Origin of the sequence: Eubacterium sp. AF34-35BH (assembly GCF_003477765.1) — a bacterium.
Taxonomy (GTDB): Bacteria; Bacillota; Clostridia; order Lachnospirales; family Lachnospiraceae; genus Eubacterium_G.
Genome location: NZ_QUDZ01000001.1, coordinates 288,356 through 346,026 on the forward strand (window position 1 = coordinate 288,356; position 57,671 = coordinate 346,026).

61 protein-coding genes and 3 tRNA genes (2 of these 64 running past the window's edge) are annotated in these 57,671 nt (G+C 35.2%); 56 read left to right on the forward strand and 8 right to left on the reverse strand.

Annotation, left to right across the window (positions count from 1 at the left end):
* The 4 genes from DWZ69_RS01295 to DWZ69_RS01310 all read left to right on the forward strand — a co-directional run.
* On the forward strand, positions 1–2,295 hold the 3' portion of the coding sequence (locus tag DWZ69_RS01295; RefSeq protein ID WP_158573337.1) for a YfhO family protein. The gene continues 396 nt to the left of window position 1, outside the view; the window shows 2,295 of its 2,691 coding nt (coding positions 397–2,691); the start codon falls outside the window, past its left edge; the stop codon is at positions 2,293–2,295.
* A gap of 145 nt (positions 2,296–2,440) precedes the next feature.
* Positions 2,441–3,484 carry a spermidine/putrescine ABC transporter ATP-binding protein gene (potA, locus tag DWZ69_RS01300; RefSeq protein ID WP_022166302.1) on the forward strand — a complete coding sequence of 348 codons (1,044 nt, stop codon included), beginning with the start codon at positions 2,441–2,443 and terminating at the stop codon, positions 3,482–3,484.
* Between the two features lie 10 nt (positions 3,485–3,494).
* Complete coding sequence (locus DWZ69_RS01305; protein ID WP_117999390.1) at positions 3,495–4,322, forward strand: ABC transporter permease; 828 nt, start codon at positions 3,495–3,497, stop codon at positions 4,320–4,322.
* Positions 4,322–6,199, forward strand: a complete 1,878-nt coding sequence (locus DWZ69_RS01310) for an extracellular solute-binding protein (protein ID WP_118435746.1) — start codon at positions 4,322–4,324, stop codon at positions 6,197–6,199. The genes DWZ69_RS01305 and DWZ69_RS01310 overlap by 1 nt, the downstream gene beginning before the upstream one ends.
* A gap of 129 nt (positions 6,200–6,328) precedes the next feature.
* Here the strand turns inward: DWZ69_RS01310 and DWZ69_RS01315 are convergent, their stop codons facing one another.
* Complete coding sequence (locus DWZ69_RS01315; RefSeq protein WP_117999392.1) at positions 6,329–6,748, reverse strand: XRE family transcriptional regulator; 420 nt, start codon at positions 6,746–6,748, stop codon at positions 6,329–6,331.
* A gap of 410 nt (positions 6,749–7,158) precedes the next feature.
* Between DWZ69_RS01315 and DWZ69_RS01320 the strand changes: the two genes are divergently transcribed.
* The 15 genes from DWZ69_RS01320 (at position 7,159) to DWZ69_RS01390 (ending at position 20,599) form a co-directional block, all read left to right on the forward strand.
* Complete coding sequence (locus DWZ69_RS01320; RefSeq protein WP_118435748.1) at positions 7,159–8,277, forward strand: serine/threonine-protein kinase; 1,119 nt, start codon at positions 7,159–7,161, stop codon at positions 8,275–8,277.
* 112 nt (positions 8,278–8,389) lie between these two features.
* Positions 8,390–9,034 (forward strand): Ltp family lipoprotein, encoded by a 645-nt coding sequence (locus tag DWZ69_RS01325; RefSeq protein WP_118435750.1) that lies wholly within the window; start codon positions 8,390–8,392, stop codon positions 9,032–9,034.
* 44 nt (positions 9,035–9,078) lie between these two features.
* Positions 9,079–9,435, forward strand: coding sequence for a hypothetical protein (locus DWZ69_RS01330; RefSeq protein WP_118435752.1), 357 nt, complete (start codon positions 9,079–9,081; stop codon positions 9,433–9,435).
* A gap of 228 nt (positions 9,436–9,663) precedes the next feature.
* Positions 9,664–10,224 carry a CDP-alcohol phosphatidyltransferase family protein gene (locus DWZ69_RS01335; protein ID WP_118435753.1) on the forward strand — a complete coding sequence of 187 codons (561 nt, stop codon included), beginning with the start codon at positions 9,664–9,666 and terminating at the stop codon, positions 10,222–10,224.
* A 160-nt stretch (positions 10,225–10,384) separates the two neighbouring features.
* Positions 10,385–10,711, forward strand: coding sequence for a DUF6054 family protein (locus tag DWZ69_RS01340; protein ID WP_118435755.1), 327 nt, complete (start codon positions 10,385–10,387; stop codon positions 10,709–10,711).
* A 239-nt stretch (positions 10,712–10,950) separates the two neighbouring features.
* Positions 10,951–11,023 (forward strand) — tRNA-Phe (locus tag DWZ69_RS01345).
* Positions 11,024–11,029: 6 nt separating this feature from the next.
* A tRNA-Gly gene (locus tag DWZ69_RS01350) sits at positions 11,030–11,100 on the forward strand.
* A 305-nt stretch (positions 11,101–11,405) separates the two neighbouring features.
* Positions 11,406–13,127 (forward strand): B12-binding domain-containing radical SAM protein, encoded by a 1,722-nt coding sequence (locus DWZ69_RS01355; RefSeq protein WP_118435757.1) that lies wholly within the window; start codon positions 11,406–11,408, stop codon positions 13,125–13,127.
* A 15-nt stretch (positions 13,128–13,142) separates the two neighbouring features.
* Positions 13,143–13,862 carry a 3'-5' exonuclease gene (locus DWZ69_RS01360; RefSeq protein ID WP_022166292.1) on the forward strand — a complete coding sequence of 240 codons (720 nt, stop codon included), beginning with the start codon at positions 13,143–13,145 and terminating at the stop codon, positions 13,860–13,862.
* Positions 13,863–14,170: 308 nt separating this feature from the next.
* Positions 14,171–15,574, forward strand: coding sequence for a VanW family protein (locus tag DWZ69_RS01365; protein ID WP_117999400.1), 1,404 nt, complete (start codon positions 14,171–14,173; stop codon positions 15,572–15,574).
* A gap of 12 nt (positions 15,575–15,586) precedes the next feature.
* Positions 15,587–16,648 (forward strand): AIR synthase-related protein, encoded by a 1,062-nt coding sequence (locus DWZ69_RS01370; protein WP_117999401.1) that lies wholly within the window; start codon positions 15,587–15,589, stop codon positions 16,646–16,648.
* 132 nt (positions 16,649–16,780) lie between these two features.
* Positions 16,781–17,272 carry an Lrp/AsnC family transcriptional regulator gene (locus DWZ69_RS01375; RefSeq protein ID WP_022166288.1) on the forward strand — a complete coding sequence of 164 codons (492 nt, stop codon included), beginning with the start codon at positions 16,781–16,783 and terminating at the stop codon, positions 17,270–17,272.
* Positions 17,272–18,450 (forward strand): aminotransferase class I/II-fold pyridoxal phosphate-dependent enzyme, encoded by a 1,179-nt coding sequence (locus DWZ69_RS01380; protein ID WP_022166287.1) that lies wholly within the window; start codon positions 17,272–17,274, stop codon positions 18,448–18,450. The genes DWZ69_RS01375 and DWZ69_RS01380 overlap by 1 nt, the downstream gene beginning before the upstream one ends.
* A gap of 85 nt (positions 18,451–18,535) precedes the next feature.
* A complete protein-coding gene (locus DWZ69_RS01385) occupies positions 18,536–19,027 on the forward strand; it encodes a tRNA (cytidine(34)-2'-O)-methyltransferase (protein WP_117999402.1) in 492 nt (163 codons plus the stop codon).
* Between the two features lie 213 nt (positions 19,028–19,240).
* Complete coding sequence (locus DWZ69_RS01390; protein ID WP_117999403.1) at positions 19,241–20,599, forward strand: uracil-xanthine permease family protein; 1,359 nt, start codon at positions 19,241–19,243, stop codon at positions 20,597–20,599.
* A 326-nt stretch (positions 20,600–20,925) separates the two neighbouring features.
* Here the strand turns inward: DWZ69_RS01390 and DWZ69_RS01395 are convergent, their stop codons facing one another.
* Positions 20,926–21,561: a Crp/Fnr family transcriptional regulator gene (locus DWZ69_RS01395; RefSeq protein ID WP_118435758.1), complete on the reverse strand. Its 636-nt coding sequence runs from the start codon at positions 21,559–21,561 to the stop codon at positions 20,926–20,928.
* Between the two features lie 393 nt (positions 21,562–21,954).
* Here DWZ69_RS01395 and DWZ69_RS01400 point away from each other — a divergent pair, with 393 nt between their 5' ends.
* The 6 genes from DWZ69_RS01400 to DWZ69_RS01425 all read left to right on the forward strand — a co-directional run bounded on the left by DWZ69_RS01400 (position 21,955) and on the right by DWZ69_RS01425 (position 27,315).
* The gene (locus DWZ69_RS01400) at positions 21,955–22,497 is read left to right on the forward strand and encodes a nitroreductase family protein (protein ID WP_117999405.1); all 543 of its coding nucleotides are present in this window, start codon (positions 21,955–21,957) and stop codon (positions 22,495–22,497) included.
* Between the two features lie 56 nt (positions 22,498–22,553).
* Positions 22,554–24,626, forward strand: coding sequence for a formate C-acetyltransferase (gene pflB, locus DWZ69_RS01405; RefSeq protein WP_117999406.1), 2,073 nt, complete (start codon positions 22,554–22,556; stop codon positions 24,624–24,626).
* Positions 24,627–24,651: 25 nt separating this feature from the next.
* Complete coding sequence (pflA, locus tag DWZ69_RS01410) at positions 24,652–25,419, forward strand: pyruvate formate-lyase-activating protein (RefSeq protein WP_117999407.1); 768 nt, start codon at positions 24,652–24,654, stop codon at positions 25,417–25,419.
* 12 nt (positions 25,420–25,431) lie between these two features.
* Positions 25,432–25,674, forward strand: a complete 243-nt coding sequence (grcA3, locus tag DWZ69_RS01415; RefSeq protein WP_117999408.1) for an autonomous glycyl radical cofactor GrcA3 — start codon at positions 25,432–25,434, stop codon at positions 25,672–25,674.
* A gap of 206 nt (positions 25,675–25,880) precedes the next feature.
* Positions 25,881–27,185 carry an ATP-binding protein gene (locus DWZ69_RS01420; RefSeq protein ID WP_118435760.1) on the forward strand — a complete coding sequence of 435 codons (1,305 nt, stop codon included), beginning with the start codon at positions 25,881–25,883 and terminating at the stop codon, positions 27,183–27,185.
* Between the two features lie 57 nt (positions 27,186–27,242).
* Positions 27,243–27,315: transfer RNA gene (locus DWZ69_RS01425), tRNA-Gln, on the forward strand.
* 212 nt (positions 27,316–27,527) lie between these two features.
* On the opposite strand, the gene DWZ69_RS01430 is transcribed toward DWZ69_RS01425, so the two are convergent.
* From DWZ69_RS01430 to DWZ69_RS01440, 3 genes are all read right to left on the reverse strand, one after another.
* Positions 27,528–28,049 (reverse strand): manganese catalase family protein, encoded by a 522-nt coding sequence (locus tag DWZ69_RS01430; protein ID WP_118435761.1) that lies wholly within the window; start codon positions 28,047–28,049, stop codon positions 27,528–27,530.
* A 62-nt stretch (positions 28,050–28,111) separates the two neighbouring features.
* Positions 28,112–29,563 carry a recombinase family protein gene (locus DWZ69_RS01435; RefSeq protein WP_118435763.1) on the reverse strand — a complete coding sequence of 484 codons (1,452 nt, stop codon included), beginning with the start codon at positions 29,561–29,563 and terminating at the stop codon, positions 28,112–28,114.
* 193 nt (positions 29,564–29,756) lie between these two features.
* A complete protein-coding gene (locus DWZ69_RS01440; RefSeq protein WP_118435765.1) occupies positions 29,757–29,999 on the reverse strand; it encodes a hypothetical protein in 243 nt (80 codons plus the stop codon).
* Between the two features lie 126 nt (positions 30,000–30,125).
* Here DWZ69_RS01440 and DWZ69_RS01445 point away from each other — a divergent pair, with 126 nt between their 5' ends.
* The gene (locus tag DWZ69_RS01445) at positions 30,126–30,314 is read left to right on the forward strand and encodes a helix-turn-helix transcriptional regulator (protein WP_118435767.1); all 189 of its coding nucleotides are present in this window, start codon (positions 30,126–30,128) and stop codon (positions 30,312–30,314) included.
* Between the two features lie 240 nt (positions 30,315–30,554).
* Here DWZ69_RS01445 and DWZ69_RS01450 read toward each other — a convergent pair whose 3' ends face one another.
* Positions 30,555–30,917, reverse strand: coding sequence for a helix-turn-helix transcriptional regulator (locus tag DWZ69_RS01450; protein WP_118435769.1), 363 nt, complete (start codon positions 30,915–30,917; stop codon positions 30,555–30,557).
* Between the two features lie 578 nt (positions 30,918–31,495).
* Here DWZ69_RS01450 and DWZ69_RS11985 point away from each other — a divergent pair.
* Positions 31,496–31,660, forward strand: coding sequence for a hypothetical protein (locus DWZ69_RS11985; protein ID WP_158573338.1), 165 nt, complete (start codon positions 31,496–31,498; stop codon positions 31,658–31,660).
* Here DWZ69_RS11985 and DWZ69_RS11990 read toward each other — a convergent pair.
* The gene (locus DWZ69_RS11990; protein ID WP_158573339.1) at positions 31,657–31,815 is read right to left on the reverse strand and encodes a hypothetical protein; all 159 of its coding nucleotides are present in this window, start codon (positions 31,813–31,815) and stop codon (positions 31,657–31,659) included. The two genes, DWZ69_RS11985 and DWZ69_RS11990, sit on opposite strands and share 4 nt — an antisense overlap.
* Positions 31,816–31,925: 110 nt before the next feature.
* Between DWZ69_RS11990 and DWZ69_RS01455 the strand changes: the two genes are divergently transcribed.
* Positions 31,926–32,279 carry a hypothetical protein gene (locus DWZ69_RS01455; RefSeq protein ID WP_118435771.1) on the forward strand — a complete coding sequence of 118 codons (354 nt, stop codon included), beginning with the start codon at positions 31,926–31,928 and terminating at the stop codon, positions 32,277–32,279.
* Positions 32,280–32,571: 292 nt separating this feature from the next.
* Positions 32,572–32,748 (forward strand): helix-turn-helix transcriptional regulator, encoded by a 177-nt coding sequence (locus DWZ69_RS01460; RefSeq protein ID WP_158573340.1) that lies wholly within the window; start codon positions 32,572–32,574, stop codon positions 32,746–32,748.
* A 37-nt stretch (positions 32,749–32,785) separates the two neighbouring features.
* On the opposite strand, the gene DWZ69_RS01465 is transcribed toward DWZ69_RS01460, so the two are convergent.
* Positions 32,786–32,983 carry a hypothetical protein gene (locus DWZ69_RS01465; RefSeq protein ID WP_118435775.1) on the reverse strand — a complete coding sequence of 66 codons (198 nt, stop codon included), beginning with the start codon at positions 32,981–32,983 and terminating at the stop codon, positions 32,786–32,788.
* Positions 32,984–33,077: 94 nt separating this feature from the next.
* Here DWZ69_RS01465 and DWZ69_RS11995 point away from each other — a divergent pair, with 94 nt between their 5' ends.
* The 27 genes from DWZ69_RS11995 to DWZ69_RS01590 form a co-directional block, all read left to right on the forward strand.
* Positions 33,078–33,227 (forward strand): hypothetical protein, encoded by a 150-nt coding sequence (locus DWZ69_RS11995; protein WP_158573341.1) that lies wholly within the window; start codon positions 33,078–33,080, stop codon positions 33,225–33,227.
* A 58-nt stretch (positions 33,228–33,285) separates the two neighbouring features.
* Entirely contained in the window at positions 33,286–33,423 is a 138-nt protein-coding gene (locus DWZ69_RS12000) for a hypothetical protein (RefSeq protein ID WP_158573342.1), read from the forward strand.
* Positions 33,424–33,643: 220 nt separating this feature from the next.
* Positions 33,644–33,946, forward strand: coding sequence for a hypothetical protein (locus DWZ69_RS01470; protein WP_118435777.1), 303 nt, complete (start codon positions 33,644–33,646; stop codon positions 33,944–33,946).
* Positions 33,943–34,230, forward strand: coding sequence for a hypothetical protein (locus tag DWZ69_RS01475; protein WP_118435779.1), 288 nt, complete (start codon positions 33,943–33,945; stop codon positions 34,228–34,230). Before DWZ69_RS01470 ends, DWZ69_RS01475 begins: the two co-directional genes overlap by 4 nt.
* Complete coding sequence (locus DWZ69_RS01480) at positions 34,205–34,519, forward strand: hypothetical protein (protein WP_118435781.1); 315 nt, start codon at positions 34,205–34,207, stop codon at positions 34,517–34,519. Before DWZ69_RS01475 ends, DWZ69_RS01480 begins: the two co-directional genes overlap by 26 nt.
* A 16-nt stretch (positions 34,520–34,535) precedes the next feature.
* Positions 34,536–34,793: a hypothetical protein gene (locus DWZ69_RS01485; protein WP_118435783.1), complete on the forward strand. Its 258-nt coding sequence runs from the start codon at positions 34,536–34,538 to the stop codon at positions 34,791–34,793.
* Between the two features lies 1 nt (position 34,794).
* On the forward strand, positions 34,795–35,286 hold the full coding sequence (locus tag DWZ69_RS01490; protein ID WP_118435784.1) for a hypothetical protein: 492 nt from the start codon (positions 34,795–34,797) through the stop codon (positions 35,284–35,286).
* Positions 35,287–35,297: 11 nt separating this feature from the next.
* Positions 35,298–36,701 (forward strand): ParB/RepB/Spo0J family partition protein, encoded by a 1,404-nt coding sequence (locus tag DWZ69_RS01495; protein ID WP_118435786.1) that lies wholly within the window; start codon positions 35,298–35,300, stop codon positions 36,699–36,701.
* Positions 36,694–36,894 (forward strand): hypothetical protein, encoded by a 201-nt coding sequence (locus DWZ69_RS01500; protein WP_118435788.1) that lies wholly within the window; start codon positions 36,694–36,696, stop codon positions 36,892–36,894. Before DWZ69_RS01495 ends, DWZ69_RS01500 begins: the two co-directional genes overlap by 8 nt.
* 62 nt (positions 36,895–36,956) lie before the next feature.
* Positions 36,957–39,467 carry a DNA methyltransferase gene (locus DWZ69_RS01505; RefSeq protein WP_118435790.1) on the forward strand — a complete coding sequence of 837 codons (2,511 nt, stop codon included), beginning with the start codon at positions 36,957–36,959 and terminating at the stop codon, positions 39,465–39,467.
* Between the two features lie 18 nt (positions 39,468–39,485).
* Positions 39,486–39,881, forward strand: coding sequence for a hypothetical protein (locus tag DWZ69_RS01510; protein ID WP_118435792.1), 396 nt, complete (start codon positions 39,486–39,488; stop codon positions 39,879–39,881).
* Entirely contained in the window at positions 39,882–40,211 is a 330-nt protein-coding gene (locus DWZ69_RS01515; RefSeq protein ID WP_118435794.1) for a hypothetical protein, read from the forward strand.
* A 66-nt stretch (positions 40,212–40,277) separates the two neighbouring features.
* A complete protein-coding gene (locus DWZ69_RS01520) occupies positions 40,278–40,679 on the forward strand; it encodes a hypothetical protein (RefSeq protein WP_147364240.1) in 402 nt (133 codons plus the stop codon).
* Positions 40,680–40,895: 216 nt separating this feature from the next.
* Positions 40,896–41,627 (forward strand): hypothetical protein, encoded by a 732-nt coding sequence (locus tag DWZ69_RS01525; protein ID WP_118435798.1) that lies wholly within the window; start codon positions 40,896–40,898, stop codon positions 41,625–41,627.
* A gap of 9 nt (positions 41,628–41,636) precedes the next feature.
* Entirely contained in the window at positions 41,637–41,852 is a 216-nt protein-coding gene (locus DWZ69_RS01530; protein WP_118435800.1) for a hypothetical protein, read from the forward strand.
* 177 nt (positions 41,853–42,029) lie between these two features.
* Positions 42,030–42,542 (forward strand): hypothetical protein, encoded by a 513-nt coding sequence (locus tag DWZ69_RS01535; protein ID WP_118435802.1) that lies wholly within the window; start codon positions 42,030–42,032, stop codon positions 42,540–42,542.
* Complete coding sequence (locus DWZ69_RS01540) at positions 42,535–43,917, forward strand: phage terminase large subunit (RefSeq protein WP_118435804.1); 1,383 nt, start codon at positions 42,535–42,537, stop codon at positions 43,915–43,917. The genes DWZ69_RS01535 and DWZ69_RS01540 overlap by 8 nt, the downstream gene beginning before the upstream one ends.
* Positions 43,918–43,920: 3 nt before the next feature.
* Positions 43,921–46,008 carry a hypothetical protein gene (locus DWZ69_RS01545; protein WP_118435805.1) on the forward strand — a complete coding sequence of 696 codons (2,088 nt, stop codon included), beginning with the start codon at positions 43,921–43,923 and terminating at the stop codon, positions 46,006–46,008.
* Positions 46,009–46,016: 8 nt separating this feature from the next.
* The gene (locus tag DWZ69_RS01550; RefSeq protein ID WP_118435807.1) at positions 46,017–46,289 is read left to right on the forward strand and encodes a ribosomal-processing cysteine protease Prp; all 273 of its coding nucleotides are present in this window, start codon (positions 46,017–46,019) and stop codon (positions 46,287–46,289) included.
* 100 nt (positions 46,290–46,389) lie between these two features.
* Entirely contained in the window at positions 46,390–47,280 is an 891-nt protein-coding gene (locus DWZ69_RS01555) for a hypothetical protein (RefSeq protein ID WP_118435809.1), read from the forward strand.
* A 19-nt stretch (positions 47,281–47,299) separates the two neighbouring features.
* Entirely contained in the window at positions 47,300–48,334 is a 1,035-nt protein-coding gene (locus DWZ69_RS01560) for a N4-gp56 family major capsid protein (RefSeq protein ID WP_158573343.1), read from the forward strand.
* A gap of 11 nt (positions 48,335–48,345) precedes the next feature.
* On the forward strand, positions 48,346–48,795 hold the full coding sequence (locus DWZ69_RS01565; protein ID WP_118435813.1) for a hypothetical protein: 450 nt from the start codon (positions 48,346–48,348) through the stop codon (positions 48,793–48,795).
* 76 nt (positions 48,796–48,871) lie between these two features.
* Positions 48,872–49,222 (forward strand): hypothetical protein, encoded by a 351-nt coding sequence (locus tag DWZ69_RS01570; protein ID WP_118435815.1) that lies wholly within the window; start codon positions 48,872–48,874, stop codon positions 49,220–49,222.
* A gap of 9 nt (positions 49,223–49,231) precedes the next feature.
* A complete protein-coding gene (locus DWZ69_RS01575) occupies positions 49,232–51,424 on the forward strand; it encodes a hypothetical protein (RefSeq protein WP_118435817.1) in 2,193 nt (730 codons plus the stop codon).
* Positions 51,411–51,593: a hypothetical protein gene (locus DWZ69_RS01580; RefSeq protein ID WP_118435819.1), complete on the forward strand. Its 183-nt coding sequence runs from the start codon at positions 51,411–51,413 to the stop codon at positions 51,591–51,593. Before DWZ69_RS01575 ends, DWZ69_RS01580 begins: the two co-directional genes overlap by 14 nt.
* Positions 51,594–52,622 (forward strand): hypothetical protein, encoded by a 1,029-nt coding sequence (locus DWZ69_RS01585; RefSeq protein WP_118435821.1) that lies wholly within the window; start codon positions 51,594–51,596, stop codon positions 52,620–52,622.
* 9 nt (positions 52,623–52,631) lie between these two features.
* Positions 52,632–57,671, forward strand: partial view of a hypothetical protein gene (locus tag DWZ69_RS01590; protein ID WP_118435823.1) — the 5' portion only. Its footprint extends 4,647 nt past the window's final position; the window shows 5,040 of its 9,687 coding nt (coding positions 1–5,040); its start codon is at positions 52,632–52,634; the stop codon falls past the right edge of the window.

The window sequence follows — 57,671 nt, forward strand, 5'->3', positions numbered from 1 at the left end:
ATAGGTAGAACAAATATTTATTCTGTTTTGCCGGCATCACTTTTGTATGCGTTTTCAGGTTTCGCACTAATAGGCGGAATCAGACATCCAATGTTTTTCTGCGGCTTAATGTATTTGCCACTTTTAATTGCAGGTGTGGAAAAAATAATAAAAAACAAAAAGATAGGTACACTTGCAATGGTAGTTGCTTTTGCATTTGCAAGCAATTATTATTTTATGTACATGAGTACAATAATGGCGGCAATTTATTTCTTCGTTAGACAAATTGGAATGTACAAGTCAGAAGGAATAAAGAAGTTTTTTGTAAAAATCGGCAAAATAATTTTGGCTTACATCTGGGGAATTGCAATGGCAGCAGTTATATTATTTCCATCAGTTTATGCATTCCTTAACAATCAGAGAAACAGTGCAAAATTAGTAACACCACCATTAATCGGCAGTAGCAAATATTTTAAGATAATGTTTAAAAGTATGTTTGTGTCATCAAGTGCTTTAAATGACTGGTGTTTACCGGGCATTGGTATACTTGGTATTTTGGGGATTATCATTATAATTGCCAATTGGAAAAAATCAGACAGAAAAATTATATTAGGTTTTTTAATAATACTACTAATGCTATGCTCGCCATACGTTGGAAAAGTAATGAATGGCTTCTCATATCCAACAATGAGATTTAGTTATGGTATGGCACTTGTTTTGTCAATAATGCTTGCCATATCAATTGACAGACTAAAAGAAATAAAGAAAATACCGGCTATAGTTTCAAGCATTTTAATGCTGGTAGCAGGTGTGATTGCTTTTCTAATTGGAAAAACACAAAGAAAGCCTTTTGTGTGCTATGAAGCAGCAATACTGGCAATCATTGCGACAATTATCTTAGTGGTTTATTTCTTAATAAGAAATAAGAAATATTCATATATACTTTTATATGGAATAACTTTGGTAGCAGCTATAAACATAGCATGCAACAGTTACGGTCTATTTAGTTCAAAGGAATTATTTACCTGTGCAACTTATGTGGACCGCGGCAATCTTGATAATTATATGGGAATTAATGGGGCAAAAGTAGCATCTGAAATAAAGGATGATTCATTTTACCGAATCGAGAGAGATATTGATATGAAAAACAGCTCCACATATTTTGGTTTTAACCAGCCGGGATTTTATTGGAGTGTTATACCTAGTGGTATGTCAGATTTGTATGTATCAACAGGTATTTCCAACTATTACAAGACCTATGTAATGAAGGGGCTTGAAACACGTTCAGGTTTGATGGCTTTAGCAGGAATTAAATATTATGTAACATACGGCTTTTTAAAGCCTTATGGTTTTGAAAAAATAGATACAAAAGTTTCAGACGGCGTTACCTACAATATTTATGAAAATAAATATGCCCTCTCTCTTGGAGTAACATATTCCAATTATATGACCAGAGAGCAGTACGATAAGCTTTCATTAGTTGAGAAAGAATATGCATTACTTGGAAGTGCAGTTGTAGATAATAAAGTAGATGGAATTGAAAATAAATCAAAGTCAGTTACAGTGAAGAAACTACCTTTGAAAGTTGAGAAAATTGACAAGGTTAAAATTAAAAAGAAAAAGAAGATTAACCAATTCAAAATGAAAGCACACAAAGGTGGCATTTACAAATGCTCATTTGATGGCGAAAAGAACAGCCAAAGTTATATAGTTTTTGACAATGTTTATGCTAAAGATACAAGTGTAGACAGACATGCTGCAAAATTTAACAGCCGACATGGATATGGTAGATTACGTGTTATTGGAACAAAGACTGATAACTATTTTGTAAAAAGAGGAAACGTACTTAATTTAGGTTACTCCAAAGAAGAGCAGAATCAGTTTAGATTGAAGTTTTATAAAAAGAGAAAATACTACTTCAAGGATGCCTATGCAGTTACAATACCTATTTCGGAGTATGCAAACCGAATTAACAAGCTAAAAGAAAATACTCTTGAAAATGTTAAGATGGACACAAATCTTATTACAGGAACAATTAAGGCTGACAAGGATGAAATTCTACAGCTGTCGGTTCCTTACAGTAAAGGCTACACAGTATACGTTGACGGAAAGAAAACAGATACTTTCAGTTCAAGTATAGCGTATCTTGGTGTTAAACTTTCAAAAGGAAACCATAACATACGTGTGGAATACATGGCACCGTTCTTCATACTGGGATTAATTGTTACAATTTTAAGTGTCTTGATTTTCTTGGGATATCTGTTACAGGATATAGCAAAGAAAAGAAGCTTAAAGTTAGATAAAAAAGAAGTTTAATATTAAATATAGAAAGTGATTAGAAAGAACAATGTTTTTAAATTATAAAGCATTGTTCTTTTTATTTCTTCTTTTCAGAAATATATTGACTTTAATACAAATGTTTTATATAGTAGCGTTGATTATTTTTGGAGCGTGTGTGTAAATGGGAAAAAAGATTATAGAATTAAAGAATTTATCAAAGAATTTTGGCGATAATCAGGTGTTAAAAGGAATCGACTTAAATATTTATGAAAATGAATTTTTAACACTGTTAGGACCAAGTGGTTGTGGAAAAACAACAATACTTAGAATCATTGCAGGATTCGAAGAACCAAGTCATGGTCAGGTAATGTTTAACGGTGAGGATATTGCAAAAGTTCCCGCCTACAAACGTGAGGTAAATACAGTTTTTCAGAAGTATGCATTATTTCCGTTTTTGAATGTTCATGATAATGTTGCTTTTGGTCTTAATTTAAAGAAAAAAGATAAGAAGGAAATTGATGAGAAGGTAACAAAAATGCTTGCGTTAGTTGGTCTTGCCGGCTTTGGAAACAGAGATATTACAAGTCTGTCAGGTGGTCAGCAGCAGCGAGTTGCCATAGCAAGGGCTTTGGTAAATGAACCAAAAGTTCTTCTTTTGGATGAACCACTAGCGGCATTGGATGCAAAACTTAGAAAAGGCATGCAGGCGGAGCTTAAGAAGATTCAAAAGGAAGTAGGAATTACATTTATCTTTGTAACTCATGACCAGGAAGAGGCTTTGTCAATGTCAGATACAATTGTTGTAATGAATGACGGAATCATACAGCAGATTGGTACACCAATGGATATTTACAACGAACCACAAAACAGATTTGTGGCAAATTTCATTGGGGAGTCAAATATAATTGAAGGTGTAATGCCAAAAGACTGCCTTGTAGTTTTTGACGATGTACAGTGGGAGTGCGTGGACAAGGGCTTTAAAGAAAACGAAAATATTGAAGTTGTGCTTAGACCTGAAGACATGCAGGTGGTAGAACCACAGGACGGAAAAGTTTCAGGCAAAATTGTGTCAAAAATATTTATGGGTGTTCACTATGAATATCTTGTGGAGACAAATATCAGAAAATATAAAGTGCATACAACAAAAAATATCGAAATGGGTAGTGTTATCGGACTTACAATTGATCCATTTGATATACAGGTAATGCACAAGATGGATAACTAAGGAGGCGCATATGAGTCATTACAAAGGAATGGTAAAGCCATATATTATATGGTCGTTTTTGCTTATTGCACTACCCTTAGTTTTAATAGTGCTTTATTCCATTACATCAGGAGACAATTCATTACTTACAATTCATTTGACATTAGATAATTTTAGAAAAATCTTAGATCCTGTGTATGTAAGTGTATTTGTAAAATCCCTTGAAATGGGTGTAATAACAACAGTAATATGTCTTGCATTGGCATACCCAATGGCATATTTTATTGCAAAATTTGATGAAAATTCACAGAGTATTTTGATTTTGCTGGTTACAATTCCAATGTGGATTAACACACTTTTAAGAACTTATGCATGGATTAGTCTGTTGTCAGATAACGGAATTGTAAATTCATTTTTGAAAATGATAGGACTTAATCCTGTTAATATGATGTACACAAACTTTTCAGTAGTTATGGGACTTGTGTGTGATTTGGTGCCGTTTATGGTAATACCAATTCACACATCCCTTGCAAAAATGGACTATTCATTAATTGAGGCAGCCAGCGATTTAGGCGCCAGCAGATTTAAAGTATTTACAAAAGTAACTTTGAAACTGTCGTTGCCGGGTGTAATTAATGGTGTAACAATGGTATTCTTATTATCAATATCAGCCTTCGTTATTCCTGTTTTACTTGGTGGACATCAGTTTGTACTTATTGGTAATTTAATTGAAAATCAGTTTATTTCAGTGGGAGATTGGAATTTCGGAAGTGCAATTTCAGTAATTTTGGCAATAGTCATTTTATTTATGATGCGCATAATGAACAAGATTGATCCTGATAACAAGGGAGGCATGTAATGAAGAAAAAACTTTCCATAGGACCAAAACTTTATATAGCGCTAATGTTCCTGTTTTTCTATTTACCGATTTTGGTGACAATGATATTTTCATTTAATTCATCAAAGTCCTTAACTAAATTTACGGGATTTTCTTTAAAATGGTATGAGAAATTAGTAACTGACAGCAACATTATTTCGGCAGTTTATGTTTCTATCAGTATTGCAATAATTGCAACTTTGGTGTCGACAGTTCTTGGAACAATTACGGCAATCGGTCTGTCAAGAAGCAGAAAAGTTGTAAAAGAATGGCTTTTAAATGTAAACAATATGCCGATTATGAATCCTGATATTGTAACGGCAATCGGATTAATGATTTTGTTCACATCTGCAAGAATGGAGAGAGGCTATGTGACAATGCTTTTGGCACATATAGCTTTTTGTACACCTTATGTAATTATAAGTGTGTATCCGAAAGTAAAAACAATGGACCACAATCTTGCAAACGCGGCAATGGATTTAGGTGCAACACCTTTTCAGGCGTTAACAAAAGTAATTCTTCCAATGATTAAGCCGGGGATATTTGCCGGTATGCTTTTAGCTTTTACAATGTCAATTGACGATTTCGTTGTTTCCTATTTTGTAACAGGAAATGGCGTTTCTAATATATCAATTGTAGTTTACAACATGACAAAACGAACTAACCCAACAATTAATGCACTTTCAACACTGCTTATTCTTGTGGTTGTAATCATTCTTGTTTTGGTTGAGTTTGTGCCTAAGATTGTAAAAAGAAAACGAGCAGAAAAAGTCACAATGGAAAATGCATCTTCAGGTGTGTTTAAGAAAGTTGCAATTACAGGTGGTGTGGTTGTAGCATGTCTGGTGACAGTTTTATGTATTACAAAATTTTATCATATTAACAACCGACCTGTTCTTAGGGTTTTTAACAGTGGTGAATACGTTGATACTAAGTTAATTGATAACTTTGAGGAGAAGTATGACTGCAAGGTAGTTTATGAAACTTATGATTCTAATGAATCACTTTATACTAAACTTCAAAGTGGTTCAGAATACGATATTGTGGTTCCTTCAGATTACATGATTGAACGTTTAATCAAAGAAGGTGAACTGCAAAAAATCCACTGGAGCAAAATAACAAATAAGAAAAATATTGTACCGGCTCTTTTAAACAGAGAGTTTGACAAAAAGCAGGAATATTCAGTCCCTTATTACTGGGGAACAGTAGGTATTGTTTATGACAAAACAAAAGTGGATAAAAAAGACTTAGAGGCAGGTTGGGATATTCTCAAAAACGAAAAGTACAGCGGTCAGATTTATATGTATGATTCAGAGAGAGATTCTTTCATGGTTGCCTTAAAGAGTTTAGGATATTCAATGAACACTACAAACAAAGAGCAGTTGCAAAAGGCTTATAGTTGGCTGGAAAAACAGAGAGACACAATGAAACCTGTTTATGTAGGTGATGACGTTATTGATAACATGATTTCCGGTAACAAGGCGATGGCAGTTGTTTATTCAGGAGATGGGGCTTATATAATTTCCGAAAATGAAAATATGAGCTTTTTTGTACCAAAACAGGGTAGCAATGTGTGGACAGATGCCATGGTTATGACGAAAAGTTGCAAAAACACAGACTTAGCATACAAGTTTATGAATTATTTTCTAGAGAAAGATGTGGCAAAGCAGAATACTGCATATATTGGATATGATAGTGCAGTGCAATCTGTATACGAGTATTATCGGGACGAGGAGTACGCTGGAAATCCCGGCTGTGCACCGGATACATCTAATCCAAAGAATGAAGAATTCAGATATCAGAAACGGGATATAAAGGAATATTGTGCAAGTCTTTGGACAAAGATAAAATCCAAATAAATAACATTAAAAAAACAAAAACCTTAAAGATTAGTTTAGGTTAATCTTTAAGGTTTTACTTTTTATATTTAGCTTTTTAAAATATCTTATAGAAATATAGTTATATTATTTCTATATTCTAGTATTCAGTTATTCAAGAATTGCTTCATCCATTTCGTGAAGTGTAATATTAATGTCTATTAAAGATGCTTTCTTTTCTAACCCAAAGCTGATTATACTATCACGTTTAATTCTAGGATAAAGAATACTGTGTCCGGCCAGAGTTAAAAGTGTATTAGCTTCTTTCATATGTAAACCAATAGCAAAACAAAGGCACAAAACTTTATCTCTTGAAGGTTTTTTAGAACCATCAAATATCTGATAAGCATAATTCTTCTGAATATTTGAGTTGTTAATTATCTGAGATTTTGAAAGATTATATTTTTTCATTAAAGCATTCAAATATTCTGTAAAAGAAATGTTAGAAAAGTTATCTTTATTATTTTCTAAATATGTCTCAAGATTATCACTGTTTTCTAAGACTTTAATTAATTCATCAGTAGTCTTCATATGTATATTCAACGTCCTTTAATATTATTTTGATACTCAATTAAAATTATACATTTTGTGACAAATATTTTGTTATGCTGACAGCATAATTTCTACCAAATTAGCAGAAATAAATATATATTCAAAGGCTTGAAATGGGCTTTGCCACCAAAGTGTAGTAAGCAGTTTGTCACCATAATATTATACAATATAAACGGAAAGGTAAGCAAACACTAAAGTAGAAAAATAAAATAGTAAAATAGGATAATTAAAATTCCTGATTGAAAATTGTCATGTGACAAAGTAATGGAAAAAGTAATAGTAAAAAAGTAATGAATGAGTAATAGATAAGATATGCTATAATTAAATGTAGTTTAATTATAAATTTAAGAAGAACAAAAGAAACTTCAGGATATAGATAGGAAAAAATTATGAATTTTACAATGGAGTATTATCTTTTAAAATACGAAGAGTTATCGGTATTATCGGATACAAAAAAATGCAGAACATCTTTAATGAGAAACAAAGACACCGGAGAAATTGTGGTAAAAAAGGAAATGGGAAAGGAAAGCTTTTCTGTTTACAGTCTCTTAAAAAGTATAAAAAATAAAAATCTTATAAAAGTGCTAGAGTGCTTTCGGGATGAGGATAAAACCATAGAGATTGAAGAGTATGTAAATGGAAAAAGACTGGATGATTATTTTCGGGAAAAAAAGGCAACTTTAGAACAGGTTGTTGATGTAGGGATAGCTTTATGTGAAGGCTTAGCACCTATGCATAAATTAAACCTTGTACACAGAGATATTCAACCTAAAAACATAATAATTACAAACGAAGGTAGCTTGAAAATTATTGATTTTGATATTTCAAGAAAAGAAAATGAAAACGCAACCCACGACACAACTTTGCTAGGCACTGTGGGATATGCTGCACCGGAACAGTACGGGTTCGCCCAAACAACTAATCGAAGTGACATATATTCCATTGGTGGGGTTCTAAAAGAGTTATCTTCTTTTAGTGAATTGGATAAAATAATTGCCAAATGTATGAAAATGGATCCTGCAAACCGTTATGAAAATGTCGAACAGCTAAAGAATGAATTAGAAAAAATAAAAGATAATGGTTTCGGAAGCGGTAGCTATAATGATATGGAGTTTGGCACTGAGAATAACAATGGTGAAAGTGATGAATTACCGAAAATTACACTAAAATATTTCATAAAAACAATTCCTGGATTTAGAAGAGGTAATTTTATTTTTATGATAATTGCAATTATGATGTATGGAATGATTTTGTATGCACCATATTCAGTATTCATTGAATATAAATACAATACACAGTTACAAAGAGTCATAGGCGGGATTTTTTATATGCTTGGTTGCATAATACCATATATGTACTTTGCAAATATAGGAGATATTGCAAGACGATTGCCGCCTAGACAGTTTAATTCAAGACTATCACGAATACTGTATCAAATAGGTGTGGGGCTTCTTATAATGATTGTTTTTTGGGGGATTGCAACCACAGTTCTCCCGCCTACAAATTAATACAACAATTATGCTATTAGCATAACAAAACTCATGGCACAAAATGTAGAATTATATTGATACAAATATAATTGTGACGTGAGTTTTTTACATTGTTTTAGGAGGTAATTTTATGGGAAAAGAAAATGTAGAAGTAACAAAGAAACCAATCTATAAAAAATGGTGGTTTTGGGTAATTGTTGTTGTAATAGTTGCTGCAGTGGGATCAGGTTCTGCAGGTAGTTCAGGGGACAAAAATGAAGAAACTCAGAAAACTGAAAGTCAGGAAAAAAGCAACGATAAGAAAAGTACAAATAAAGAAGAAAAAAAGGAAACAAAATCATCTGCCAGCGTAGGAGAAATAAATGCGTTAGGAAGCGCTGAAAGTTATTTAAGCGTTACAGCTTTTTCGAAGAGTGGTTTAGAGAAACAGTTAAAATACGAGAAGTATAGTAAAAAAGAAATTAAGTATGCTGTTGAAAATTGTGGAGCGGATTGGAAGAAGCAGGCATTAAAGAAGGCAAAAGAATATTTAGATACAATGTCATTTTCTAAAAAAGGATTATCAGGTCAGTTAAAGGCAGAAGGTTTCACAAAAGAAGAACGTGAGTATGGTGTTGAAAATTGTGGAGCAGATTGGAAAGAACAGGCTGTTAAACATGCTGAACAATACATGGAGACAATGTCATTTTCTAAAGACAGCTTAATAGAACAGTTAAAATTTGATGGCTTCACAAAGGAAGAAGCAGAATACGGTGCTGAAAAAGGCTATAAATAGGCTGCAAATATAAAAATAAATTAATTTAAAGGAGAAAAGAAATTATGAAAACATGGAAATTAGTATCAGGAATTTTATCAATTATTTTATTTGTTGTTGTTACATTTCAGTCATGTGCAGCAGGAATAAGTAATACTTTACAGGAAAATGGTGAGGTAGGCGGAAGTGCCGGAGTTCTTGTAGCCATTATGTTGCTTGCAGGTGGAATAGTATCAATCGCAACAAGAAACAAAGAAAGCAAAGGCGCAAACATTGCAATTATTGTTTTATTTGGAATTGGTGCTGCAGCAGGATTCTCTATGGCGGGTAGCTATAAAGATTTAATTATCTGGGCTGTATGGTGTTTAATCAATGCAGTATTAGCTTTAGTTGAAATTATTAAGTCAAAGAAAAGTGAATAATAAAAATTCATATAAATAAACGAAAGATAAGTTATTATTAGCCAAAATGGTTGAGTAAGAAACTACGAATATGACACATGTCTTAAAAGCTCTTGGAGGAAAACTTCAAGGGCTTTTCTGTTTTAAAAATATAAATTTTGGAGTATACTAATGGCAGTGAAAATAGGAGCAGGAATGCTTTATGAAATTTTAAAGATGGAAACAATAATTAAATGGAGTTGATTAGCTATGAAAAATGAATTTGTAAAAGAATATTTTTCAATCCCAAACATAATGGGGTATTTTAGAATAATTCTAGTTTTTGTATACATGAGTTTTTTCTATAATTCATTGCAAGGGGGTCCGTATTGGCCCGTAATTGCAACAATTATCGTCTCAGGCTTGACAGATTTTTTTGACGGAAAAGTTGCACGAAAATTCAACATGGTTACTGATTTTGGAAAAATGCTAGATCCAATAGCCGACAAAATTACAATAGGAGCCATTATTTTAACGATGGCATTTAAGTATAAAATGATTATTTATATGGTAGCATTATATATTTTAAAAGAAGGCTATATGGCAATAATGGGAGCCATCCTAATTGGAAAAGGACACAAAATCGAAGGAGCAAAGTGGTATGGAAAGGTATGTACATTTGTTACATATGTAATATTAATTGTACTTTTGTTATTCCCGGCCATGAACACAAAAGTGGTTTGGGTATTAACTACTGTAGATATGGTTTTAATGATTTTTACCTGGATAAATTATATTGTTTATCATAAAAAAATACTGGAAAACATATAAAAGCTACAAAAAACAGAAGGTCTTTTATATTGTAGGAAAAAATAGAATATAGTATATTGATTATGAGAGCGCTAAGTACGGAAATGTATGTGTAGTCATGATTTGAGCGTAGGAGGTAAAATCATATATTATAAAAGAGACAGAAGAAAAGGGGAGAAAAATGGCAAAATTAGAAAAAGTAGTACATGGAAATTTTGATACAATATTAAAAAAGATTGAAAGAGGAATAATGGGAGGCAGTGTTTCAGCATCCTTGGAAGATTCCAGCAATATTAGAGTAGGAGATACACGTTGCAGTGTTCGAGTATTTGAACGCTACAGCTACACAGGCGGAAACAGAGTTAGTTTGAATGTGACATTGCTTACAACAGGTGACGATAAGGTCTATGTTTCAGCAATTTCTGCTGGAGGAAGCAAAGGTGTATTCCTTAAAATAAATACTTTTGGTGAAGAGGCGTTTTTAAGTAAACTAAGTGAGTTACTGTAAATAGGTGTTTCTAGACAAACTAAGAGAGTTACTGTAAATAGGTGGTTTTAATGAAAGCAGAATAAGTAATAGAAGAAGTGGTGAAGCTTTGCAAAAAGTTTGGTGCAAAAGAAATTATTTTATACGGTTCCAGAGCAAAAGGCACAGCAAGGGGACGGAAAATTTTATAGAAGATTTGCTTGACTTTTAGAATGAAGTAGTGTAGAATCGTACGTGCGTCAAGATATGAGGTATCGCAAGCCTGGTTAGCTCAGTTGGTAGAGCAGAGGACTGAAAATCCTCGTGTCTCTGGTTCGATTCCGGAACCAGGCAGTATTCGCGGGTGTAGTTCAGTGGTAGAACACCAGCCTTCCAAGCTGGATATGTGGGTTCGATTCCCATCACCCGCTTTTTTGATGCAATGAAATCGATCATGGTAATTGTAAGAAACAATTATTGTGGTCGATTTTTTGTATAATAAGGATTTATGAAGTGATTTCTTATTATACAAAAACGTTCCACTAGGGAGGCATCTTCGTGAAAGAAGAAAATAGCTGCAAATGGGAACGCATTCGGTGTGTAGAATGTGACAAGCAACATTCTTGGGCTGGCTTTACTTTTTATGGAAATATTTTTCTTATAAAAAGTTCATGGAAATTTTGACAATTATTTCATATTAAACTATTGTTGTATTAGCAAAAACAAGGAGCGTAAAATGAAAGTTTTATTAGTAGCAATAAATGCAAAATATATACATTCTAATTTGGCTGTGTACAGTCTAAAAGCTTATGCCGAAAAATACGGTCTAAACAAGCACCAAATTAAAATAAAAGAATACACAATAAATCAATATCCGGAGGAAATATTGTCTGACATATATTCGGAGAAGGCAGATGTGGTGGGCTTTTCCTGTTATATATGGAACATTGCACTTACCAAGGAAGTTATTAATGACTTGAAAGTGGTAGCTCCCAAAACCATTGTAATAGTGGGCGGACCGGAGGTTTCTTATAATCCAAGAAATGTGCTTATGGAAAATCCGGCAATAGATTACGTTATGTGTCAGGAAGGGGAGGAGCCTTTTAAGGAATTTTTGGATAACTACGATGACGAGTTGACGGACAAAAATATAAAAGGGTTGGTTTATCGTCAGGGCAACGAAATTATTGAAATTCCAAATACATGCCCTATGGATTTGTCGAAGGTTCCTTTTGTGTACAAGGACATGAAGGATTTTGAAAATAAAATAATCTATTATGAAACAAGTAGAGGTTGCCCTTTTTCATGCAGTTATTGTCTTTCATCCATAGATAAAAGAATTCGCTTCAGGGATATAGATATAGTCAAAAAAGAGTTGCAGTTTTTCCTTGATAACAACACTGCACAGGTAAAATTTGTGGATAGAACTTTTAACTGTAACAAAAATCACGCCATGGAAATCTGGCAGTATATAAAAGACCACGACAATGGAATTACCAATTTCCATTTTGAAATAGCGGCTGATTTAACGACAAAAGAAGAACTTGAATTAATGAAAACAATGAGACCAGGGTTGATTCAGTTAGAAATAGGCGTTCAGTCGACTAATGAAAAAACACTTGAAACCATTAACAGAAAAACGGATATTAAGGAAATTGAAGAAATAACGTCTGTTATAAAAAAAGGAAAAAATATACATCAGCATTTAGATTTGATTGTTGGACTTCCTTATGAAGATTACCAATCTTTTGGAAAATCTTTTAATGATGTTTACAGAATGAAACCGGACCAGCTACAGTTAGGATTTTTGAAGGTTTTGCATGGCTCAATGATGGAAGTTGAAGCAACAAAATATGAAATAGAATATAGTAAGAGACCACCTTATGAGGTACTTAAAACTAAGTGGGTATCTTTTGATGACGTACTGAAATTAAAAGAAGTTGAGGCTGTAGTAGAAATTTATTACAACAGTTTGCAGTTTGTAAATACAATGGAGGCATTAGACAAGTATTTTGAGACGCCCTTTGAAATGTTTGAAAAGCTGGGAGAGTTTTATAAGCAAAACAGTGAGAATGGCGTGAAACATTCAAGAGTAAATAGATACAATTTGCTTCTTGAATTTATCGAGAAAACATTGAATTTGCAAAATGAAGAGTTAGAGAGGTTCAGGGAACTTCTCACATTTGATTTCTATTTAAGAGAAAATGCAAAATCAAGACCGACCTTTGCCAAAAATCAGGAACAGTATAAGAAGCAAATTAGAAGTATTTACAGAAATGAAGCATTGCTTGAAAAGATGGATTTCTATAAAGAATTCAATTCAAAGCAGTTTGAGCACATGACACACATTGAGGTGATTGACGGTAAGTATTTATTGTTTGATTACAAAAACAGAGATCCGTTATCAAAGGCAGCAAATATTATAAATGTAACAAAGTATGTTGATGGGAATGAATAGAGAGAAGGAGTATTAATGGATTTAATAAAAGATTACGTTTGTGTTGATATAGAAACAACAGGCGTAAGACCAAAGTGGGACAGAATTATAGAAATTGGAGCCGTAAAAGTAAGAGACGGCAGGAAAGTTGAAACTTTTTCTAAACTTATATATCCAGGAATACCAATTCCTGAACGAATTACAGATTTAACTGGTATTACAAACGAAATGATTAAGGGACAGGATAAGATCCAGCAGGTTCTACCTGAGTTTATTGAATTTGCAGGAGATGACTTACTTTTAGGACATAATATAAGATTCGACTATAGCTTCCTTAAACAAAATGCCATAAACGAAAAACTGACTTTTGAAAAATCAGGTATGGATACCCTAAAAATTGCAAGAAAACTTCTACCTGATTTAGAAAGCAGGGCATTGGATTTCTTGTGTGAGCATTATGGAATAAAAGATGAAAATCATCATAGAGCGTTTAATGATGCAAGTGTTACGTCACAATTATATTTGATTTTGTTAGAGCAGTTTGGAGAAACTAATCCGGAAGTTTTTAAGCCTTACGAGTTTTCTTACAAGGTTAAGAAAATGCAGTCAATTACGGATAAACAGAAAAAATATTTACGTGATTTAATGAATTATCACCAAATAAAAATGGATTTTGACATTGATACGCTAACAAAGAATGAAGCATCTAGAAAAATAGACAAAATTCTTTCTGAAAAGGGCAAAATTTTTGACTAGGACAAATAACATAGTTATGGTATACTTTCCTAAAGTAGGGTGCCATAGTAGGCACAAAATCTGTAAAAATAAAGCAAAGAGGTGAAAAAATGAACTTTTTTTATAACAAAAAGAATCAGAAAATAATAGCAGGAGCAATTGCATTAATACTTGTTGTAGCTATGGTTGTAACATTGGTTGCAAGTTTTTAATTAATCTGATTAATTATGTTGGCTTGCATTTTTTGGAATACGCAGGCCGACATTTGAATAAAAATACAAATAAGAAAATAAAAACTAATTTACAAAAGGAAAACACTCGGAGGAAAAATGAAAGGATTAAAGAAAATATGCATTATCCTTTGTGTAGTGATGATGCAATTAGGCATAGGTTATGTGGTAAATGCAGCAGAAGACTCTGATGAAGTAGTTAAAGAAGGAGTTAAAATCGATTCTGTTAATGTTGGTGACATGACAGAAAAGGAAGTAAAAAAAGCCGTAAAGAGCCATGTGAAGAAAAAAACAAACATAAAAGTACAGTTACGGATTAACAAGGACAAAATTACTACTACCTTGAAAGATTTGGGCTACAAGTGGGAGAATAGGGAACTTGTGGAACAGGTAATGGAAGTAGGAAAACAAGGTAATGTTATAAAAAGATACAAGGACAGTGTTGATTTAAAGAAAAATGGTAAGACATTTGAACTGAAAATGGGCATTGACCAGAAGAAAATGAAAGCAAAATTGGAAGAGTTATGTAAAGCTTTTAACGTTGATGCAAAAAATGCTTCTTTAGAGGCAACAGGTCATGGATTTAAGATTATTGCTGAAAAAGAAGGCTGTGAAGTGGATTATGAAACGACAGTAAATCAGCTTGTTTCATACATAGAAAAACAGTGGGATAAGAAGTCTGCCATTCAGTTAGAAGCAACTACAAAGATTACAAAACCTAAGTACACAACAAAGGATTGTAAGAAAGTTTCTAACACACCAATGGGTAGTTATACAACGCAGTTTACTGCAGGTGTTGTAAACCGTAACGCAAACATCAGAAATGGTGCAGAAAAGTTAAACGGCAACGTTGTATATCCGGGAGAAAGATTCTCATGTAATGAACATTTAGTACCATGGACAGAGGACAATGGCTGGAAGCCGGCAGGTACATATTCAGAAGGTTCTGTGGTTGATAGTTTAGGTGGAGGAATCTGTCAGGTATCAAGCACTTTATACAATGCTTTACTTAATGCAGAAATTAAGGTGGTTGAGAGATATCCACACTCAATGGCAGTATCTTATGTTCCATTATCAGCGGACGCTGCATTAGCAGGTGATTACAAGGATTTAGTTTTTGAAAATAACACAGATGCACCAATTTATGTGCAGGGTGTTTATACAGAAGGTGCTATAACATTCAACATTTATGGTCATGACACAAGAAAGAAAGGTCATTCAGTTGAATATGTAAGTAAGACTACCAAGACTATTCCAATTAAGACGGCAACAAAGAAGGATCCAACATTACCGGCAGGAACAAAGAAAGTTACACCGGGTCATGTAGGTTATGTTGCTGAATTATACAAGATTACATACGAGAACGGAAAACAGGTAAGCAAAGAATTAGTACATACAAGTACATACGCAATGGCACCGACAACAACTTTAGTAGGTACTAAGAATACTAGCTCAAGTACAAAGAAAAGTCCAAGCAAGGATAAAGACAAAAAATCTGAATAAGGTGGTACATCTATGAAAACAGAAAAAATTTCTGAAATCGCTTATAAGCGTTCAGTTTTAAAAAAAGTTACTGACAAAACTGAGGGAATAAAAGTGGGTGTAGATGCGTCATATATTAAGTTAGAAGATGTTACGGCAGTAATGTCTTCTAATTTTATATTAAGCTGGTTTAAAGGCGCGGAAGAGTTCTACGTTCAAAAATCAATAAATGAAATTTATGTGGCGGGCGGCACGCCTAAATACCTTCAGTTGGAAATAACAATACCGGAAGAGTTTCCTGAAAAACAACTGGGACGAATAGTACGCAATTTTAATGAAAGTGCCCAAATGCATTCGTTACAAATTATGCAATGCAAAACTTACATTAGTGACATTACAGAACCTATGGTTCATATAAATGTATTAGGCATAGCAGAAAAAACATGGTCCACCTCAGATATAAAACCGGGCATGGAAGTAGTTATGGCAGGCACAATTGCAATTGGTGCCACATCAATAATGACGAAAAAATATTTGAACCAAATAAAAGAAAAGTTTAACGCTAAGTTTGTGGATGATTGCTTGGAAATAAGTGATTTTACAGATGTGAAACCAATCATGGATGCGGTGCTGGAATCAGATGGCAAGAATGTATCCTATACGGAAGAACAAGGCGAACAGGCACGATGTGATGGGAAAAGTATTAAGGTTAAATATTGTGGAAAAGAACATTGCAAGTTTGCACATTGTGTGGGAGATAGAGGCGTTTTCTCAAGTGCGTGGGAATTAGCATCTGCCATAGATAAAGGCATCCGGATAGAACTTGAAAAGATTCCTGTTTGGCAGGAGACAGTTGAGATAGCAGAATTGTTTGATTACAATCCTTATCTGGTTGACGGCACAGGGGCTGTGCTTTTTGTTACAGAAAATGGAACCGGGTTAGCTGCATTGCTAAATGACAATGGATTTTATGCAAATGTTATTGGAAAAATCACTGACGGAAACGATAGAGTGGTTGTACATGGTGACGAGAGAAGGTTTTTGGAGCCACCAAGACATAACCAGCTAGAAGAAGTTTTCCAAAAGTATAAGTAAAGCTATTTTATTGATTTGTATATATGATGTTAAAAAAAATCAAAAAAATATAAATAAAAGTCTATGTTAATATATGTAACTTGTTGTATAATGGCAAGGTACGACAAATTTTTTAGTAAAGGAGATTATGGCATGAAAGAAGGCAAGAGAGAAGAAATTTTAAGATTAATTGAAAACAAAAGCAGAATCGATCTTAAAGAGGCCGCGATTTTGTTAGGTATGGAGGAAGCAGAAGTCGCCAATGCCATAGCGGACATGGAGAAAGAAAAAGTAATATGCGGATATTACACTATGATAGATTGGGAAAAGACTAACGAAGACAGAGTTACAGCTTTAATTGAGGTAAAGGTTACACCACAAAGAGGAACAGGTTTTGATGACATCGCTGACAGAATTATGAGATATGACGAAGTTAAGGCAGTATATTTAATGTCAGGTGGCTTTGACTTCACAGTAATTATTGAAGAAAAGACAATGAAGGAAATTGCTCAGTTTGTAACAAGCAAACTTTCAACTCTTGATTCAATATTAAACACAGCAACACATTTTATACTTAAAAAATACAAGGATTATGGAACGATTCTTGTAGAAGACAAAGAAGAAAGGATATTGGTGACACCATAATGAGAGACCCATTGTCAAAAATAATGACTGATATTAAGCCATCGGGAATTAGAAAATTCTTTGACATTGTTAGTGAAATGAAAGATGCAATTTCTCTAGGTGTTGGAGAACCTGATTTTGATACCCCATGGCATATAAGAGAAGAAGGTATTTACTCTTTAGAGAGAGGCAGAACATTCTATACATCCAATGCAGGATTAAAAGAATTAAAAATCGAGATATCAAACTATTTAAAAAGAAAAATAAATGTAGAATATGACTATAATCACGAAATAATGGTTACAGTAGGAGGTAGTGAAGCTATTGATTTGGCCATGAGAGCCATGCTTGATCCAGGAGATGAAGTGTTAATACCACAGCCAAGTTATGTTTCATACGTTCCTTGTGCACAGCTTATTCACGCTGTACCTGTAATTATTGAATTAAAAGAAGAAAACGAGTTCAGACTTACAAAGCAGGAATTGCTTGACGCTATTACTGATAAAACAAAAATGCTTGTAATGCCTTTCCCAAATAACCCAACAGGTGCAATTATGGAGAAAGAAGACTTAGAAGAAATCGCAAAAGTCTGCGTGGAAAAAGACATTTTTGTTTTGTCTGATGAAATTTATTCGGAACTTACATATAAGGATAAGCATGTGTCAATTGCATCGATGCCTGGAATGAAAGAAAGAACAGTTGTAATTAACGGTTTTTCAAAATCATATGCAATGACAGGTTGGAGATTGGGATATGCAGCTGCCCCACAGGTGATTTTAGAACAAATGCTTAAGATACACCAGTTTGCAATAATGTGCGCACCAACAACGAGCCAGTACGCAGCAGTAGATGCATTACGAAACGGCGACAAAGATGTTGAAAAAATGTGCGAAGCATATAATCACAGAAGAAGATATCTTTTATACGAATTTAGGGAGATGGGCTTAGATTGCTTTGAACCATACGGAGCATTTTATGTTTTCCCTAGCATAAAGAAATTTGGCATGACATCTGAAGAGTTCGCAACAAGATTATTGGAGGAAGAGAAAGTGGCAGTTGTTCCAGGAACAGCTTTTGGTGACTGTGGCGAAGGCTTCCTTAGAATATCATATGCATATTCTTTAGAAAATTTAAAAATTGCAATAGTACGAGTAAAAGACTTTGTTAAGCGACTAGAGCAGGAACAGAAGAATGATTAATTAGATGACTAATTACTGCCAACTAAAAATTCTTATTACAAATGAAAGTGTGCATTAGTCAAAATAATGTTGGAGAGAAGAATATATGAATATTGTTTTATTAGAACCTGAAATCCCACAAAATACAGGAAATATAGGAAGAACATGTTGTGCCACAGGCACAAAGCTGCATCTTATAGAACCAATGGGGTTCAGAATTAACGAGAAATCATTAAAAAGAGCAGGCATGGATTATTGGGACGATTTGGATGTTACAATTTATGATTGCTACAACGATTTTGTAGAGCAGAATCCAAATGCAAAAATTTGGTATGCAACTACAAAAGCACCAAAAAGATATTCAGATGTGGAATTTGGTCCAGATGATTACATTATGTTTGGAAAAGAAAGTGCAGGAATTCCTGAAGAAATTTTGGTAGACAACAAAGAACAGTGCATCAGAATCCCAATGAATCCTGAAATTCGTTCTTTGAATCTGGCAAATTCAGTGGCAATTGTTTTATACGAAAGTTTAAGACAAAATAATTTTGCAGGAATGCAGATGGAAGGACATCTTCATCATTTACATTGGAAGTAAAAGCAAAATAAAAGAAAAATCAAAAAGAGCATCCCTAGTAAGCTTAAATCTAAATTGTCATTATAAAATTAAATTCTAATTATATAAGATTAAATCCTTAAATTATTATATTGAAATAGTAATTGTATTTTGATAGAATTGAACCGTTTAAGGTATTTTAGGACGGAGACGGAATAGGACCAATGACAAAATGTATAAGGGAGGATTTTGACAATGTCAAAAGAAAAAATCAATGTCGGTAAGGAACCGGTATATGATGCAAGAAAATTAGGTTACGGCAAAATGGGCGTTCTTGGTTTTCAGCACATGTTTGCCATGTTTGGGGCAACAGTAACAGTACCACTTTTAACAGGACTTAATGTTCAAACAACACTTTTAATGGCAGGTCTTGGAACTTTATTATTTCATTTATTAACAAAATTTAAAGTTCCTGCATTTTTAGGCTCATCATTTGCATTCTTAGGCGGATATGCAACAGTAGCACCTATGGCAAAAGATGGTTCTGCAAATTTAGAAATGTTACCATACGCATGTTTAGGTGTAGTTTTTGCAGGCTTGCTGTATTTAGTGCTTGCATTATGTATTAAGTTAATAGGTGTTTCAAAAGTTATGAAATTATTCCCACCTGTTGTAACAGGACCTATTATTATTGCAATTGGTCTTTGCTTGGCACCATCAGCACTAAATAACTGTGTAACATGTTGGCCACTTGCTATTATTGCATTGGCAATTGTAATTTTCTTCAATATTTTGGGAAAAGGAATGACAAAGATTATTCCTATTTTATTAGGAGTAGTTGGAGCATATTTAATCGCTTTGATTTTCGGTAATGGATTTGGTGTTAGCTGGATTACACCAATTGACACAGACTCTATTGCAAAAGCAGCTTGGATTGGTTTTCCTATTGACTGGAGTCAGACAATTTTTGGTGGTGTAGATTATGCTGACACAGCAAAAATCACAACAGCATTAACAACAATGATTCCAATTGCCATTGCAACAATGATGGAACATATTGGTGATATTTGTGCTATCGGAGCAACAGTTGGAAAAGATTATATCAATGATCCGGGACTTCACAGAACTTTAATCGGTGACGGACTTGCAACATCATTATCATCATTATTCGGTGGACCTGCAAATACAACATACGGAGAAAACACAGGTGTTCTTGCTTTATCAAAAGTATACGATCCAAGAGTTGTAAGAATTGCAGCATATATTGCAATTGTATTTTCATTCTGCCCTAAGTTCGCAGCAGTAATCAATGCTATGCCAATGGGAATTGTTGGTGGTATTTCATTTATCCTTTACGGAATGATTGCGGCAATCGGTGTAAGAAACGTAGTTGAAGCCGGAGTTGATTTCCAGAAGTCAAGAAACGTAATTGTTTCAGCAGTAATATTTGTATGTGCTTTAGGAATTAACTTTAGTGACGCAGGTGCAGCAACATTTACAGTCGATGGTGTAACAATTAGCCTTTCAGGTTTAGCAGTTGCAGCTTTAGTAGGAATTATACTTAATGCAATATTCCCTGAAAAAGATGAAGTTAAGTCAATTGATTTAAAATAAAATCGAAAAACAAAGAGTTAAGCTTAACATATACTGATAAAAATATACAAAGTTAGGCTGAAGACAAACTGATAAAAATCAAGAATATAAAAAGTAAGTTAAGACATTCTGATAAAATTAAATATTTAAAAAGTAAGTTGAAGACGTACTAATAATAAAGAAAAGGTTCTACTTAGTTCTTAAATTTATAAAATGTATCAGAAAATTAGAATGAAAAATCTAATGCTGATATAATTTGATTAAATTAGAACACGTAGAATCTTTTCTCTATTTAATAAGAAATGTTTCCCTAGGGATACACAATTGAATGTTTATACAAAAACTTTCTACAATAATGTAATCTTTCTTTTTGAAACTTCTATAAGCTTATCTTTTCGCATTTTCTGTAATTCTCTGCTCATGGCACTTCGGTCTACGGACAAGTAGTCTGCCATATCACTTTTGGTAAAAGGTAATTCAAAAGTTTTGGAATTATTTTGTCTTGCCAGGATTTCAAAATAGCATAGAATACGTTCTCTAATGGAACGTTGGCTGAGAACTTCCAAATGCTCACATATTTGCTTGGTCTTATCCTGAATCATTAACAAAACATTACTTACAAGTTGGCTGTGGTGTGCGCAGGCTTTTTCACAACGTTTTATTAAATGTTCGTAATCAATGTATCTGATTAAACATGAATCAGTGGCTTCAACAGTAATAGTGTCTTTGGGAACATGAAAATAAAAAAGTCCGCCAAAAATATCCCCTTCATTTAAATTCTCTAAAATTGTTCTGGAACCGTTAGGAAGAATGTCGACTACGCACGCTGAACCACTTTCAACTATACCAATGCCTTTATTATCGCTGGCAAAAAAGGAAATAATCTCGCCGTTAGAATACTTTTTCGTAGTTGAATGAAAACAATGCATCATTGAAGTCTGAGATTCTTCGCTTATATTATAAAAAAGTTTACTTTTTTCCATAAATCACCTCATAAAAATACATTAATGTGAATAATTATTCTAAATAATTATGTATAATCTTACAAAATTTATATAGAAAAAATATAACAAAAAAATAAAAAAGTTGCAATTGCAACAGAAATAAAAAATAAATTCTTTATAATTAAAATTGTAAAGTAAGCATATGCAGAAATACTAACACTTATTGAAGAATCTTGCACTATTTACATAGTGAAAAAAAGAAATTTGCATTAACAAAATATTCATCGTTTTATGATTGCAAAACCATTTATAAAGTGTTATATTATTCACAGTTAGTGAAAATGACGTTTTATGTGTGTTACTGCGTTTATTCGACGCACAAGTCATTAAGTTATCACGTTATACTAACTAGAATATAATGGAGGTGAACTTATGGATACTATTACATGCATAAAAACAAGAAGAAGCATTAGACAGTTTAAGGAACAGGAAGTTACAAAAGATGTTCTTGAAGATATAGTACAAACTGCTTCATTTGCTCCATCTTGGAAAAACACACAGACTACCCGTTATATTGCCATAACGGACCCTAAAGTCAAAGCCAGATTGGCAGAGGAAGGTTGCAAGGATTATCCTTTTAATCAGAAGAATATTAATACAGCACCTGCAATAATTGCAACTACAATTGTTGACAAACGCTCGGGCTTTGAAAGAGACGGTAGTTATTCTACTGTTCGTGAAGATAACTGGCAGGCATTTGATAATGGAATTGCTACACAGACATTGTGTTTGGCAGCTCACGAGAGAGGCTTGGGGACAGTTATAATGGGCTTGTATGACATTAACAAGGCAGAAGAAATCTTAGAAGTTCCGGAAGGACAGAAGCTTATGGCTTTAGTTGCTGTAGGTTATCCTGATGAAGAACCGGTTGCTCCAAAGAGAAAGACCGTAGAAGATTTACTTACGTTTCGTTAGTCATTCACTAAATAAATTATTAAGCTTTACATTTATTTTTAGGAGGAAAAAAAGAGATGAGAGAAGAATGGAAAGGATTCAAAAACGGCGCTTGGGAAAAAGAAATCAACGTCAGAGATTTTATCCAGAAGAACTACGAACCATATGATGGTGATGCTAGCTTCTTAGCAGGACCAACACAGAACACAACAGATTTATGGAATCAGGTACTTGATCTTCAGAAGAAAGAAAGAGCAGCTGGTGGTGTTCTTGATATGGATACAAAGGTTGTATCAACAATCACATCACATGGTGCAGGATATTTAGATAAAGACAAAGAAACTATCGTTGGTTTCCAGACTGATAAGCCTTTCAAGAGAAGCTTACAGGTAAACGGTGGTATCCGTATGGCTATGAAGGCTTGTAGCGACAACGGATATGAAGTAGATCCTGAAGTTGTAGACTTTTATACAAATTATAGAAAAACACATAACGCTGGTGTATTCGATGCTTACACACCAGAAATCAGAACATGTAGAACAAACCATATCGTAACAGGTCTTCCTGATGCTTACGGACGTGGACGTATCATCGGTGACTACAGAAGAGTTGCTTTATATGGTGTTGATACACTTATCGTTGACAAGGAAGCACAGAAGGCTTCTACACCAACAGAAATGAGACCTGACGTTATTCGTGATAGAGAAGAATATTCAGAACAGATTAGAGCTCTTAAAGAATTAAAGGAATTAGGTAAGATTTACGGATTCGATATTTCAAGACCAGCTCAGAACGTACAGGAAGCTATTCAGTGGTTATACCTTGGATACTTAGCAGCAGTTAAGGAACAGAATGGTGCAGCTATGTCACTTGGACGTACATCAACATTCATCGACTGCTTCGCTCAGAGAGATTTAGCAAACGGAACATTCACAGAAGAACAGATTCAGGAATTCATCGATCACTTCATCATGAAGTTAAGATGCGTTAAGTTCGCAAGAACTCCAGAATACAACTCAATCTTCGCTGGTGATCCAGTTTGGGTTACAGAATCAATCGGTGGTGTAGGTATCGATGGACGTCACATGGTAACAAAGACATCATTCAGATATCTTCATACATTAGAAAACTTAGGTGCAGCTCCAGAACCAAACTTAACAGTTTTATGGTCAACAAGACTTCCAGAAGAATTCAAGAAGTACTGTGCTAAGATTTCTATTGATTACTCATCAATTCAGTACGAAAACGATGACTTAATGAGACAGTACAATGGTGATGACTATGGTATCGCTTGTTGTGTATCTCCAATGAGAATTGGTAAAGAAATGCAGTTCTTCGGAGCTAGAGCAAACCTTGCTAAATGTTTATTATACGCTATCAATGGTGGTGTTGATGAAAAGACAAAAGTACAGGTAGGACCAAAGTACAGACCAATTACAGCAGAATATCTTGATTATGATGAAGTAATGGATAGATATGAAGACATGATGAAGTGGTTAGCAGGAGTATATGTAAACGCTCTTAACATTATCCACTACATGCATGATAAATATTCATATGAAAGAATTCAGTTAGCATTACATGATGCTCACGTTAAGAGATGGTTCGCAACAGGTGTTGCAGGACTTTCAGTAGTAGCTGACTCACTTTCAGCTATTAAGTATGCTAAGGTTAAGGCTATCAGAGATGAAGATGGTCTTGTAGTAGATTACGAAGTAGAGGGAGATTTCCCTAAATATGGTAACGATGATGATAGAGTAGATAGTCTTGCAGTAATGATCGTTGACAAGTTCATGGGTTACTTAAGACAGAACTACACATACAGAGATAGTGTTCCTACACAGTCAATTCTTACAATTACATCAAACGTAACATATGGTAAGAATACAGGTAACACACCTGACGGAAGAAAGGCTGGACAGCCATTTGCACCAGGTGCTAACCCACTTCATGGTAGAGATACACACGGTGCTGTATCATCACTTGCATCAGTTGCTAAGATTCCATTTGAAAACGCTAGAGATGGTATCTCAGATACATTTACAGTAGTTCCAGATGCTCTTGGTAAGGATTGCCAGGTATTCACAGGTGATTTAGATGCTGATGATTTAGGATTAGACATTGATGATCTTATCAAATTACAGCAGTAATTATTAAAAATAGAGGAAATTCAGAATGACAACAGGAATAATTCATTCAATTGAAAGTTGTGGAACAGTAGATGGACCAGGAGTAAGATTTGTAGTTTTCTTTAAGGGATGTCCTATGAGATGTGCATATTGTCATAATCCGGACACATGGTCAATGGCAGGTGGAACAGAGATGACAGTAGATGAAATTCTTGAACAGTATGAGAAGAAACGTCCTTTTTATAAAACCGGTGGAATCACTGCAACAGGTGGAGAACCAATGGTACAGATAGACTTCTTAACAGAACTGTTTGAAGAATCACACCGAAGAGGAATTAATACCTGTCTGGATACATCAGGTGTAACTTTTAAACCTGATGATCCGGAATATCTGAAAAAGGTAGACAGACTACTGGCGGTAACGGATTTGGTTATGCTGGATATTAAACATATTGATCCGGAAGAACATAAGAAATTATGTAAACAGCCAAATGATAATATTTTAGCCTTTGCCCGTTACCTAGATAAAAAAGGCATAAAGATTTGGATAAGACATGTTGTAGTTCCACATATAACTATTAATAAGAAATATTTATATGAACTTGGACTTTTTATTGGTCAGTTAAAGATGGTAAAAGCATTAGATATTTTGCCTTACCATGATATGGCAAAGAAAAAGTACAAGGAACTAGGTATTGAATATCCATTGGAAAATATAGAGCCAGCCACAAAAGAGATGGCGTTGGCTGCAAAGAAAATAGTGCTTGAGGGATTCAGAGAATCTAGAATTAAACTATTAGAAAAAGAGAAATAGGAGGTAATTAAAATGGCAGCAAGTGCAAAACAGGTTGATAATTTAGTTTCTTTAATAGACGGATATGCAGAAGAAGGAGGATATCATCTTAACGTTAATGTATTAAACAGAGATACATTATTAGATGCTCAGAAACATCCAGAAAACTATCCTCAGCTTACAATCCGTGTATCAGGATATGCTGTAAACTTCATTAAGTTAACAAAAGAACAGCAGGATGATGTTATTAGTAGAACATTCCACGGAAGTCTATAAATAGCAGTTTAATATGTACGTATTTGCGAAGATGCGTATTATTGTAAAGAGGTCGGCGTATGCTGACCTCTATTACTTTAAATTCACAAATTTATAAACGGATATATATGCATTTATGGGCAGAAAAATTAATATGCACATATGCATTTTGTATAAATAATAGGGAGAAGTATATCTAAATCAATAGAAAAGAATGAGGCGAAGAAATGTATAATATTGTATCAAAATTAATTATATATGGTGATATGGATAAAGATTCAATTTTAATGAAATTGAGTGATATTATAAGAAAATATAAGGAAACAGATTATAAGAAAGATGAAATTATCACCGAATTATATTGTCAGGTTAAAAGAATTTTAGAAGTGTCAACAGATTATGGCTTTGATGATAATTTATGGCACAATTATCTTACATATTTGTTAATAACAGATGAAAATCCTTTTAGCTTAACTTGTGAAAAAATTGGTGCAAATAATGGAAGCGTAAATCATTTTGCTGAAAATGATTTTAAGCAGTTTAAAGCTTTATTCGATTATGATTTTACATCGATGGAAGAAGATTTAGGAATTGATTGTTTTAAACAGTTATCAAATTATAAGGCAATTGGAAAACCTGAATTAATGTATAACAAAAATGTAAGCGAAAAAGTAAGAACATTAAGTAAGAAGCTTGAACAGTCAAAAGATGAAAAAGAATTTTTTGAGCATGTTACAAATTTCTATAAGGATTATGGTGTTGGAATGTTTGGTTTGAATAAGGCATTCAGAATAACGGATACAGTTCCTTTCAAATTCCATGCAATTAATAATATGGATAAGGTAATGCTGGATGATTTAGTTGGCTATGAAATTCAAAAGAAAAAGCTTGTTGATAACACAGAAGCTTTTGTGGAAGGGAGAAAGGCAAATAACTGCCTTCTATTTGGTGACAGCGGTACAGGTAAGTCAACAAGTATTAAGGCTATTGTCAACCAGTATTATGACAAAGGCCTTAGAATGATTGAAATATATAAGCATCAGTTTAAGGACTTATCGAATGTAATAGCAGCAATAAAAAACAGAAACTACAAGTTTATTATTTACATGGATGATTTATCATTTGAAGAATTCGAAATTGAATATAAATTCCTAAAGGCGGTTATTGAAGGTGGCGTGGAAACAAAACCTGAAAATATTTTAATATATGCTACATCAAACAGACGTCATTTAATAAAAGAAACATGGAACGACAGAAGCGATGTTCAGGTTGATAATGGTATACACAAATCAGATACAATGGAAGAAAAATTATCATTGGTTAACAGATTTGGTGTGACAATTAATTATTCTAAACCAAGTCAAAAAGAATATTTTGAAATTGCAATTAAATTGTGTAGACGTTTAGGTGTTGAACTTTCTGATGACGAAATTAAGGCAGAAGCAAACAAGTGGGAACTTAGCCATGGTGGAATTTCAGGTAGAACAGCACAGCAATTTGCAAATTATTTAGCAGGACAAGAAAAAAAATAAAAAAAGTGCTTGCATTGTTTCCGACATTGTGATAATATACTCTCTGTCGCGAGACATTGGCCCATCGCCAAATGGTAAGGCACTGGACTCTGACTCCAGCATTTTCAAGGTTCGAATCCTTGTGGGCCAGTTTTAAACCACATGATTAAGTTCATGTGGTTTTTTGTGCAATAAAAAAAAGGCTCTAAGCTTTACTGAAACGCAAAACTTAGAACCGTTATAGTTCATATAATATGAACTTAAACTAGATTATACCATTATATTTATACATCTTATGACTTTGAAAGTTAATTTACTACTTATCTTTTTATGCAGTTTATAGTTTGAAAATTAATTTATAGCTTATCTTTTTATACAACTGCTAGGATTAACTGCGTAGAAATTCTTTTTATCCATTTCTTCAGTAACCATTCTGAGAGCTTCACCAAATCTTTGGAAATGAACGATTTCTCTTTTTCTTAAAAATTTAATTGGATCAGCAACTTCGCAATCTTTTACCAAAGATAAAATGTTATCGTATGTTTTTCTTGCTTTCTGTTCGGCAGCCATATCCTCTACTAAGTCAGCAATAGGATCTCCTGATGACTGAAATTCAGTAGCTGTGAAAGGCACACCACCGGCAGATTGAGGCCATACGCCAAGAGTATGATCCACGTAGTATTTTTCAAATCCGGCTGTGTCAACTTCATCGCAAGGTAAGTCCTTAACAAGCTGGTGAACGATAGTTCCCACTATTTCAAGGTGTGAAAGTTCTTCACATGCTATATCATTTAAAAGTCCTGCAACTCTAGGATTTTTAAAAGTGAATTTCTGAGACATATATCTGAACGCTGCGCTAGCCTCACCATCAGGACCACCATACATCAACAACGTATAATACACCTCGCAACCCACGATAAATAAAGGGATTGCGGGTGTTTTTTTGCTTAGTCATTTATGTAGAAAAACATGGAAATTGAATCTTCTTTCTTGTTGTAGACGATTTTTTCCACTACACTGGCAAGAGCATCATGCTTTTGAACGTCTGTTGATGTTTCGCATTCAATAATCTCTTTTGCCGAGCGTATCTTTTCTATGAGTTTGTTTTGAATATCGTCAGGTGTAGCAGCAGAACATTGCTCAAGCATAGCGTTTAAATTTGTACGTTCATTTGCAAGTATTTCTTTATTGGCTTTGTATTCCTCTAATGTGTCTATTCCGTCTCTATATGCCTCTTTTATTCGTTCCTCTTTCATAACAAGTCTGCTTAGTTTATCTTCAATAAGTTTTTTCTCGTTATTATCGTCATTATTTGAAGAGTGAATTTCATAAGTTACTTCACCGGTGGCAATAACTTTATCCAGTGCTTCAAAAATAGCAGGCTTAAGAGCAAACTCATTAGTTGCATGTGATACTGTGCAGGCTGCATGATTGTATCCTGTACACTGAAAATAAGTGTTGCCCTTTTTGCTGGTTGAACATCTAACAAGACGTTGCCCGCACGCAGAACACACAAGAATACCTGAAAGCCAATGCTTATATGTACTTGTTGGTCGTTTACCTTTAGCATGATAGGTTGATTTGTCACGTTCCTGCGCTGCATTAAACAATTCTTCAGGAATAAATGTTTCGTGTGTGCCTTCAGTAACCACCCATTCTGATTTATCTTTAATCCTGCGTGTTGCATGATCCGTTTTATTCCAAATGATTTTGCCGTTGTAAAATTCGTTTCTGATAATGTAAGCCACTGTTCGGTTTTGAAATTTGCCACCACGTTTGGTTTTATAGCCAAGAAGATTCAACGCATTTGCTATCTCCCAAAAAGACATTTGTTTATTGACGTACCAGTCGAATATCTTTTCCACTATTGGAGCAGTGTCCGGATTAATTACCGGGACACCATCATGCATTTTGTAACCAAGTGGCGGATCTGAATTGTAACCACCTCTTGAAGCACGTTCAGTCATTCCACGCATAACTTCTCCGGAAAGATTAATTGAGTAATATTCATCCATCCATTCAAAGATACGTTGCACAAGTTCACCAATAAATCCATCAGGAATAGGTTCTGACACTGAAACAACGTCAACACCCGCTTTTTTGAGCAAATTCTTATAAACTATTGCTTCTTCCTGATTTCGGGCAAAACGGCTGAATTTCCACACCAAAATAACATCAAAAGGATGTTCGTCACTTTTGGCTGTTGCTATAAGCTCCTGAAAGGCAGGTCGGTTTTTTGCTTTTCGTCCTGAAATACCATCATCCTGATAAATAAATTTCTTAGGAATAACTATTCCGTTCTTTTTGGCATAGTCAAGCCCAAGACGTATTTGTGCATCAGGAGAGTATTCTGTCTGATCATCTGTTGATACTCGTATATATAGTGCTCCTGTTTTCATAGATTGTACCACTCCCTTAAAATTTTATGTATATAAGTGTATAAAAATAACACCTAGCCATACTTGACCAGATGCTATTTTTAATGGTACAATCTAGTTGCGATTTATGATGATTGTATCATCTCTGGGCTGGTCTTGTATGGGCTGGCTCTTTTTATTTACCATTGCGGTGAAGTCACCGATATGCTATTAGTTATTCAGTAGGTGGCGAACAAACACTACAAGGATCATAACCCTCATCAATAGCATCTGTTAGAGATATTTCAATTGAACTATGTTTTAAATAACGACAACCTTCCTCATGATATTTAGTTCCAGAATTAGTAATATAAACAATAGTGTCATCAGAAATATCTGAATCTGTAGATTTTCCACCACATCCAGTTAAAAATAGAGCAAAGCAAATTAGTAAAAAACTTTTTTTAATTGTTTTCATATTGTTACCTCGTTTAAATAGTAAACTGATAACGGTATAGTTACCAAATATTTCCAGTAAAAATCTCCAATAAATCAAGTATAATCTTATTAAGAATTATATTAACAAATGATAAAGGGAATGGATATGGAAATACTTATATGGCAAATGCGCACAGCAAGAGGGTTAAGTTGTAGGCAACTTGCATGTCTTACTGGGTTGTCTAAGTCTACAATTAACAACTTAGAAAATCAAAAGAATTCACCAACGTTAGATGAACTCAATATTATTTCAAAGGCACTTCACTGTAAAATATCCGACTTGTATTCAGAATAGCACAAAACTAAACCGAAATGTTAATAGTTACATAAGTGTCCATATATTTGGACGAATGACTCAAACCTATTGCTTATTCCCAAATATTGGATAAAATGAAAGAAAAACTAGACAAGGGGACAAGCAAATGGAGAAAGAAAAAATTAAGAAACAAATCATTCAAATGCTCAACAAGATGAACAACTTGCAGCAGTTGAATGAAATTTTCAAAATCACACATCATTTTTTTATAAAGGAGCGTTAATGCTCCTTTTTTATATTTGAAATGTATTTTTTAATAACTGATCTTTCTTCTTTGGATAACTTCAAATATTCAAAGATGATGGATTTCTCATACTCATCTAATTCATATTCAACACACAGCTCATCAAGTGTTGTTTCCGGTAAATCCACAAAAGGCTCACCGTCACCTTCCGTCAGCCAAAAGTAGTTGACATGATATTCACGACAGATAGCTTTAAGCATGCTTTCAGGAATATTGTTCACGCCCTTTTCCCAACGATTAACAGCGCTTCTTTGAACTCCTAACTTTTCACCAAAGGCTTCCATTGAAAGACCTAGCATATTTTTTCTTAATTCTTTAATTCTTTCCTGTATAGTCATATATTTTAGCCTCCTTCCTTTAATTCTTAATTCTATTTTACCATAGTAAATTCGAAAATCAACAAAAAATGTTTCTGTAAGATACAAAAAACTGTTGACAAAGTAAATTAAAGAACGTATGATGTAAATACAAGAAACAAAAAGGCGACAGAAAGGAGAGAGAAGTGGAGAAAACAAAAAACTGCTAGGAGCGTCATTCCTAACAGTTAAATGCTAAATTTGTTGACCCAATATACTCCGCAGGCTTTCGCCACATCTGATGACGCCAAATGTTTCTTAAAGTATTCCGTCACTTAAGCAGTTTTAGTTCTGCTGTAATTATGTAAAAAAGATTAGTAGCCCATTAGTTGACGGAAGAAGGGGAGCAGGTATAACAGTGGAATTTTAACGAGTTCAGTTCTCCTGTCTTTTAACGTGGACGAGCACGACGCTGTTATATCTGCTTGAATCCCCTAATTATGGGAACGGGGCAAAATCAAAAGTTTGGTCAAAATGATCAACTCCTTTCCTGCCCTATATGGGTAAGAAAAATATAACATTTAAAAGGAGTAAAAGCAAATCAGGAAGGAGAGAGAAAAATGAAAAAGATTGAAATAACAGAAAAGTTAGAAGCAATTTTTAAAGAAGTGAGCAACAAAACAATAAAAGCCTTAGAAAAAGAAAAAGGCAATCATATCAGTAAGAAAACAGAGAAAATGATTGCCTTATGCCTAACACTAAGCAATTATGTAGAGAATTTTTAAAGAAATTGTTTAGAATGCTCAGCATCTTTTGATGAAGAATTTTCGGCAATAACAGTAAAGGCACATTTGTTATTGATGTTTAAAGCACAAGTTGTAGTACATGCGTTATCCGAAATCTGTGAAGTTTGATTTTTAAAAGGGCATGTTTTCATCATTGTTTGTCACCTCCTATAAAGTTACTCGGTGCTGGAACACCTGTAAGTAAATTATACAAAGGGAAAAAGTAACAGGCAATATGAAACATCTAAGGAAGGAGATAAAGCAAATGAGAGAAAAAATATATGAAAAGGAAAGAGAAGTAAAAAGCATGTATGAAGATATGGCAGCACTTCACACATACGGCAGATATTTGGAAGAAATGTACCAGGAAGAGGAAGATGAAATAAAGAAAAATGCTCTCTATTTCGCAATGAATGTGATGGGAATTAAAGAGTATCAGGCAAAGACAGATACACAGGATATGGTAATAGCCAACTTGCAGACACAGTCTAAGAAATTGGAAAAGTATTACATAAAGCATGAAAGAAAGTTGGCAGGAATGAATGTAAAGATACTGGCATTAGTAATTACACAAATTATAGTCGCAGTAAGTTTAGTATTAGTGACAATAATGCGATAAGAGTTGTTAAGGAATATGGAACCCAAAAGTTAATGGTGCTGTTTTGACGTTGCTGAACATATGCAAGACCTTGTGGAGTAGTAAAAAAATGAGAATACAAATCAGTATTTGGATTCCATATGGTGGTTTCGTAATATTGATAGGTTTTATTTTCAGATTCAGCTAACAGCTTGGTCTCAATAAAGTTCAAATCATGTAGTAGATTAAGAGCAATATAAACATCTGATGGTGCCAGATGATTATATAAGGGGGAATGGGAAACTGTTCCCCAAAAAAAGGAAGGAGGCATCAAATGGAAATATCTGAAATAAGAAAGAAAGCCGGATTAACACAAAAGTCTTTAGCAGAGAAAATGCATGTAACTAAAAAGACAATTAATAATTGGGAATCCGGAAGAGTAAAGATACCATTTGCACAGTTAAATCTGCTGTGTCAAATATGTGGAACTGATTTTGAAGAAATAAAATAAGGTCGTATATGCGGGAACATATACAACCTTACTCAAATTAGTTGATGTCAAATGTAAAAGGCTTAATAAGCCCTTCACCTGAACGTTTATTGATATAGTAGTCAATTTCAGTGATTCTTGCATTTAAATCCAATAGCATAAGAAACAAATCATATGGAATTTGGTTCTTGCAGCAAGGACACACCGGATGGTGGGGCAAAGAAAAAGAATTGCCACAACTACATTTGATGTTCATAGCAAAGCCTCCTTTCTGTAAATTTATACAGAAAAGGTTATCAAAAAGTAGAAATTAATTACACCCCCCCTTGAATTAGAAAGGAGAAAAGCCAATGAGTGAAAGCAAATTCAACGAAGAAAAGCAGGACGTAAGGGAAATGATAGAAAACATTAAACAAATGTCTGACATTGATAAGGCAAAAGTACAGGGAGTAATGCTTGGAATGAAGATGGCAAAAGAAACTCCGGGAAAAACAGCATAGCAAGAGACAGGCAGAAGAAAACATAAGATTAAACAAGAGATAAGGAGAGTGATGGAATATGAAAGTCATAATCTATGTTAATCATAAAGGCCAGAGATATAACTGGGATGAATTAACAGAAGAGAAACAGAAAGAATTTACAGCAAAATTAAATAAGCAGACAGCCAATGCACTTGGCTACAAAGAAAAGAAATAGAGCAACAAGTCTAAGGACATAAGGAAAATATTTTTATTCACGAAAAAAGCCAAAAGGCAGAAAGGAGAAAGCAAGTGCGTTCCTGAAGGAGCAGCTACATAACCAAAACCCAATTGTTAAGTGTTTTTCATAATAAAATCCTTTTTAGTTTTTTAATATTTTGTTTAGTTAAGTAGTAACCGTAGCTGCTCCGTCAGGAGCGCATTTGTAGAGAGTACCAATGTCAAAGATGAAAAGTAATTTAGTAGATTCAATGGAATACTGCATTGAGTGTGGAAGTCCATACGCAGAGTGTCACCATGTATTCTTTGGTTCATTCCAAAAGAAGTATTCAGACATATTCAAATTTTATCTGCCATTGTGTGCAGAGCATCACAGAGGAAAAAACAGCCCACACAAGAACAGAGAAAAGGACTTGGAATATAAAAAGATGGCGCAGAGATACTTTGAGGAGAACATTGGAGACAGAAAAGACTTTATGCTGAATTTTGGTAAGAACTATTTATGGGAGGAAGAAGAATGATACACGTAGAGAGAAGTGAGATGAACATAACAGGTTCTCCGAAAGAAATGCTGGCAGAGGGAATTATAGCAGCAGTTGGAGCAATCAGACTAGCCGAAGAAATAGGAGGAAAAGAATATAAGGAAGACTATATCAAAAATATATTGAAATATGCAGATAATGACACAATGGAAATCACCAAATGGAATACAACTGTAAAGAAAAAAACAGAAAACGAAAGTGAAGAAACTAAATTAGAGAAAAGGAGAAAATTCATCAATGGAAACAATGAAGATAGAAGATAGATATGTGGGAGATATAAAAGAAAAAAAGATTGACAGCATCAATTTAAGAAGCCGTCAACCCTCAACAAAAGCAACTACAGTATACCACGATACCAACACAGAAATCAAGACAGTATGCAGATGTAAAAATGTAATATTGGCAGCAGTTTTATTTTATCTGATGTATTATACCGGATTCATAACAACTAAAGGAGTGTCAGACACTGTTGCAGCAGTTCTTGATTTTGAAATTGCATTTTGTTTGTTTATGGAATGGTTAGATAGAAAAATAGTTAAGTTTTTAAGTTGATTTAGGAGGAATTGAAATGGAACATCAGGGAGCATCAAGCACCGGAACATATTATAGAACTTTTGAAGTGAGTTGTATCTACAGTGGGAACACGAGAAAGTACAGTGTGACCTTTGAACCGAATGGGAAAACAATCGAACAGTACAGAAGTAAATTTATGCGTGAAGAGTGTGATTGCCTTAACTGTTCCCAGAAACGAAAAGACAGAGAAAAGATTATTAAGGCACTAAAGAGAGACAGAGCATACAAGGAGTTAAGCTTGCTAGGAGAATAAAATGGGAAAGACAGCACAAATAATGGAATGGAACAACGAATATGAACAATATTCAGAAGAGGAAATAAAAATGATTAAGCATCTTCCAATGAAACCGGGAGAGATAATGGCAAGATACAAGAGAAGTGCAGCAGGAAAAGAAGAAAGACTGAAACTGCTGGCAGAACTTAACGGATGCAGTGAAAACGAAATAATAATGATTTTGGAAATGGAAGGGCTTAAGCTGGAAAACAAAAAAGTAAAAGAAAAAGTAAAGAAAAAAAGAAAGGAAAGAGCAATGACAGAAACAGCTACGCAAAGAAAGATTACAGAAAAAGAACAGAAAAGAAAAAAGGAGATTAAAGAAAAGGTACCCGCAATCGTATACAACACAATAGATATTGAATATAAGCGAGTTAATGAAAGAATTGAAGTATTAAAGAAAGAGCTGGATATTGCAGAAAAAACACTTGTGCAGTTTGCAGATTTTTTAGGAACACATGTAAGTGAGTAAAGGAGAGAAACATGAAAATAAAAAACATAGAAATCAGAAAAATACATAGCCACCCGGACAATCCACGTAAGGATTTAGGAGACATTACGGAATTGTCACAGAGCATTGCCGAAAATGGAATAATGCAGAATCTGACTGTAGTTGAAAGAGAAGACGGAGAATATACGGCAATCATTGGTCACAGACGATTGGCGGCAGCACTTAAAGCGGGACTTGATACAGTACCTTGTGCAGTTGTAAAGATGGACGAAAAGGAGCAGCAGAGCACAATGCTTTGTGAAAACATGCAAAGAAGTGACCTGACGGTGTATGAGCAGGCACAGGGATTTCAGATGATGCTTGACCTTGGCTCGACAGAAGATGAAATTGCAGAAAAAACAGGATTCTCAAAGCAGACGGTTAAGCACAGAATTAATTTGGCAAAACTAGATCAGAAACTTTTGAAAGAAAAGAATGCAGATGAAAACTTCCAAATGACACTAAAAGACATGTATGAGCTGGAAAGGGTAGATGATATTGACAAAAGAAATGAAATTCTTTCAAATGCAAATGATTCTTTAAATTTAAAATATTTAATTAATGATTATTTAAGGCGTAAGGAAAGAATAGTAATAAACAAAAAAGTCATTGAATTGCTGAAAGAGTTGATTCCTGAAATTGAAATTATTAATGCAAAAGAAGGTAGCAATTACCAATGGGAAAGTGCAATTTTTGTTGAAACACGAAATGCAACTGATGAGGAAATGAGGAAAATTGTAGAAACAAAGATAAATAAAATAGATCAAAGTAAATGTGAAGAAATAGTTGCATATGAACAGTATGACCAGATATACATAAAATCAAAAAAAGTTGAACAGGAAAAAACAGCTGAAGAAACCCGAAAAGATGAATTACGCAAAAAAAGAGAAAATATCATTAACGAATTGAAAGATTGTTCAGAGGCAGTAGTTAGTAAATCGTCCGATTTTATTGAAGACATTATTCTTGGAAAATATGAACTGAACCTTAAAGAAATAGGAATAACAGAAGAAATTTATATTTCAAAAATGTGGAAAATGCTGACAATGTATGGTCCGGACATATCAGAGGATAATTTAGCGACAAATCTTGAAGATATATACGATTACCGAAATATGGAAATTCCTGAAGATGATGAATTCTTTTATGAGAAAGTTGGCAATATGCCTTTAATTCAGCAGATGTGGTTGGCAATTAGTGAGTGTACTTTACAAATGGCAATGTATGATTCATGGAGTGGAAAGTATAGGGAAAGACGGGCAGAGAAATATTTATATGTATGTGACATGTTGACAGCATATGGTTTTTCCCTAGATGAAGATGAAGAAAATATTGTTAAGGGTAACTGTAATTTAATAGAAGAGCTTAAACAGATAGATAAGGAACTAAATGGATAAATTTAAAATGATTTATAACATTCTCACCGATATTTGCAAAGTGGCATTGAAACATAAAGATGCCACTTTAAATGACGATACGGGAGGGAAGATGATGGAAGAATTTAAAACAGCATTTGTAAAATACCCGGAGCAAGAGCATAAGCTGGCTGTGGCTATTGCAGATGCAGTAATGAAATACTTATTTGATTAAACAATATTAAGAAAGGAACAGAACTCTGGCCAGGGTGACGATATATCAGTTCCTTTAGAAAAATGAATTATTTAGAATTTTTAAAAAGCAAAATAGACATAGCAAAAGATAGTGGATTTGAAGTAAAAAAAGAAGACATTAACCCAATATTAAAACCACATCAGAGAGATGCGGTAATGTGGGCAATCAGAGGTGGCAGAAGAGCATTGTTTGAATCTTTTGGACTGGGAAAAACAGTTCAGGAAATAGAGTTTTGTCACCAGATTATAAAAAACAAAGGTGGTAAAGCATTGATAGTTTTACCACTTGGAGTAAAGCAGGAATTTACACATGATGCTGTAGAGGTATTAGGGTATCAAAAACCCGAGTATGTGAGAAATATGGAAGAGGTAAAAAAAGCACAAAGCAATATTCTTATAACTAATTATGAAAGAGTTAGAGATGGGAACATTGAGCCTACATATTTTAAAGCCACATCCTTGGATGAAGCATCAGTATTAAGAAGTTTTGGAAGTAAAACATATCAGGAGTTTTTAGATAAATTCAAAGGTGTTGAATATAAACTTGTAGCCACAGCCACACCGTCACCAAACAAATATAAAGAGTTAATTCATTATGCAGGATATTTAGAAATAATGGACACGGGACAGGCTTTAACAAGATTCTTTCAAAGAGATAGCACAAAGGCAAACAACCTGACATTATATCCAAATCAGGAAGATGAGTTTTGGTTATGGATAAGTAGCTGGGCTTTGTTTTGCACCAAACCATCAGACTTAAACAGTGAATATTCTGATGAAGGATATGAGCTACCCGAGTTAAAAGTTAACTGGCATGAATTACCGATTGATTATGGAGAAGAATCAGATAAAGACGGACAGATGGTAATCTTTAATGAAGCTGCAGCAGGACTAAAAGAAGCATCTAAAATAAAGAGAGAAAGCATAGATGCACGAGTTAAAAAGATGAAAGAAATCATTGAAGAAAGTCCGGATGATCATTTTCTTTTGTGGCATGATTTGGAAAATGAAAGAAAAGCCATAAAAAAAGCAATACCGGAAGCAGTAGATATATACGGGTCACAGGATTATGACATAAGAGAGCAGAGAGTAATTGACTTTTCAGAAGGCAGGATAAAGATATTTGCAACAAAAAAATCAATATCAGGGTCAGGATGTAACTTTCAAAAGCACTGTCATAGAGAAATCTTTTTAGGTATTGATTATGAATTTAATGATTTCATTCAGGCAATTCACAGATGTTACAGATTCTTACAAAAAGAACAGGTAGTCATTGACATTATATATATGGAAAATGAAAGTGGCATAAAGGAAGCACTTGAAGAAAAATGGAAAAATCACAATCATATGGTTGCAAAGATGATTGAAATTGTAAAGAAATATGGACTAAATCAGGAAACAAAAGCTCACGGATTAAATAGAAAGATTGGAGTAAAGGCAGTGAAAGTTGAAGGTAATTATTATACAGCAGTTCATAATGACTGCGTTGAAGAAGTTAGAAACATGCAGGACAACTCAGTTGACTTAATACATACATCAATTCCCTTTGGAAATCATTATGAATATTCGGCAAATTATAATGATTTTGGACATAATCAAAATACAGAAAGATTTTTTGAACAGATGGATTTTTTGACACCTGAACTTTTACGTGTGTTAAGACCGGGAAGAGTTGCAGCAATTCACGTAAAGGACAGAGTGTTGTTTGGAAATGCAACAGGCACGGGAATGCCAACAATAGAACCTTTTCATGCAGATTGTATATCCCACTATAAAAAACACGGATTTCAATACTTTGGAATGATAACTGTAGTAACAGATGTTGTAAGAGAAAATAATCAGACATATAGATTAGGCTGGACAGAACAATGTAAAGACGGCTCAAAAATGGGAGTAGGCTGTCCTGAATATATTTTATTGTTCAGAAAATTACCAACAGATAAATCAACAGCATACGCAGATGTACCGGTAGCAAAGACAAAAGAAGAATATACAAGGGCGCAGTGGCAGATAGATGCACATGGATATTGGAGAAGCTCAGGTGACAGACTTGTAACCAAAAAAGAAATAGAAGAAGCGAATATCAAGGATTTACAAAAGATATATCGTGAATATTCAAGAGAAAATATCTACAATTATGATGAACATGTAAGACTTGCTGAACAGTTGGATAAAGAAGGAAGACTTCCGGCTGTGTTTATGGTAGTAGCTCCCGGATCATGGAACAACCTTGAAGTATGGGATGATATTAACAGAATGAGAACGTTAAACACTCAACAGTCAAGACGTAGAAAACAAATGCACGTATGCCCTTTGCAGTTGGATATTGTTGAAAGAATTATAAACAGATATTCAAATGAAGGTGACCTTGTGCTTGACCCTTTTGGAGGTCTAATGACTGTACCAATGACAGCCGTAAAAATGAACAGACGTGGTTATGGCATTGAACTAAATGAAGATTATTTTAGAGATGGTGTTGGATATTTGCAGCAGGCAGAACAGGAAAGAGATTCACCGACATTATTTGATTTTTTCGGAATAGACAACAAATAAAGAAGCGAGGGAATAAATATGAAGTTATCAAAAGAAGAAATGGCAAGAAGAGAGGGAATGGCTTATGCGTTAAAAGTTGCAAAAGAAAAAGGAATATCAGGACTTGAATCTGAACTAATAATGAGAAATGCATTAAATCTTCCACTTAGAATTTCTCAAAAGGATATGAAAACATTTAGCAATAATGTAAAGATGAACACTATAGATACAGTCATGGTGTTAATGGCGGTTACATTACATGATGAGTTTGGTTTTGGTCCCAAAAGAGTTCAAAGAGCAATAAATAGATTGCAATTCAAAGCAGATTGTGTAACAGAGAATTATTCAACAATGCAGGAGCAGATAAACATTATAAAAGAAGAACTCAACATAAATCTTGGAATACGAAAGAATGATAAGGATGTGAAGATATAAGTGGAAGAAATCAAGTACGTTGTATGGAAATATGGAGTATATTTTGAAACTTTGACTAAACGTGAGATTTTAAGAAAGTATGAGCTAACGGAAAGCGAATTTGCCAAAAGATACCCAAAGAATAGAAATTATAAATATTCTTTCAGTAAAACAAAGGATAAGTACGCAGGAAGAAATCTAAAACCGGAATTAATTAAATGGATGAAGGAATGGGATAATACTTGCGAAGCAATTAAGGATAGAAAAACAAACCCGAAGAAAAGAAGAGGTGTGACAGTGAGAGTAATCAGCAGAGATGATGTAAAGGGAGGCAGAAGAATGTGGAATTGATATGGAGACTGAAAGAAGAGACTTGAGGACAGTGATTAAATAAAAAATGTTAAGAAATGTTAAGGAGTGAGAGGAATGTTAAATATTGAGAAATACAAAAAAATACTGATAGATACAGAAGTGATAAACACAACAAAACTAGCTGTCCTAAATGATAAGCCTGTAGAGTGTAGAGAATGTCATTGTGGCAAATGTGATTTTGGAGAAAAGGGAGATTGTAAACCATATATAGAGGAATGGTTGTTCTCCAAATACGAAGAACCAGAAGTTGATTGGAGCAAGGTTAAGGTTGATACACCGATTCTGGTTAGAGATTATGAAAGCAGTGAATGGACTAAAAGATATTTTGCTAAATTTGTAGATGGAATAGTTTGTGCGTGGGTGGATGGAGCTACATCTTGGACGGCGAGTGGTGAATATGATGTGAATTCTTGGAATTATGCAAAGCTAGCAGAAAGTGAGGAGTAGATTATGAGCAGAGAAATAGAACAAATTTGTGAAATAGACAAACTGTACCAGGAGCAGGCAGCAGAACTAATGAAATTAAAAAAAGATAATTAGATAAAAAAAGAGTTTTCTTCCTATTAGAAGGAAACTGTAAAGCATAGATATAAGCGAGGTGAGAGTCCTCGTTTATATCTTGATATTTATATTAACTTTATGACCATTAAGGAGAAAAAACATATGCACATGATAGAGAAAATATTCAGATTCGGACATTCAGTTGAAATAGACAGATGCCTTGCTCCGAACTTTGGAAAAAAAGGAGAAAAGAGACAAAGACGTAAAAAGCCAACAGCCGAACAGATGAAGGAGCATAATAGAAAAATTGCAGAGAAGAAATTAAGAAGACTGATTAAATGTAACTTCACAGAAGATGATTGGCATTTGACATTGACATACGATAAAGATAACAGACCTACAGCAGAGCAGGCGCATAAGTTTTTGCTCAACTTCATCAAGTGCATTAGAAGATATTGCAAGAAGCATAATTATGTTTTTAAGTATGTTCACATTACTGAATATGAGGGTGTTGCAATACATCACCACATCATCATCAACAATTTTCCTGATGTGCAAAGAGTTGTAATCAAGAAATGGAAATATAACACTAACTGGTCACCACTGTATGCGAATGACAGAGTAGAAGAATTAGCAAGCTATCTCATTAAGGAAACCGACAAGACATTTAGAACAGCCAAGGCAGGAAAACAGAGATATTCGTGTTCAAGAAATCTTGAAAGACCTGAACCTGATGAAATCAGACCTTGCAATCTAAAGAAATTATCACCTAATCCAAGAGTACCAAAGGAGTATAGGGATAAATACATAATTGACGTTGACTATTGCTACTATGGAATCAGCAACAAGACCGGTTATCCGTCACAAACAATAGTGCTTAGAAGAATATCGTAAGGGGTGTAAATGAAACAGGAAAGTAAGGCATTGCAGGTCAAGTGTCCTTTTTTCAAGAACCTACAGAAACAGAAAATCTACTGTGAAGGTGTTTGTGATGACTGTACCAGCACTATACAGACATACAGAAATAACAAAGACAGAGACAAGCAGTTGGATATATTCTGTTGTAAGCATTTTGAAAAATGTGAGATTTATCGTGCAATAGAGGAAGCAAAATATTGAATACATTCACATAGAACAGACAGGTTTAACCCTGAAATGGGGTAATAGTAGAAACACTGTCTTTTTGTCGTACCAAAAACAAGCCAAAAAACAGTAAAAATTTTTCCCGGATTCAAGGGGGGTGTTATTGCCCCTCTTTTTGTGTGTAAAATTTTAGCAAAAAGAAAGGGGAAGCACATGGCAAAGAAAAAAGAGATAAGAGACGAAGACATATTAAGTCTTATAAAGACTGAATATGTATCTGATCCGAAAATGTCGTATCGGAAGTTGGCGGATAAGTATAATTTTCCCCTGAAAAAGATAGCTGCAGCAGGCAAGGAAGAAAACTGGAAACAGAAGAGGGTACAACTTGGGGACAAAATTTTCAAAAAAACCATGAATAGAATTTCGACGAAAAAAGCAGATGAATTTTCACGTGTTATAAACAGTGCCGGAAGGATGCTCGGAGTGATTGAAAAGGCAATGGATGATGAAAAACAGTTCAACCGCTATGTACTGTCGGATGGAATTGAAAGCACAGAGCAAATTTACGACAAAGTAGACACCAGAGCAGTGAAAGACATGACAACAAGCCTTAAGGAACTTGCAAACCTTGTGGCATTTGTCAAAAACGAACAGAAGAACGCAGCAGATACGGATAATGACGTAAAAGTAGTATTCGAACAGGAGGAAGAGAACAAAAATGGCTAATGTAACACTTAAATTACCCAAACCACAACCAAAACAGGTGGAATTCTTGAATTGTACGAAGAAATATGTGGGATATGGTGGCTCACGAGGCGGAGGAAAGAGCTTTGCAGTCAGAATCAAGGCTATAATAATGGCTCTTAACTACAGAGACATAAAGCAACTGATAATCAGGCGAACATTTCCAGAGTTGAAGAAAAATCACATTGATAATTTTAACAAATTATTACAACCACTCATTCAGGCAAAATTATGTAAATATAACTCAACAAATAAAGAGTTTAAGTTTTGGAATGGTGCAACAATATCATTTATGTACTGTGACAAGGAAAAGGACACAGATAAGCTCCAGGGGGCAGAATATGACATCATATACATTGACGAGGCAACGCAGTTGACCGAAAAAATGATGAAGGACATTACAGCCTGCTGTAGAGGTGTTAATGATTACCCAAAGAGAGTGTACTTTACCTGTAACCCGGGAGGAAGAGGACATGCATACATCAAGAGAATTTTTATTGATAAAAGATATGTTGATGGGGAAAACCCGGATGATTATGAGTTCATACAATCAGGTGTAAAAGATAATCAGGCATTAATGAAACACAACCCTGAATACATAGCACAGCTTAAAGCATTACCACCGGCAAGACGTAAGGCTTGGCTTGATGGCTCGTGGGATGTATACGAAGGACAGGTGTTTGAAGAATTCAGGGATTCACCTAAACATTACAAGGACAGACAGTGGACCCACGTTATCAATCCGTTCGAGATTCCGAAAGGCTGGAAGATATACAGAAGCTATGACTTTGGTTATGCAAAACCATTTAGTTGTGCGTGGTGGGCTGTGGACTATGACGGCTGTATGTACAGAATAATGGAATATTATGGCTGTAAGGCAGAAGAGGAGAACGTGGGCCTTAAAATAACGGCAGACAAGCAGTTTGAAGAAATAGCAAGAATTGAAAATGAACACCCTTGGCTTAAGGGAAAGAAGATAGAAGGTGTAGCAGACCCTGCAATATGGGACACATCAAGGGGAGAGAGTGTTGCGGAAACAGCAATGCGTTATGGAATCTATTTTGAACCTGGAGACCATAAGAGAATAGCAGGCTGGATGCAGTTACATTATCGATTACAGTTTGACGACAATGGCTACCCAATGATGTACATCTTCAAGAACTGCAAGGGATTTATCAGAACAATTCCTGCACTTGAATATTCAGAAACCAATCCGGAAGACGTTAATTCAGATCAGGAAGACCACATTGCAGACGAAACAAGATATTTTTGTATGATGCGACCAATAAGTCCGACAATAACAGTTAAAAAGCAGGTACGTTTAGAAGACCCATTAAACATGTTTAACAAGGAGTAACAGATGAATTATTTTGAGAAAAAGAAAGCGAGAAAGAAAGTGAAGAAAGCAGAAAAGGAATTAAGAGACCAGACTTACACAGATACAATGACACCATCAAGTGACATGGTAATGTCTGACAGGGAAAGAATGGTAAGTGAAGCAGCAGTTCAGCCGATAGGCAGAAAAGAGATTATGGAAGCAACCGCCATAATGCTTAAATACAAGAATGGTAAGGCAAACACTGAAAGAAGAATCATTGAGAACGAACAGTGGTGGAAGAGAAGACACTGGGAAGAAATCAGAAGGCAGGACAACAAGACAGATGAAGCAGAACCAACATCAGCGTGGCTGTTTAACTGCATAATGTCAAAGTATGCTGACTATATGGATGCTTATCCTGAACCGAACATACTACCAAGGGAAGAAGGAGACAAACAGGAAGCAAAGAAACTGTCGTCAATAGTACCGGTAGTGTTGGAGCAGAACGGATTCAAAAAGGTATACTCAACAAAAAACTGGAAGATACTAAAAGATGGTGCGGCAATCTATGGTGTATTTTGGGATGGAAGCAAGTTAAACGGACTTGGAGACATTACAATCAAGAACATAGATGGTTTAAATCTCTTTTGGGAGCCGGGGATAACGGACATTCAGGACAGTGAGAACGTATTTCACGTCAATTTGGTTTCAAACTCCAAACTGGAGCAGATGTACCCACAGCTTAAAGGCAAGTTAGGTGGAAGAGCAATAACAAAGGCAGAATACATCTATGATGACAACATTGACACAACAGACAAGACACCGGTTATTGAATGGTATTACAAGAAATGGCAGAACGGAAGAAACGTTGTACACTACGTTAAGTACGTGGGTGAGGAAGTTATATATGCATCAGAAAATGACACAGAAAGACCAACAGAAACAGCAGAGCAGCAGTTGACAGATCCTGAAACAGGTGAACCAATGGTAAATCCTGAAACAGGTGAAGCACTAACGGAAGTAACAGAGCAGGAAACAGGAGAAGAAAGTATTGCGGAACGTGGTTGGTATGATCATGGTAAATATCCTTTTGTGGTTGAAGTAATGTTCCCAATCGAAGGCAGCCTTTATGGCTTCTCGTACATAGACATATGCAAAGAACCACAGAAGTACATAGACCTTTTAGATCAGGCTGTATTGAAAAATGCGTTAATGAACGCAACACCAAGATGGTTTGTAGGACAAAACGCAGAAGTAAACGAAAAAGAGTTTCTTAACTGGAGAAAAAGCCTTGTACACGTAACAGGTAATCTTGATGAATTAAAACTAAGACAAATACCGGGACCAGAAATGAATGGTTCAGCAATTCAGAAGATTAATGACAAGATTAACGAGATGAAGGAAACAACAGGGAATACAGATGTGGCAAGAGGAAATGTTGGTGGTGGGATAACATCAGGAAGTGCCATATCAGCATTACAGGAAAGTGCAGGCAAGACATCAAGAAGTCAGAACCTTATGGCTTATGAAGCCTACAGTGACTTAATAACAATGGTTATTGAATTAATAAGACAGTTCTATGACGTTCCAAGACAGTTTAGAATCCTGGGCAAGAAAGGATATGAGTATGTTTCATACAGCAATGAAAACATTAAGGAACAACAGCAGGAAAGCGACTTTGACGTTGAAGCAGGCTATAGAGTGCCAACATTCGACATTGAAGTGACAGCACAGAAAGCTAATCCATACTCAAAGAACAGTCAGAATGAGTTAGCATTACAACTTTACAATATGGGATTTTTTGCTCCACAAAATGGAGATGTTGCGCTTACGTGTCTTGATGCAATGGATTTTGCACACAAGGAAGATATTACATCCAAAATACAGCAGAATGCCACATTGTATCAGGAAAATGTTCAGTTAAAGCAACAAATGATACAGTTAGCAGCAGTTGTAGACCAGATAAAGGGAACAACAATGTCACAGGACCTTGCACAATCATTTAATGAGCAGGGAGATGTGGGAACAGGACAGACGGCACAGGAAGTATCACTTGAAGAGGACAGTGAGCATCCTTTTAGTGAGAGAGCAAGGGAACAGGCACAGGCAGCAACACAGGTAAATGAATAGGAGAACAAATGATTAAAGCGAAATTAACAGAGAATATGTTGCAGGTTAAGGGACATGCAGGATATGACAAGCCAGGAAAAGACATAGTGTGTGCAGCAGTCAGTATATTAATATTCACCTTTTGTGAGGTTAATAAGACAGACATAGAAGTAAAGACGTATACGGATGATGAGATAACTGTAGAATTTGATTCAGAAGTGAATACAGACTATGTAAGAACAGGTTTGGGATTTCTTGAAAATGAATATCCAAACAACGTAAATGTAAGCATAGAACCATAAAGAGTTCAGGGGGGGTGTAATTGCCCTCCCGTTTTTGTATATAATCGAGAACAGAAAGAGGTCGTACCTCTCAAAAAACACAGAAAAGGAGGCATTTTATATGTCATTATTCAAATTTAATCTTCAATTTTTTGCAGAAGGCGCAACTGCAGGAGGAGAAGGAGCGGGCGAAGGAACTGTGGACGCCGCACAGGAGCCGGAAATCAAGTACGGCAAACAGGTAACAGATGGAACAGAGGAAGAAGAGGTCGAAGAGCCGGAAGAATCAGAAGAACCAAAAGAGCATAAGCCAACCTTTGATGAATTAATCAAGGGAGAGTATAAAGAGGACTTTTCGAACAAGATGCAGGAAATCGTGCAGAGACGGATCCGTAACAGCAAGGATGTGGAAGAAAAGTTTACAACATTTGCTCCGGCATTGTCGGTTTTGGCTGAAAAGTACGGAGTGGAAGATGCAACAGACATTAGCGCATTAACAGACGCTATCGTAAATGATGATGCATTGTATGAAGCAGAAGCAGTTGAAAGAGGTGTGGATATTCCAACACTTAAACATATCAAGTCAATTGAAAGCCAGAATAAGGTATTGGCTGAAACAATGCAACAGAGAGAAAAGGACATGCAGAATGCAGAAGCATGGCAGAACATATTGGCACAGGCAGAGGAAGTAAAGGAAACATATCCCGAATTTGACATTGACAGTGAAATGGCAAACGAAAACTTCGGACACCTGATTGCAGTTGGTATTCCTGTTAAGGATGCATACGAGGTGGTGCATCTTAATGAAATACAGGCTAGAGCAGGAAGCATTATTGCACAGAAGACAGCCAATAAGGTTGCAAATTCCGTTAAGGCTAATAAGAAGAGGACTGTTGAAGGAACAACAACCGGTCAGGCAGTTCAGGTTAAGCAGGACCCCGAATCCTGGACAGAGGAAGAAAGAGACAAGATTTACCAAAGGGTAATGAATGGAGAAAAGATATATTTGTAGTATCGGAAAGGAAAAAGAAATGAACAGAAACACAAAATTAGCATTTAACTTACAGCACTTTGCTTTGGACCCTGCACTAACATCTGATAGTGAAATGTCCAAGGATATGAAAAAGAATTATGACATGGAGTTATTAAGACGTTCAACTCCAAACTTAATTCACGCACAGTTTGCAAAACACGCACCTTTACCTAAAGGACAGGGTCAGAACCCACGCTGGAGACAGTTTAAGAGTTATGCACCTGCACTTACTCCATTACAGGAAGGTGTAACACCTGTAGGCAAGAAGCCTAAATTAGAAATCATTGAGGCACATACAGAGCAGTATGGTGACTATACAGCCATCAGTGACAGAGTAACAATGGAAACTATCGACCCTATCGTATTAGAGCTTATAAAGTTACATGGCGAACAGGGTTCGAATACATTAGACATTGTAGCGAGAAACGAAATGATTACAGGAACAAACGTATTATTTGCTCCAAAATCAGACGGAACAAAGGTAACAACAAGAGCAGAGCTTGATGCAACATGTACAATGACACCTAAGGTTATTTCAATTGCAAAGACAATCTTAAAGAGAAACAACATCAGACCAATTGATGGCTCATACGTTGCAATCATTCATCCGGACATTGAAAATGATGTGACAACACATCCATTATTCATTGACATTAACCGTTACGGAGATAACGTTAAGAAGATTTTTGAAGGAGAAATCGGAAAACTTTACGGTGTAAGATTCGTCGTATCAACAAACGCAAAGATTTGGAATAATTCATCAGCATCAACAGGTGCCACACCTGCGGGACTTGCAGTATATGGCTGTTTATTCTTCGGTGAAGATGCATACGGTGATGTACAGCTTGAAGGTGGCAATATGGAAACTATTGTTAAACAGTTAGGTTCAGGTGGAACAGAAGACCCATTAAACCAGAGAGGAACAGTAGGCTGGAAAGTTACCGGTTATGTTACAAAAATCCTTAATCAGTTAGGAATTTTAAGAGTAGAGTGTTGTTCAGCAGAATTTAGCTCAATTGCAGAAGCAAACTAGGAGGATAGAAGATGGCAAAGACAAAGGAACAGTTAGAACAGGAATTAGCTGATGCTTTAGCTGCAAGGGATGCAGCAGAGCAGAAAGCACAGCAGGCAGAAATTGAAAAGGCGGAAGCCTTAAAGGAAAAGGAAGCTGCAAAGCAGGAAGCAGAAGACTCTAAGTTAAAGACAGAAGAACTTTTGAAAGCAGCAGCAGAAGCGGAAAAGGCATCAGAAAAGGAAGCAGAAGCTTTCTTAAAAGATGATGATAATGATGTTGAAATGATAAGTGTCCGTTTCCCGGCCCTTAGAGGAAAGGATGCAGACAAGGACATTGTACTCATAGTAAACGGTAAGGCTTGGCAGATTCAGAGAGGAGTTGAAGTTGAAATTCCTAAATATCTGTATGAAGTATATCTTTGCAGTGAACTTGCAAAGGATGAAGCAGCAGAGTTTATTGAAGAGAACACATCAAACTAAAATCAGCTTTGAATAAATCATAAGAAGGAGGCGGATGGCTTAATGTCATTCGCCTTTTGTAGTTAAGGAGAAAGATATGAGGAAGATAACAATAGAAGAGGTGATAGCACAGGTAGATTCAATGTACCAGAACACCTTTGACAGACAGGACAAGGTTAAGTGGATTGATGAAGTGGAAGAAATGATAAAGCAGGACATCATAGACACACACGAAGACCCTGACGAAAAGGAAGAAAACAAACTGTACGCATATGGCCCATACACTGATGTGTACTTGTATTACATAGAAGCACAGATAGACAAGAGTAATGGAGAGTATGACAGATACAGTAATCACATGGCATTGTTTAACGCAAGCTATCAGGAATTTGAAAACCATTATCACAGAACACACATGCCAATATGGCATGGAAATTTTGAAGTGTAGGAGGAAAGAATGAAATTACCTGAATTACAGCCAATAAAGGCAGGAACAGTTAATCTTGATGCATTTAATGGAATCAATGACAATGTGTATATCCCGGAAGGATATTTTAAGGACATGAAAAACATGACATCAGATTATTACCCGGCATTGGGGCAGAGAAAAATAAGAGAACAGTATAAACTTTCAGGCAACTTTAACGGAGCAATAACTGTTAATGGAACACTTTATACAGTAGTCGGCACAAAGATGTATAAGAACGGAACAGCCATAAACGGACTTACAGTTGCCAACAGTAAAAAGAAACTGTTAGGTTACGGGGCATACATTGTAATAATGCCTGATAAGATAATGTACAACACCAAGGACGGAAAAGTGTCTAATATGGAGTATAAAAAGAAAATTGACATATCAACAGAAAATGTAGAAACAAGTGATGCAAAGAAAAGTAGAATTTATCTGTCGGATGAGTATGGGAATCCATATGTAGTAATGGAAATGAATGCGTCTCAAATACCAACATCAAAACAGGATGCAAATGAAAAAGTCAAGGCATTTATAGATGCAAACAAAGTAATATATCCGGATTTTGTCAGCACAGTTAATGCGGTTGCAGGTGCAAAGAGTTCAATAAGGGCATATGTTGCATCTTGGGGTGGTAAATATAAACTGGGATTCTGTCCGATTACTTCTGAACATAAGATTGCGATTGAATATTACAACGACAGCACAGGAATGTGGACTAGCCCGAATTTATATTTGACATACTACATACAGATGAAAACAGCAGATGAAGCAAAAAAAATAGCAGATTCTATAAAAGAAGGGGATTTTGTAAAGATAGAGGTTTCAAATTTGGCAGGAACAGTATTAAAGAAGGGAGATACGTCCAATAACACTTACGACTTTTACCAGAAGTTTGCAACTCCAATAAAGGTTGAAAAGGTGTTAAGAAAAAACAATGATGTTGGATTTGTATTTTCTAACACGGGAATAGATTTTTTGGAATATGTAATGAAGGAAAAAGACTACTCAATAGCTTACTACTCAGATTCTGCTACAAGTGACGCAGATGAAGGTGTTAAGTTACAGACGTGTTTAAATTATGCCACATTTTTGTACAGTATGCCAAATGACGGAAAAGCAAAAGGTTTCAAGGTCGCAACATTAAAAAGGGAAATGCCAAACATGGATTACCTGACAGTAGCAGATAACCGTATATGGGGATGTTCTAACAGCGCACATGAAATATATGCGTGTAAACAGGGTGACCCAACAAACTGGTATTCCTATGCAGGAATATCCACAGATTCGTATGCAGTAACCATTGGCAGTGATGGAGAGTTCACTGGATGTTGCACATATAAGGGAACACCGTATTTCTTCAAGGAAGATTTAATCATCATTATGTATGGCTCAAAACCATCAAATTATCAGGTCAGCGAGATATTTTCTCAGGGAATAGAAAAGGGAAGCTCGGAATCCATAATTTATCTTAATGGAGCAATGTATTATAAAGCACGAAAAGGAATAGTGAGATTTGATGGCAGTAATGTAACAACCATATCAGAAGAACTTGGGAAAAAGAAATTTAAGAATGCAGTAGCTTCAGCAAGCGACAGCAAGTATTTTGTGTCAATGTTGGAAAATGATAAACCACGTCTGTTTGTATATGACAGTGACAAGGGAATGTGGCACATAGAGGATGATTTCAGACCGGACTTTTTCTTCAAGTTTGGAGCAACAGTGTGTGGAGTTAGGAGAACTGATTCAATGGTGTACAGAATTGACGGACTTGAAGACATTACAAAGAAACTGCCGTCAGCCACAAAGAAGATGGAAATAGAAGAGAATGTTGCAGTAGGTAATTTGATTATATACAACAGAGGGCTTGAATGGTACGCAGAGACAGGACCAATTGAAAAAGGAAGTGTTAATGCCAAATACATTCAGAGACTTGGAATCAGATATGAATTGCAGGAAAGAGCTTTTCTTACTGTTAAAGTTAAGTATGACAATGACAGTGAGTGGCAGGAAGTTTTTACACACGAAGGAAGAAAAGGCGAGGGAGCAGTAAGCGTGCCATTCAGACCATGCAGGTGTGAAAAGTTCAGATTAAGGTTTGAAGGAAAGGGCAAATGCCTTATCCATAACATTCAGAGAAGTGTGTATGAAGGGAGTGATGTAAGACATGGCAACTTTTAAGATGGAAGAACCACCGGGATTAACCGGAGATAATGCAAGGGATGTAAGTGCTCTTAATTCGTACATCTGTAATTTACATTCACAGTTAAGATACATGTTTACGGCACTGGACGAGGATAACATGACGGATTCAATTAAGAGCAGATTAAACATTAAGGAGGAAAAGTAATTGGCGGGAATAATTAAAAAGAGATACCTTACGGGGCAGACAAAGCAGACAACCAATCAGACAGACGTGCAAAATCAGACAAGCACATCAAACAGCTACAGTAACAGTGTATCGAATAGTAACGGACTAAGCTGGAACACAAGCCACGTGTCAAATGGAACACAAAGAGCATTACAGAAAGCAGAAAAAAGATTTAATAGTCCGTATGATCATCAGCTTAACAGCACATTAGGTCAGATTAATAACAGAAAAAAATTTGAATATGACTTAAACGAGGATGCGTTGTATCAGCAATACGCAAACAAATACAAGGCATTAGGACAACAGGCAATGCAGGACACAGTGGGAAGTGCTGCAACACTTTCAGGGGGCTATGGTAATAGTTACGCAGTAACAGCAGGGCAACAGGCATACAACTCATATTTGCAGCAGCTAAATGACATTGTGCCTACACTGTATCAGCAGGCAAGAAGTAATTACGACACAGAAACACAGAACCTGTATAACAAAGCCAGCTTGTATCAGGGATTAGACAGTGAAGCATATCAACGTTATTCAAATGACAGAAGTTACTATAGCGATAAATATAACAACGAGTGGAACAGAAACGCAGTGTCCCATTCAAAACAGACAGACACATCAAGTCAGACATCAAGCGAGACTTCAAACACAAACAGCTATAGTAACAGTACAAATACATCCATTAATTCAACTTATGCTAAGCCGACGTATGCTAAGCCGACTACAAAATTACCAACAGCATCTGAAACAGGTTCAGCAGCAGGAAAATATGAAACAGCAAAAGGACTGATGGCCTCATATGGATTATATGGAACAGATAAATTGAAAAGTTGGTACAAATGGAAAGCTGACAAGGAAAAAGAAAATAAAGAAAACAATAAGAAGGAAGATATAACCTACGGTAAATACAAAACATACTTAGCGGATGCAATAAATAACGGAATAAAGAAGACTTACGGAAGTAATAAGAATAAAAACAAGAGTAAGAACAAAAATAAGAAGAAATAGGAGAAACAAATGTCAGGAATATCATTAGAGCAGTACAGGGAAGCAGAAAAAAGAAACAGAGTTATTGAGGCGAATGAATTTTTCGCCTCAGCTTCTACTGTCGGAAAGAACATAACAGACACATTAAATAATGGTGGCGGAAATGGAAACATTGGTAAACAGCGCATACAGTCAGCCAATCTTCTTAAGCAGGCACAGAGAATGAGACAGATGTATGCCAATGAGGGAAACAAGAAGATGGTTAAGAACATTGATTTGGCTACAAATTATCTTAACAATGTTAATTCACACTTGGATAGTGTGCTATCCCCGGAAACTACCATCAAAGAAGCTTTTTCGGATGTAACACCTACAATTCCAACACAGAACAATAAAACACCGAATAAATTCCAAAAAATCAATTACAACATATACAACCAGAATAGAAATCTATCCTTTGATGAATTAAACGATAAACAGGCGCAGTATAAGAGAGAGGGAAAGCCAGAAATATACAATCAGATATTGGAAGGACTTAAGAGCGAAAAGGCAACAGACAATGATTATAAAAATGCTGTTGAGACTGCTAAGAGTAGAATTAAGGAACTTGACACAGGAGACGACGAAGGCAGCAGAGCATATAAGCAGTATATGAAGATGCAGAATGATAACAGTGCGCATGGAAGATATGCAAAGGAAAATCTAAAGAGAAATCACGAAAATTCAGATGGGTGGAAAAGAGCAGCAGAAATAGATAAGTATAATGACATAATTAACAAGTATGGAGACTATGCAAAATACGGAAAAACAAATACAGAAGTATGGAAACAGTCTGTAGATGGAATGTCATATAAGGATAAGTCTGACTACATCAACAAGCTAAAGACAAATGAATATGAACAGCAGTTAAAGGAAACCATTGATAAATACCCATCAGGAAAAGAATATATTAGCAGTCTGTCAGAGGGCGAAAAACCGACCGCACAGGGATTTTTAACTTGGATGGAAGACAACAACAAGGGATTCTACAGCGAACAGCGTGGATATGAGAAAAACACAAACTTAAACCACATGGACGTAAGCACAGCAAGAAACAATCTGCTCAATATGGATAAAAAGGTAAATGATTGGGAGAAGAACAGTGAAGAAAGAAATAATCAGATAGAATACCTTGATAAATATGCCAAATCTACAATTCAGGATAATTACGAAGATTACAAGGCATTGTATGATGAATATGAGAATAAGTTTGATAATTCAAAGTCACAGAGCGAACAGCAGGACTTGGCACTGGACTTTCAGAAGAACTATAACCAGAAGTACATGGAGCTAAAGCAGGAGCATAACTATAACCTTTTGGACGACCAGGATAAGACAGAACTTAACAGAATTGTAACATCAGGAGCAGATGATACTACACTCTACGACAATTTGAAAAAGAAGTATGGCTTTAACAATAATGAAGCAGATGCAGTGGTAGGATATGCAGAAGCAAAGAACAATGAAGAGATAGCAAAACAGCAACAGGAAGAATACAGAGAGTTCGGAAGAAAACATCCGGTTGCAGGAACAGTCCTGTCTGTTCCTATGTCGTTGACAGGTGGAATGGGAGCAGTAAGCAATACCTGGAACAGAATGAAGCAGTTGTTTGGCTCGGAAAAACCATTGGATTGGAATAATGCACCTAACAGAGTATCAAAGAATACACAGGAGTTGAGAGAAGGTGTAAAGGATGATATTGGAAATGAAGTGGGAAAATTTGTGTATGACGCATTTGCAAGTATGTCTGATTCTGTAGCAACAATACCACTTAACATGTTGGTTCCGGGAGCAACAACAGTACTGCTTGGTTCATCCGCCGCAAGCAGTGCAATGATAGACGCACATGACAAGGGAGCATCAGATTCAAATGCCATAGCAACAGGAGTAGGAGCAGGAATATTTGAAGGTCTGTTTGAGAAGGTATCTCTTGATAAACTGATTGATGTGCGAAAGAACATGTCAAAAAAGGGATTAAAGAACATGTTGAAAGGTGTAGCAAAATCATCAATGATTGAAGGAAGTGAGGAAGGATTTACTGAAATAGCAAACATTCTATGGGACAGTGCAGTAAATGGTGACTTATCAGATTACAACATGGCATTAAAGCAGTACATGGACCAGGGAATGTCTGAAAGCGAAGCAAAGAAGCAGACAGACAAGAATATGGCTAAAAGAATAGCAATGAATGTTGGCGGTGGTATGCTTGGTGGTTTGTTTTTTGCACTGCCTACGGCTGGATATTTCCATTTTAAAAATTCAGCAAACATGGAGATAGCAGAAAAAGGCGAGAAAATAATTAAGAGTAAGAAAGACGTGGAACTTAAAGATTACATAGAAAATAACTATGACAAGACCAGTGATGTGTATCAGCTGATGAAAAATATCAATTTTGAATCACCGGAAGAAGTAGGCTATCTTTCCAATGCAGTAGAACTAAATGAATATCAAAACTCAGTTCAAAAGTTTGATGAAGCAATGGTTCCGGCAGTTGAATCACGTTTAAGGGAATTAAATGTGCCTGAAAATGAAGCAAAAGACCTTGCAGTTAAAACAGTGGAAAACATTGGAAGCAAAAAAGACATTGATGCAGGAGAGTATAAGGAAGCATATGAACAGGTTAAGAGAGACATTAAGACAAAAAACAGTGGTGTATCAGTGGAATGGCTTGATAATGTTGACCTGACACAGCAGGCAGAACACATTGACAGAATGAAGAAAATAGCAGGGCTTAGTGAAGGCAAGAGCTTAAAGACAGAGAAGGAACAGAACATTCAGAAACAGCAGGAGCAGTTGGAAAATAACGTAAACGAAAACGTGGCAGAGAAGATGAACGAAGGAAGAGTTGTTGAAAATGGAAAGGCAAGTCTTGTTTCTGATGAAGATACAAAGTTTAATATTTTATCACTTGTTGTTGGAACAGACGGAAGAACAAAGGTAAATACTGACACAAGACAGACATACGACATTGACGACGTTATTGTTGACAGAAAGACAGCAGAATTAAGTGAATTTGCAAATCAGTATGAAGGAAAGGACAGACAGAAATTTTTCAGATCATACGAGGAAAACAGAAATCTTTCACCGGCAAAGTTTGCAATGTACTACAATGAGGCTTACAGATATGGAAATGAGAACCTTGGTATTGAATCAGCACTAAAAAATCAAAGACTTACAAACGTTTTAAATACAGATGCCATTGCTCGTGCATTTGACAGTGGAAAAGCCGAATATAAGCAGAAAATTGAGCAGAGCAGAGTTATCACAAACAATAATAACAAGGGAAAAGTTGTATTTGATAATGTTGCCCCTGAAATGCTTAACGATACACAGAGAGCAGCAGTTGATTTGGCAAACACTTTGTCAGACGTAACAGGTGTAACTTATGAGTTCTTTGAAAGTAAAAAGAACGAAAACGGAAAGTATCAGGGAGAAAACGGAAGTTATAACAGAAAAGAGAACAAAATAAGAATAGATATTAACGCAGGTATGATTAGTTCTACAGAAGGAAACAATTTAATGGTTGTCACATTGGCACATGAATTAACCCATTACGCAGAAAACCTGGCACCTGCTGAATATGCAAACCTTCAGGAATTTGTTTTCAACAAACTGTCAGATGAAACAGGAAAGAGCATTGAACAGCTTATTGCTGATGAAATCAAGAAAAATGGTGGAAAAATCAGCGAGGATGTTGCAAAAAGTGAACTTGTGGCAAGAGGATGTGAAGCAATGCTCACAGATGGCGAGAGCATAAAGGCACTTGCAAAACAGGATGCGGGACTATTTGCAAAAATCAAAACAAAAATAGACCAGTTCTGCAACAAGATAATAAAGGCATGTAAGGAAATCTTGAACCCTGATGGAAGCATAAAGGACAGTGCCATCTCAAAGGAAGCACAAATGCTACAGAATTATGCAGAGGAGTTAAGAGGACTTTGGAGTGAAGCAGTGAAAAGTGCCGGAGAAAGTAATGCAGCTAATTTAAAAAACATAGACACACAGAAAATGATAAGAGAAATGCCAGATGGCACAAAGTATGTAGAAATTACTTCTGAAAAGAAAAAATTTGAGGGACGTGATAGAAAGGACTTTCCAAAGATTGCAAAGGAAATAATAACTGAAAAATTTCAAGGAAAAGTAATTGGGGTACCAGGTAAAAATGCTTATGTGAACTCCGAAGGTAAGGGCGAATATATACATCCAAGAAAACCCATAAAAGAAGATTATATATACGACAGTAAAATGAAAGCATCGTCAGAATTAGATAATATGCTAAAAATAAGTGAATATTTAGGTAATTATCCAGACGGAAGGGATGGACATATACATCCGGATAATAAAGGAGGGTTTGATTATTATAAGACATTATTTAAAGTGGATAATTTTATGTTTGAGGGAGTAATAAATATTCCAATAACAAAAAATGGAAGACTATTTAAAGATATAACACAAATAAAAGATGTTACAGAGGGATATTTGGATCAGTTGAGAAAAACTCAAAAGTCCAATGCCTCTGCAACATCTCTTAAAGAAAGTATATCTCAAAACAATAAAAATGACAATGAAATTTTAAAGCAGGACATAGATGCAGGCAATGATGTAAAGGAACAATCAACCCCATTTGAATTTAAAGCAAAAACACATAATGATGGAAGTCAATACAAATGGCTTGAATTCAATTCCTTACCATCTTTTACAGAAGCTCAATGGAATGAATTGTTTAATTTAAGTTCAAATTATTTACCTATAAACTATTTAAAAAATGGAACTGTCTTAAAACAATATATAATGGATAATCTGAATAAAAGGGGTAAAGCAGAATTTGATTTTGAAAAAGAGGATTATTCAGCTTTGTTAAAGGTTTTAGACATTCAACCATCTATGGATAGTGAAGGTAAACAATTATCAAAAGAACAGATAAAATATTTTGAGAAAAGCCTAATTAGAACAAATGAGGGAAATCTTAAAAGAGTATATCATGGAAGCCCTAATGATTTTACGATATTCGACCACTCAAAAATAGGAACT

Excerpts from the sequence above, each read along its gene's own strand:
- DWZ69_RS01550 (WP_118435807.1), top strand. The coding sequence starts at position 46,017 with ATGATTAAAGCGAAATTAACAGAGAATATGTTGCAGGTTAAGGGACAT.
- DWZ69_RS01555 (WP_118435809.1), top strand. The coding sequence starts at position 46,390 with ATGTCATTATTCAAATTTAATCTTCAATTTTTTGCAGAAGGCGCAACT.
- DWZ69_RS01560 (WP_158573343.1), top strand. The coding sequence starts at position 47,300 with ATGAACAGAAACACAAAATTAGCATTTAACTTACAGCACTTTGCTTTG.
- DWZ69_RS01330 (WP_118435752.1), top strand. The coding sequence starts at position 9,079 with ATGAAAACATGGAAATTAGTATCAGGAATTTTATCAATTATTTTATTT.
- DWZ69_RS01435 (WP_118435763.1), bottom strand. The coding sequence starts at position 29,563 with ATGAAAACAGGAGCACTATATATACGAGTATCAACAGATGATCAGACA.
- DWZ69_RS01320 (WP_118435748.1), top strand. The coding sequence starts at position 7,159 with ATGAATTTTACAATGGAGTATTATCTTTTAAAATACGAAGAGTTATCG.
- DWZ69_RS01470 (WP_118435777.1), top strand. The coding sequence starts at position 33,644 with ATGTCAAAGATGAAAAGTAATTTAGTAGATTCAATGGAATACTGCATT.
- DWZ69_RS01390 (WP_117999403.1), top strand. The coding sequence starts at position 19,241 with ATGTCAAAAGAAAAAATCAATGTCGGTAAGGAACCGGTATATGATGCA.
- DWZ69_RS01535 (WP_118435802.1), top strand. The coding sequence starts at position 42,030 with ATGGCAAAGAAAAAAGAGATAAGAGACGAAGACATATTAAGTCTTATA.
- DWZ69_RS01395 (WP_118435758.1), bottom strand. The coding sequence starts at position 21,561 with ATGGAAAAAAGTAAACTTTTTTATAATATAAGCGAAGAATCTCAGACT.
- DWZ69_RS01340 (WP_118435755.1), top strand. The coding sequence starts at position 10,385 with ATGGCAAAATTAGAAAAAGTAGTACATGGAAATTTTGATACAATATTA.
- DWZ69_RS01385 (WP_117999402.1), top strand. The coding sequence starts at position 18,536 with ATGAATATTGTTTTATTAGAACCTGAAATCCCACAAAATACAGGAAAT.
- DWZ69_RS01580 (WP_118435819.1), top strand. The coding sequence starts at position 51,411 with ATGGCAACTTTTAAGATGGAAGAACCACCGGGATTAACCGGAGATAAT.
- DWZ69_RS11990 (WP_158573339.1), bottom strand. The coding sequence starts at position 31,815 with ATGATGAAAACATGCCCTTTTAAAAATCAAACTTCACAGATTTCGGAT.
- DWZ69_RS01305 (WP_117999390.1), top strand. The coding sequence starts at position 3,495 with ATGAGTCATTACAAAGGAATGGTAAAGCCATATATTATATGGTCGTTT.
- pflA (WP_117999407.1), top strand. The coding sequence starts at position 24,652 with ATGACAACAGGAATAATTCATTCAATTGAAAGTTGTGGAACAGTAGAT.
- DWZ69_RS01575 (WP_118435817.1), top strand. The coding sequence starts at position 49,232 with ATGAAATTACCTGAATTACAGCCAATAAAGGCAGGAACAGTTAATCTT.
- DWZ69_RS01475 (WP_118435779.1), top strand. The coding sequence starts at position 33,943 with ATGATACACGTAGAGAGAAGTGAGATGAACATAACAGGTTCTCCGAAA.
- grcA3 (WP_117999408.1), top strand. The coding sequence starts at position 25,432 with ATGGCAGCAAGTGCAAAACAGGTTGATAATTTAGTTTCTTTAATAGAC.
- DWZ69_RS01420 (WP_118435760.1), top strand. The coding sequence starts at position 25,881 with ATGTATAATATTGTATCAAAATTAATTATATATGGTGATATGGATAAA.
- DWZ69_RS01310 (WP_118435746.1), top strand. The coding sequence starts at position 4,322 with ATGAAGAAAAAACTTTCCATAGGACCAAAACTTTATATAGCGCTAATG.
- DWZ69_RS01540 (WP_118435804.1), top strand. The coding sequence starts at position 42,535 with ATGGCTAATGTAACACTTAAATTACCCAAACCACAACCAAAACAGGTG.
- DWZ69_RS01465 (WP_118435775.1), bottom strand. The coding sequence starts at position 32,983 with ATGAACATCAAATGTAGTTGTGGCAATTCTTTTTCTTTGCCCCACCAT.
- DWZ69_RS01485 (WP_118435783.1), top strand. The coding sequence starts at position 34,536 with ATGGAACATCAGGGAGCATCAAGCACCGGAACATATTATAGAACTTTT.
- DWZ69_RS01400 (WP_117999405.1), top strand. The coding sequence starts at position 21,955 with ATGGATACTATTACATGCATAAAAACAAGAAGAAGCATTAGACAGTTT.
- DWZ69_RS01445 (WP_118435767.1), top strand. The coding sequence starts at position 30,126 with ATGGAAATACTTATATGGCAAATGCGCACAGCAAGAGGGTTAAGTTGT.
- DWZ69_RS01565 (WP_118435813.1), top strand. The coding sequence starts at position 48,346 with ATGGCAAAGACAAAGGAACAGTTAGAACAGGAATTAGCTGATGCTTTA.
- DWZ69_RS11995 (WP_158573341.1), top strand. The coding sequence starts at position 33,078 with ATGAGTGAAAGCAAATTCAACGAAGAAAAGCAGGACGTAAGGGAAATG.
- DWZ69_RS01505 (WP_118435790.1), top strand. The coding sequence starts at position 36,957 with ATGAATTATTTAGAATTTTTAAAAAGCAAAATAGACATAGCAAAAGAT.
- DWZ69_RS01325 (WP_118435750.1), top strand. The coding sequence starts at position 8,390 with ATGGGAAAAGAAAATGTAGAAGTAACAAAGAAACCAATCTATAAAAAA.
- DWZ69_RS01355 (WP_118435757.1), top strand. The coding sequence starts at position 11,406 with ATGAAAGTTTTATTAGTAGCAATAAATGCAAAATATATACATTCTAAT.
- DWZ69_RS01360 (WP_022166292.1), top strand. The coding sequence starts at position 13,143 with ATGGATTTAATAAAAGATTACGTTTGTGTTGATATAGAAACAACAGGC.
- DWZ69_RS01510 (WP_118435792.1), top strand. The coding sequence starts at position 39,486 with ATGAAGTTATCAAAAGAAGAAATGGCAAGAAGAGAGGGAATGGCTTAT.
- pflB (WP_117999406.1), top strand. The coding sequence starts at position 22,554 with ATGAGAGAAGAATGGAAAGGATTCAAAAACGGCGCTTGGGAAAAAGAA.
- DWZ69_RS01315 (WP_117999392.1), bottom strand. The coding sequence starts at position 6,748 with ATGAAGACTACTGATGAATTAATTAAAGTCTTAGAAAACAGTGATAAT.
- DWZ69_RS01430 (WP_118435761.1), bottom strand. The coding sequence starts at position 28,049 with ATGTATGGTGGTCCTGATGGTGAGGCTAGCGCAGCGTTCAGATATATG.
- DWZ69_RS01375 (WP_022166288.1), top strand. The coding sequence starts at position 16,781 with ATGAAAGAAGGCAAGAGAGAAGAAATTTTAAGATTAATTGAAAACAAA.
- DWZ69_RS01380 (WP_022166287.1), top strand. The coding sequence starts at position 17,272 with ATGAGAGACCCATTGTCAAAAATAATGACTGATATTAAGCCATCGGGA.
- DWZ69_RS01460 (WP_158573340.1), top strand. The coding sequence starts at position 32,572 with ATGGAAATATCTGAAATAAGAAAGAAAGCCGGATTAACACAAAAGTCT.
- DWZ69_RS01440 (WP_118435765.1), bottom strand. The coding sequence starts at position 29,999 with ATGAAAACAATTAAAAAAAGTTTTTTACTAATTTGCTTTGCTCTATTT.
- DWZ69_RS01490 (WP_118435784.1), top strand. The coding sequence starts at position 34,795 with ATGGGAAAGACAGCACAAATAATGGAATGGAACAACGAATATGAACAA.
- DWZ69_RS01530 (WP_118435800.1), top strand. The coding sequence starts at position 41,637 with ATGAAACAGGAAAGTAAGGCATTGCAGGTCAAGTGTCCTTTTTTCAAG.
- DWZ69_RS12000 (WP_158573342.1), top strand. The coding sequence starts at position 33,286 with ATGAAAGTCATAATCTATGTTAATCATAAAGGCCAGAGATATAACTGG.
- DWZ69_RS11985 (WP_158573338.1), top strand. The coding sequence starts at position 31,496 with ATGAAAAAGATTGAAATAACAGAAAAGTTAGAAGCAATTTTTAAAGAA.
- DWZ69_RS01570 (WP_118435815.1), top strand. The coding sequence starts at position 48,872 with ATGAGGAAGATAACAATAGAAGAGGTGATAGCACAGGTAGATTCAATG.
- DWZ69_RS01495 (WP_118435786.1), top strand. The coding sequence starts at position 35,298 with ATGAAAATAAAAAACATAGAAATCAGAAAAATACATAGCCACCCGGAC.
- potA (WP_022166302.1), top strand. The coding sequence starts at position 2,441 with ATGGGAAAAAAGATTATAGAATTAAAGAATTTATCAAAGAATTTTGGC.
- DWZ69_RS01480 (WP_118435781.1), top strand. The coding sequence starts at position 34,205 with ATGGAAACAATGAAGATAGAAGATAGATATGTGGGAGATATAAAAGAA.
- DWZ69_RS01545 (WP_118435805.1), top strand. The coding sequence starts at position 43,921 with ATGAATTATTTTGAGAAAAAGAAAGCGAGAAAGAAAGTGAAGAAAGCA.
- DWZ69_RS01365 (WP_117999400.1), top strand. The coding sequence starts at position 14,171 with ATGAAAGGATTAAAGAAAATATGCATTATCCTTTGTGTAGTGATGATG.
- DWZ69_RS01455 (WP_118435771.1), top strand. The coding sequence starts at position 31,926 with ATGAGAGAAAAAATATATGAAAAGGAAAGAGAAGTAAAAAGCATGTAT.
- DWZ69_RS01335 (WP_118435753.1), top strand. The coding sequence starts at position 9,664 with ATGAAAAATGAATTTGTAAAAGAATATTTTTCAATCCCAAACATAATG.
- DWZ69_RS01500 (WP_118435788.1), top strand. The coding sequence starts at position 36,694 with ATGGATAAATTTAAAATGATTTATAACATTCTCACCGATATTTGCAAA.
- DWZ69_RS01450 (WP_118435769.1), bottom strand. The coding sequence starts at position 30,917 with ATGACTATACAGGAAAGAATTAAAGAATTAAGAAAAAATATGCTAGGT.
- DWZ69_RS01525 (WP_118435798.1), top strand. The coding sequence starts at position 40,896 with ATGCACATGATAGAGAAAATATTCAGATTCGGACATTCAGTTGAAATA.
- DWZ69_RS01370 (WP_117999401.1), top strand. The coding sequence starts at position 15,587 with ATGAAAACAGAAAAAATTTCTGAAATCGCTTATAAGCGTTCAGTTTTA.